This window comes from Pseudoalteromonas sp. SG44-17, assembly GCF_014164235.1.
Classification (GTDB): domain Bacteria; phylum Pseudomonadota; class Gammaproteobacteria; order Enterobacterales; family Alteromonadaceae; genus Pseudoalteromonas; species Pseudoalteromonas rhizosphaerae.
On sequence record NZ_JACJEV010000009.1, the window covers coordinates 1 to 57,671 of the forward strand.

At 39.0% G+C, this 57,671-nt stretch carries 54 protein-coding genes (1 of these 54 running past the window's edge); 36 read left to right on the forward strand and 18 right to left on the reverse strand.

The genetic code is table 11. The features are described 5' to 3' along the window. Positions 1-91: 91 nt before the first annotated feature. From flgJ to H5182_RS08520, 11 genes are all read left to right on the forward strand, one after another. Positions 92-1,060, forward strand: a complete 969-nt coding sequence (flgJ, locus tag H5182_RS08470; protein WP_182759885.1) for a flagellar assembly peptidoglycan hydrolase FlgJ — start codon at positions 92-94, stop codon at positions 1,058-1,060. 1 nt (position 1,061) lies between these two features. Then, positions 1,062-3,068 (forward strand): flagellar hook-associated protein FlgK, encoded by a 2,007-nt coding sequence (flgK, locus tag H5182_RS08475; protein ID WP_145239522.1) that lies wholly within the window; start codon positions 1,062-1,064, stop codon positions 3,066-3,068. A gap of 2 nt (positions 3,069-3,070) precedes the next feature. After that, positions 3,071-4,303, forward strand: a complete 1,233-nt coding sequence (gene flgL / locus H5182_RS08480; protein ID WP_145239518.1) for a flagellar hook-associated protein FlgL — start codon at positions 3,071-3,073, stop codon at positions 4,301-4,303. A 338-nt stretch (positions 4,304-4,641) separates the two neighbouring features. Then, positions 4,642-5,604 (forward strand): flagellin, encoded by a 963-nt coding sequence (locus tag H5182_RS08485; RefSeq protein WP_182730995.1) that lies wholly within the window; start codon positions 4,642-4,644, stop codon positions 5,602-5,604. 418 nt (positions 5,605-6,022) lie between these two features. Further along, a complete protein-coding gene (locus tag H5182_RS08490) occupies positions 6,023-6,991 on the forward strand; it encodes a flagellin (RefSeq protein ID WP_182759886.1) in 969 nt (322 codons plus the stop codon). A gap of 165 nt (positions 6,992-7,156) precedes the next feature. After that, a complete protein-coding gene (locus H5182_RS08495) occupies positions 7,157-8,119 on the forward strand; it encodes a flagellin (protein WP_149981562.1) in 963 nt (320 codons plus the stop codon). Positions 8,120-8,196: 77 nt separating this feature from the next. Next, positions 8,197-8,631, forward strand: a complete 435-nt coding sequence (locus tag H5182_RS08500) for a flagellar protein FlaG (RefSeq protein ID WP_149981560.1) — start codon at positions 8,197-8,199, stop codon at positions 8,629-8,631. Between the two features lie 31 nt (positions 8,632-8,662). Next, positions 8,663-10,081, forward strand: a complete 1,419-nt coding sequence (gene fliD, locus H5182_RS08505; protein ID WP_182734918.1) for a flagellar filament capping protein FliD — start codon at positions 8,663-8,665, stop codon at positions 10,079-10,081. A 28-nt stretch (positions 10,082-10,109) separates the two neighbouring features. Next, complete coding sequence (gene fliS / locus H5182_RS08510; RefSeq protein ID WP_149981556.1) at positions 10,110-10,538, forward strand: flagellar export chaperone FliS; 429 nt, start codon at positions 10,110-10,112, stop codon at positions 10,536-10,538. Further along, positions 10,528-10,827 carry a hypothetical protein gene (locus H5182_RS08515; RefSeq protein WP_149981555.1) on the forward strand — a complete coding sequence of 100 codons (300 nt, stop codon included), beginning with the start codon at positions 10,528-10,530 and terminating at the stop codon, positions 10,825-10,827. The genes fliS and H5182_RS08515 overlap by 11 nt, the downstream gene beginning before the upstream one ends. A 9-nt stretch (positions 10,828-10,836) precedes the next feature. Further along, on the forward strand, positions 10,837-12,954 hold the full coding sequence (locus H5182_RS08520; RefSeq protein ID WP_182730999.1) for a 6-hydroxymethylpterin diphosphokinase MptE-like protein: 2,118 nt from the start codon (positions 10,837-10,839) through the stop codon (positions 12,952-12,954). A gap of 4 nt (positions 12,955-12,958) precedes the next feature. On the opposite strand, the gene H5182_RS08525 is transcribed toward H5182_RS08520, so the two are convergent. From H5182_RS08525 to H5182_RS08590, 14 genes are all read right to left on the reverse strand, one after another. Then, positions 12,959-13,657 carry a nucleotidyltransferase family protein gene (locus tag H5182_RS08525; RefSeq protein ID WP_182731000.1) on the reverse strand — a complete coding sequence of 233 codons (699 nt, stop codon included), beginning with the start codon at positions 13,655-13,657 and terminating at the stop codon, positions 12,959-12,961. After that, entirely contained in the window at positions 13,654-15,102 is a 1,449-nt protein-coding gene (locus tag H5182_RS08530; protein ID WP_145239474.1) for a PfkB family carbohydrate kinase, read from the reverse strand. The genes H5182_RS08525 and H5182_RS08530 overlap by 4 nt, the downstream gene beginning before the upstream one ends. Further along, positions 15,099-16,154 carry an alcohol dehydrogenase catalytic domain-containing protein gene (locus tag H5182_RS08535; RefSeq protein ID WP_145239471.1) on the reverse strand — a complete coding sequence of 352 codons (1,056 nt, stop codon included), beginning with the start codon at positions 16,152-16,154 and terminating at the stop codon, positions 15,099-15,101. The genes H5182_RS08530 and H5182_RS08535 overlap by 4 nt, the downstream gene beginning before the upstream one ends. 3 nt (positions 16,155-16,157) lie before the next feature. Further along, a complete protein-coding gene (locus H5182_RS08540; RefSeq protein ID WP_145239468.1) occupies positions 16,158-17,006 on the reverse strand; it encodes an FkbM family methyltransferase in 849 nt (282 codons plus the stop codon). Further along, positions 17,006-18,784 carry a thiamine pyrophosphate-binding protein gene (locus H5182_RS08545; RefSeq protein WP_076923528.1) on the reverse strand — a complete coding sequence of 593 codons (1,779 nt, stop codon included), beginning with the start codon at positions 18,782-18,784 and terminating at the stop codon, positions 17,006-17,008. The genes H5182_RS08540 and H5182_RS08545 overlap by 1 nt, the downstream gene beginning before the upstream one ends. Next, a complete protein-coding gene (locus H5182_RS08550) occupies positions 18,785-19,555 on the reverse strand; it encodes an SDR family oxidoreductase (RefSeq protein ID WP_145239465.1) in 771 nt (256 codons plus the stop codon). Continuing rightward, positions 19,555-20,610 carry an alpha-ketoacid dehydrogenase subunit beta gene (locus tag H5182_RS08555; RefSeq protein ID WP_076923526.1) on the reverse strand — a complete coding sequence of 352 codons (1,056 nt, stop codon included), beginning with the start codon at positions 20,608-20,610 and terminating at the stop codon, positions 19,555-19,557. Before H5182_RS08555 ends, H5182_RS08550 begins: the two co-directional genes overlap by 1 nt. Next, positions 20,600-21,556 carry a thiamine pyrophosphate-dependent dehydrogenase E1 component subunit alpha gene (locus tag H5182_RS08560; protein WP_169019240.1) on the reverse strand — a complete coding sequence of 319 codons (957 nt, stop codon included), beginning with the start codon at positions 21,554-21,556 and terminating at the stop codon, positions 20,600-20,602. The genes H5182_RS08555 and H5182_RS08560 overlap by 11 nt, the downstream gene beginning before the upstream one ends. Further along, entirely contained in the window at positions 21,556-22,248 is a 693-nt protein-coding gene (locus tag H5182_RS08565; protein WP_253188782.1) for a class I SAM-dependent methyltransferase, read from the reverse strand. Before H5182_RS08565 ends, H5182_RS08560 begins: the two co-directional genes overlap by 1 nt. After that, entirely contained in the window at positions 22,226-23,221 is a 996-nt protein-coding gene (locus H5182_RS08570) for a GDP-mannose 4,6-dehydratase (RefSeq protein WP_076923524.1), read from the reverse strand. Before H5182_RS08570 ends, H5182_RS08565 begins: the two co-directional genes overlap by 23 nt. A 3-nt stretch (positions 23,222-23,224) precedes the next feature. Next, positions 23,225-24,499, reverse strand: coding sequence for a hypothetical protein (locus H5182_RS08575; protein ID WP_076923523.1), 1,275 nt, complete (start codon positions 24,497-24,499; stop codon positions 23,225-23,227). Next, complete coding sequence (locus H5182_RS08580) at positions 24,499-25,107, reverse strand: SIS domain-containing protein (protein ID WP_076923522.1); 609 nt, start codon at positions 25,105-25,107, stop codon at positions 24,499-24,501. Before H5182_RS08580 ends, H5182_RS08575 begins: the two co-directional genes overlap by 1 nt. Further along, the gene (locus H5182_RS08585) at positions 25,104-26,051 is read right to left on the reverse strand and encodes an NAD(P)-dependent oxidoreductase (RefSeq protein ID WP_145239453.1); all 948 of its coding nucleotides are present in this window, start codon (positions 26,049-26,051) and stop codon (positions 25,104-25,106) included. Before H5182_RS08585 ends, H5182_RS08580 begins: the two co-directional genes overlap by 4 nt. Positions 26,052-26,119: 68 nt before the next feature. Then, positions 26,120-26,845 carry a cytidylyltransferase domain-containing protein gene (locus H5182_RS08590; protein ID WP_076923520.1) on the reverse strand — a complete coding sequence of 242 codons (726 nt, stop codon included), beginning with the start codon at positions 26,843-26,845 and terminating at the stop codon, positions 26,120-26,122. A 186-nt stretch (positions 26,846-27,031) separates the two neighbouring features. On the opposite strand from H5182_RS08590, the gene pseI reads away from it, so the two are divergent. The 5 genes from pseI to H5182_RS08615 are packed head-to-tail and all read left to right on the forward strand — an operon-like array spanning position 27,032 to position 32,510. Then, positions 27,032-28,081, forward strand: a complete 1,050-nt coding sequence (pseI, locus tag H5182_RS08595; RefSeq protein WP_182718191.1) for a pseudaminic acid synthase — start codon at positions 27,032-27,034, stop codon at positions 28,079-28,081. Further along, positions 28,078-29,166, forward strand: coding sequence for an FkbM family methyltransferase (locus H5182_RS08600; protein ID WP_182718190.1), 1,089 nt, complete (start codon positions 28,078-28,080; stop codon positions 29,164-29,166). The genes pseI and H5182_RS08600 overlap by 4 nt, the downstream gene beginning before the upstream one ends. Next, the gene (locus H5182_RS08605) at positions 29,166-29,408 is read left to right on the forward strand and encodes an acyl carrier protein (RefSeq protein WP_076923517.1); all 243 of its coding nucleotides are present in this window, start codon (positions 29,166-29,168) and stop codon (positions 29,406-29,408) included. Before H5182_RS08600 ends, H5182_RS08605 begins: the two co-directional genes overlap by 1 nt. Positions 29,409-29,410: 2 nt before the next feature. Beyond that, positions 29,411-30,994 (forward strand): hypothetical protein, encoded by a 1,584-nt coding sequence (locus H5182_RS08610; RefSeq protein ID WP_182759887.1) that lies wholly within the window; start codon positions 29,411-29,413, stop codon positions 30,992-30,994. Further along, positions 30,984-32,510 (forward strand): class I adenylate-forming enzyme family protein, encoded by a 1,527-nt coding sequence (locus H5182_RS08615; protein ID WP_182718188.1) that lies wholly within the window; start codon positions 30,984-30,986, stop codon positions 32,508-32,510. The genes H5182_RS08610 and H5182_RS08615 overlap by 11 nt, the downstream gene beginning before the upstream one ends. Before the next feature lie 5 nt (positions 32,511-32,515). Here H5182_RS08615 and H5182_RS08620 read toward each other — a convergent pair whose 3' ends face one another. Genes H5182_RS08620 through pseB form a run of 3 tightly spaced genes read right to left on the reverse strand, consistent with a single transcriptional unit; the run spans position 32,516 to position 35,861 of the window. Continuing rightward, the gene (locus tag H5182_RS08620; RefSeq protein ID WP_310736544.1) at positions 32,516-33,670 is read right to left on the reverse strand and encodes a Gfo/Idh/MocA family oxidoreductase; all 1,155 of its coding nucleotides are present in this window, start codon (positions 33,668-33,670) and stop codon (positions 32,516-32,518) included. A gap of 38 nt (positions 33,671-33,708) precedes the next feature. Beyond that, positions 33,709-34,863 (reverse strand): UDP-4-amino-4,6-dideoxy-N-acetyl-beta-L-altrosamine transaminase, encoded by a 1,155-nt coding sequence (gene pseC, locus H5182_RS08625; protein ID WP_145239433.1) that lies wholly within the window; start codon positions 34,861-34,863, stop codon positions 33,709-33,711. Next, positions 34,860-35,861: a UDP-N-acetylglucosamine 4,6-dehydratase (inverting) gene (gene pseB / locus H5182_RS08630; protein WP_145239431.1), complete on the reverse strand. Its 1,002-nt coding sequence runs from the start codon at positions 35,859-35,861 to the stop codon at positions 34,860-34,862. The genes pseC and pseB overlap by 4 nt, the downstream gene beginning before the upstream one ends. A 210-nt stretch (positions 35,862-36,071) precedes the next feature. Between pseB and H5182_RS08635 the strand changes: the two genes are divergently transcribed. Both H5182_RS08635 and H5182_RS08640 read left to right on the forward strand, forming a co-directional pair. Further along, positions 36,072-36,857: a flagellin gene (locus tag H5182_RS08635; protein ID WP_182734913.1), complete on the forward strand. Its 786-nt coding sequence runs from the start codon at positions 36,072-36,074 to the stop codon at positions 36,855-36,857. 163 nt (positions 36,858-37,020) lie between these two features. Then, entirely contained in the window at positions 37,021-38,457 is a 1,437-nt protein-coding gene (locus tag H5182_RS08640; RefSeq protein ID WP_182759888.1) for a sigma-54 dependent transcriptional regulator, read from the forward strand. Between the two features lie 419 nt (positions 38,458-38,876). Here the strand turns inward: H5182_RS08640 and H5182_RS08645 are convergent, their stop codons facing one another. Next, positions 38,877-39,464: a DNA-3-methyladenine glycosylase I gene (locus H5182_RS08645; protein WP_182759889.1), complete on the reverse strand. Its 588-nt coding sequence runs from the start codon at positions 39,462-39,464 to the stop codon at positions 38,877-38,879. A gap of 140 nt (positions 39,465-39,604) precedes the next feature. Between H5182_RS08645 and H5182_RS08650 the strand changes: the two genes are divergently transcribed. The 18 genes from H5182_RS08650 to flhA all read left to right on the forward strand — a co-directional run. Then, positions 39,605-40,717, forward strand: coding sequence for a PAS domain-containing sensor histidine kinase (locus H5182_RS08650; RefSeq protein WP_145239418.1), 1,113 nt, complete (start codon positions 39,605-39,607; stop codon positions 40,715-40,717). Beyond that, complete coding sequence (locus H5182_RS08655; protein WP_182759890.1) at positions 40,714-42,192, forward strand: sigma-54 dependent transcriptional regulator; 1,479 nt, start codon at positions 40,714-40,716, stop codon at positions 42,190-42,192. Before H5182_RS08650 ends, H5182_RS08655 begins: the two co-directional genes overlap by 4 nt. A 178-nt stretch (positions 42,193-42,370) precedes the next feature. After that, positions 42,371-42,703 carry a flagellar hook-basal body complex protein FliE gene (fliE, locus tag H5182_RS08660; RefSeq protein WP_145239413.1) on the forward strand — a complete coding sequence of 111 codons (333 nt, stop codon included), beginning with the start codon at positions 42,371-42,373 and terminating at the stop codon, positions 42,701-42,703. A 20-nt stretch (positions 42,704-42,723) separates the two neighbouring features. Then, complete coding sequence (fliF, locus tag H5182_RS08665; RefSeq protein ID WP_145239410.1) at positions 42,724-44,439, forward strand: flagellar basal-body MS-ring/collar protein FliF; 1,716 nt, start codon at positions 42,724-42,726, stop codon at positions 44,437-44,439. Beyond that, on the forward strand, positions 44,432-45,472 hold the full coding sequence (gene fliG, locus H5182_RS08670; RefSeq protein WP_145239407.1) for a flagellar motor switch protein FliG: 1,041 nt from the start codon (positions 44,432-44,434) through the stop codon (positions 45,470-45,472). Before fliF ends, fliG begins: the two co-directional genes overlap by 8 nt. A 3-nt stretch (positions 45,473-45,475) precedes the next feature. Further along, on the forward strand, positions 45,476-46,294 hold the full coding sequence (fliH, locus tag H5182_RS08675) for a flagellar assembly protein FliH (RefSeq protein WP_182731010.1): 819 nt from the start codon (positions 45,476-45,478) through the stop codon (positions 46,292-46,294). 18 nt (positions 46,295-46,312) lie between these two features. Next, entirely contained in the window at positions 46,313-47,647 is a 1,335-nt protein-coding gene (fliI, locus tag H5182_RS08680; RefSeq protein ID WP_145239400.1) for a flagellar protein export ATPase FliI, read from the forward strand. After that, positions 47,647-48,093, forward strand: coding sequence for a flagellar export protein FliJ (gene fliJ / locus H5182_RS08685; RefSeq protein WP_145239397.1), 447 nt, complete (start codon positions 47,647-47,649; stop codon positions 48,091-48,093). Before fliI ends, fliJ begins: the two co-directional genes overlap by 1 nt. Before the next feature lie 128 nt (positions 48,094-48,221). After that, positions 48,222-50,615, forward strand: a complete 2,394-nt coding sequence (locus H5182_RS08690; protein ID WP_182759891.1) for a flagellar hook-length control protein FliK — start codon at positions 48,222-48,224, stop codon at positions 50,613-50,615. Positions 50,616-50,717: 102 nt separating this feature from the next. Further along, a complete protein-coding gene (gene fliL, locus H5182_RS08695) occupies positions 50,718-51,248 on the forward strand; it encodes a flagellar basal body-associated protein FliL (RefSeq protein WP_145239392.1) in 531 nt (176 codons plus the stop codon). Between the two features lie 9 nt (positions 51,249-51,257). Beyond that, positions 51,258-52,349, forward strand: a complete 1,092-nt coding sequence (fliM, locus tag H5182_RS08700; RefSeq protein WP_145239389.1) for a flagellar motor switch protein FliM — start codon at positions 51,258-51,260, stop codon at positions 52,347-52,349. A gap of 22 nt (positions 52,350-52,371) precedes the next feature. Then, positions 52,372-52,770 carry a flagellar motor switch protein FliN gene (gene fliN / locus H5182_RS08705; protein WP_145239385.1) on the forward strand — a complete coding sequence of 133 codons (399 nt, stop codon included), beginning with the start codon at positions 52,372-52,374 and terminating at the stop codon, positions 52,768-52,770. Further along, complete coding sequence (fliO, locus tag H5182_RS08710; protein WP_145239382.1) at positions 52,767-53,150, forward strand: flagellar biosynthetic protein FliO; 384 nt, start codon at positions 52,767-52,769, stop codon at positions 53,148-53,150. The genes fliN and fliO overlap by 4 nt, the downstream gene beginning before the upstream one ends. Before the next feature lie 4 nt (positions 53,151-53,154). Then, positions 53,155-53,895, forward strand: a complete 741-nt coding sequence (gene fliP / locus H5182_RS08715) for a flagellar type III secretion system pore protein FliP (protein WP_145239379.1) — start codon at positions 53,155-53,157, stop codon at positions 53,893-53,895. A gap of 43 nt (positions 53,896-53,938) precedes the next feature. Further along, positions 53,939-54,208 (forward strand): flagellar biosynthesis protein FliQ, encoded by a 270-nt coding sequence (gene fliQ, locus H5182_RS08720; RefSeq protein WP_145239376.1) that lies wholly within the window; start codon positions 53,939-53,941, stop codon positions 54,206-54,208. Between the two features lies 1 nt (position 54,209). Further along, positions 54,210-54,989 carry a flagellar biosynthetic protein FliR gene (gene fliR / locus H5182_RS08725; RefSeq protein ID WP_145239372.1) on the forward strand — a complete coding sequence of 260 codons (780 nt, stop codon included), beginning with the start codon at positions 54,210-54,212 and terminating at the stop codon, positions 54,987-54,989. Positions 54,990-54,998: 9 nt separating this feature from the next. Next, positions 54,999-56,129, forward strand: coding sequence for a flagellar biosynthesis protein FlhB (gene flhB, locus H5182_RS08730; protein ID WP_145239369.1), 1,131 nt, complete (start codon positions 54,999-55,001; stop codon positions 56,127-56,129). Between the two features lie 95 nt (positions 56,130-56,224). Next, a protein-coding gene (flhA, locus tag H5182_RS08735; protein ID WP_145239366.1) for a flagellar biosynthesis protein FlhA crosses the window boundary here: on the forward strand, positions 56,225-57,671 show its 5' portion. The gene runs 662 nt beyond the window's last position; the window shows 1,447 of its 2,109 coding nt (coding positions 1-1,447); it begins with the start codon at positions 56,225-56,227; the stop codon falls past the right edge of the window.

Consider the following 57,671-nt stretch of genomic DNA (forward strand, 5'->3'; position numbering starts at 1 on the left):
CGCAAACTCGCAAACTCGCAAACTCGCAAACTCGCATTGGCTCAATTATTGCATTGTTAATAATATCATTAATCACTGTGTCAAATTGCTGATGGATACTAATCATCTCGATAAACAAAACTTCTTTGATTTAGGCAATCTTAATACGTTACGTCAAGATGCCTTAAAAAGTGGTGCCTCGCCTGAAGCATCGAAAGAAGCGCTAAAAAAAGCAGCGGCACAATTTGAATCTATTTTTACGCAGATGCTTCTTAAAAGTATGCGTAAAGCAAATGAAGCGTTTGAAGACGAAGACAGTCCTTTTAATTCCAGTGGTGTAAAGTTTTTTGAAGAAATGCATGATCAACAGTTATCAGTTGATTTATCTTCAAAAGGGTCATTGGGTTTAGCCGATCTCATAGTGCAACAACTTTCTCCTGATGGAAAAAACTTTACCCCTAGTTCAGTGCTGCGTACTGTTGATGATTTTACCAGTGATCAACGTGCAACAGGTACGAATACTGAAAACACGGCTGACACCAAGGCTGTTAATAGCAGCCCATCAACAGCGCAAAAACCTCAGTTTGAAAATGCAGAAGATTTTATTAGTAGTGTTTGGGAGCATGCAAAAACAGCAGCTGAAAAAATTGGTTTGAACCCTGCTGTGATGGTTGCACAAGCAGCTCTTGAGACTGGTTGGGGTAAGCATATTATTAATAAAAGTGATGGCAACAGCAGCTTTAACTTATTCAATATCAAATCAGATAGAGGCTGGCAGGGTGAGAAAGCCAATAAAATGACACTCGAATTTGAGCAAGGTACACCAGTAAAAAGACAAGCTAGCTTTAGAGCATATGATTCGATTAAAGACAGCGTGAATGACTTTGTGCAGTTTTTAACGGAAAACCCACGCTACCAAGAAGCATTACAAAATACCGCAAAACCGGCCGCTTTTTTAGACTCTTTACAAAAAGCCGGTTATGCCACAGACCCCAATTATGCCGAAAAAATTAAGCAAGTACTTAATCGTACAGAACTTAAAACACTGGCGACAACATTGGTTCGCCAAGGAGTAAATTAAGATGTCGTTTAATTTATTAGACATTGCAAATTCAGGCGTTCGCGCTAATTCAGAATTGCTACAAACGACCAGTAAAAACATTGCCAATATAAATACAGTTGGTTATGTACGTGAGCGTACAGAGCATATGACCATGATCGACAATCAAGTTGGTCGTGGTGAAACATATCGATTATTGAATGAATTTGCTCAAAAGCAGCTCAATCGCGATACTTCAAATAAAACCTTTTTTGATCAATTTGTTACAGAAGCAGGCCGGGTTGATAGCTTGTTTTCTCAAGAATCCAATAGCTTATCGAGCAGTATGAATTCGTTATTCAACAATGTGCAGGAAAGCTTAAATCAGCCATCATCAACAGTTGCACGTTCGTTGGTTATGACAGATGCAGAAAATTTGATTGATCAAATGGATCGTTTGTCAGGCATTGTATTTGATCAAAAAAACATCGTGAATGAGCAGTTAGAAATTTTTTCTGATGAAGCGAATACATTGATTCAAAATATTAGCAGTTTGAATAAGCAAATAGCTACGGTAAATGGTACGCGCAATGAGGCAAACTCAAGCACCATGTATAACGAGCGAGACCTTGCTATTCGTAAGTTATCGGAATTAATAGATGTAGAGACTCTTGATGGCCCCAACGGTGAAAAGCTGGTATTTATGGGGACCGGTGAATCACTCGTAATGCAAGACGGCGCATTTAATTTGTTTTCGATGGCGGGTGATCCGGATCCTAATTTTAAAGAATTACGTTTAGATATAAATGGCGGCAAAGCTGTGCCGCTTGATGTTGATGTAAGTAAACTTAAAGGTAAGATTGGTGGGTTACTAGCATTTCGTGATGATATTTTAGTGCCAGCACAAAACCAGCTTGGCCAAATGGGGCTTGCAATTGCTGATGCTTTTAACCAACAAAACCGTTTAGGGATGGACGGCAACGGTGAACTTGGTGGGGACATTTTTACAATTCCAACGGTTGGCGGTTACGCCTATCAAGCTAATACAGGTAACTCAAGCATGACGGCTACCCTAGAGCCTGGTAAAGGCAGTGAAATTCCTGCTAGTGACTTTATTGTTACTTATACCAGTGGTACAACGGTAGAAATACAACCTGTCGATAATAAAGGTGAACCATTAGGCTCTCCCTCAACCGCCAATATAGTTGCTGGCGTTATTGATTCATCGACTATGACCGGTGGGGAATCTTTTGGTTTACAATTAAATGTTACAGGAACCGGTAATGTTGGCGATCAATTTGCTGTAAAACTTAATGCAGAGGCTGCATCGAGTTTAACACTTGCCACCGATAGGCCTGAATCGTTAGCGCTTGCTTCACCAATCCGTACGGCTGATAACATAAACAACACTGGCAATGCCAATATTTCAGTCGGTAGTGTAAGTAGTGTGACTTCAGGTGGTTTTACAACTACGACACCTCCGGATCTTGCTAATGGCGATATCACGATAGTGAAAACTGCTAACCCAGATGAATACACAATATCAGATGGGGTCAATACAAGTACTTTTACAGTCACTCCGCCTGCTGAAAATATGCTTTCACAAGCTGGGAATGGTTTCGAATTATATGGCTTTGACTTTAATATTGAAGGCATACCAGCAACAGGCGATAGTTTTACACTGGAGTTTAATGAAGGTGGTTTTGATGATAACCGCAATGGCTTAATGTTGGCTGGGTTACAAAGTGGTGAGTTAGTTCGACAAAATGTGACCACAACTTCAACTGCAGATAATCATAAAACATTTAATCAAGCCTATGCAGGGTTAGTTACTGATATTGGTGTTGTAACCAATCAAGCGAAGACTAATGGCGCTGCTTTTGAGGCATTAGCTCAACAGTCTGAAGCCTGGTATGAGTCACTCTCGGGAGTAAACCTTGATGAAGAAGCAGCCAATTTATTACGTTTTCAACAATCTTATGCGGCGTCTGCACAAGTGCTATCAACAGCCCGTACAATTTTTGATACTTTACTTAATGCTGCGAGGTAATTATGCGTTTATCTAATAATTTGATGTACCAAAACAGTGTTAATTCGATTTTGAATAATCAGCAAAATGTCAATAAAGCACAAGAGCAAGTTAATACCCAAAAGCGAGTGCTTACAGCTTCAGATGATCCATCGGCAACAGCACGGGCGTTACTGTATACCGATCGTATACAAGCGAATGAGCAATACAGTAAAAATATTACTATGCTGACGAGTCGTTTAAATACCCAAGAAAGTGTACTTGAGAATATTAAAGGCTCGCTTGAAAAAGCACATACATTAGCAATTCAAGCTGGTAATGGTGTTTATACAGATATAGATCGTGAAGGTATTGCTGAAGAGATTAAATCTATACAAAGTAGTGTGCTTGATTTAATGAATGCTAAAACTGAAGATGGGAAGTATATATTTTCAGGCTATCAAGATAATACCCAAACCTATTCGCTTGATTCTTCAACTGGCAAATATGTTTATGGTGGCGACCAAGGCCAGCATAAAATTAAAGTAGCAGAAGGAGTTGAAATTAAATCCAGTGATAATGGGGTTGATACGTTTGAAAAGGTCAATGCACGTTTAGACGTCGCCTCGAATGATGGTGTTGCATCAGGAGGGATCACTAGTGCAAAAGTGTATGTGCGTGAACAAGCTCAGTTTGACTCTTTTCATAAAGCAAATTATAACGCTGATCCTGCTGCCGCAGTCGGAGCAAATACGTTTAATATTATAACGACAGCAGGTACACCTAATACTTATCAGGTTGAACAAGGTGGAAGTGTGATCAGCTCTGGCAGCTTTGAGGGATCACAAATTAAATTTGCAGGGTTGGAAATCGACATTAGCCCCGTGGCAAATGGGCAGGTAGACTTTACTTTAGAAGCACCGCAAAAAGAAAATATTTTAAACACCTTAAATGATTTGATCGCAGGACTGACTGATCCAACAATTAGCCAAGAAGATTATGAGCAAGTATTGGCAGCGGCCATGATCCAGATCGACAATAGTAAAAATCAGGTCTCTTTAACGCAGGCTGGTTTAGGTGGGCGGTTAAATACAGCTGAAAAAATCACGCAATCTAATAGTGACCTTGATGTAAATAACAAATCTTCTCGTGCAGATTTAATTGAACTCGATATGGCTGAGGCCATTACTGAACTCACGAAGCAAGAAACTGCACTACAAGCCTCGCAGGCAACTTTTGGCCGCTTGGCTAAATTATCACTGTTCGATTACTTATAAGTAAGTAAAGGAGTAAGGCAATATATTGCCTTACTCTCGTATTTTTCCAGCCTTTTAAGATCATCTCCTTACTATTTAACAGCTTAATAATTTCCTGAAGAAAAAGACCTGTACAGTAATCCTTGTAGTTTTTTAATGAGCTTTATTAATTTAGTCACTATAAAATTCATTAAATTACATGAGCTTAAAAAATAATGGAAAAAAAATAAAAAAAAAGCTAAAGGATTTTTTTGCTAGACCGATAACTTAATTAACCAAGCAAAGCGTTGTAAATAACAACCACTGCTTAATCTAGTAAGTTTGAGAGTAAATGATAAGTTTACTTCTGGAGAGATATCATGGCTTTATATGTAAATACAAATGTTAGCGCGTTAAACGCACAAAGACAATTAAATAATTCTGGTAATGCACTGGATACATCATTCCAACGTTTATCATCAGGTTTTCGTATTAACAGTGCGAAAGATGATGCGGCTGGCCTACAAATTTCTGACCGTTTAACATCACAAATTAACGGTTTGAACCAAGGTAACCGTAACGCGAACGATGGTATTTCACTAGCACAAACAGCTGAGGGTGCATTAGACGAAGTAACATCAATGTTCCAACGTATCAGAACATTATCACAGCAAGCAGCTAACGGCTCAAATACTGATGAAGACCGTTTAGCGGTGCAAGAAGAGATTCGCTCTCTTTCATCAGAAGTGAATCGTGTTGCTGCAGATACAACGTTTGGTGGTCAAAACCTATTAGATGGTTCTTTCTCGGCTAACTTTCAAGTAGGTGCAGATGCCGTTCAGAATATCAGCTTTAGTATGGCATCGGTTGGTGGTACTGCTAACTCTATCGCAGCTAATGGTGGTTTCACCATGTCAGGTATTGCAGGTGTTGCCAGTGCGGTAACCGGCGCTAGTTTAAGTGCGACAGCTGGAACAATCAGCTCGCAAGTAGGTGCATCAGCAGACCAAACAGCATTTTCATCAGTATTTACTGCTGGTGGTATCAGTGTATCTTCACAGGCTAATGCGCAAGCGGTAATGGCTGGTATGGATTCGCTTATCGCGGTTGTTGATAAAAAACGAGCTGAGCTGGGTGCGGTACAAAATCGTTTTCAGTCAACGATTCGTAACCAATCAAATATCTCAGAGAATCTAAGTGCTGCAAAATCACGTATTAAAGATACTGACTTTGCTCAAGAAACTGCAAACTTAACAAAAATGCAGATTCTACAACAGGCTAGCCAAACAATTCTTAGCCAGGCTAATCAACGTCCACAGGCTGCATTAAGTCTTCTAGGATAAGTTGGTTGGAAATAGTCAATTAATTGACTAAGAATGTAGCGCCTTTGTTTAATGGGGTATTAACAAAGGCGCTGAAACGGATTGATAAAGCGGAGGCGCTTAAAAATCCTGTATTGTTCTAACATTTGTAAGAACATAAATTATTAAGCATAAAATATGCCAATAATTAAAACCTACTCTCAAACTTATCTTCAAAGGGCCTTATAGGCCCTTTTCTCTTTTTTTCTAATTCAATGCAACTCTATCTATAAAGTTGGCCTAAAGATTGCTCAATACTTATTAAGTTTTTAAATTAACCTGCAAAGTGGCAGTTTATTGCCCCGGGCCAATCTTACTTGGCTGCTGTAACTAGTCACTTTGTCAAAACTCCACTCATTTTAGAGTGGCTTTAATTTGACAGATAAGAAGAGAGTTTATTATGGCTTTATTTGTAAATACGAATGTTAGTGCGCTTAATGCGCAAAGACAGCTTGAAAGAACTGGAAACGACTTAGATACTTCCTTTAAACGTTTATCATCTGGTCTGCGTATTAACAGCGCGGCGGATGATGCTGCTGGTTTACAAATATCGGATCGTTTGCAATCGCAAATCTTGGGTTTAAACCAAGGCAACCGTAATGCGAATGACGGTATCTCGCTGGCACAAACGGCTGAAGGTGCGCTTGATGAAATTACTTCTACATTTCAACGTATCCGAACACTTGCTCAGCAATCAGCAAATGGCTCTAATACAGATGAAGATAGGCTCGCTATCCAAGAAGAGATTAGACAGTTATCTGATGAGGTTAACCGAATTGCCACGGACACTACATTTGGTGGTCAAAATTTACTAGATGGCTCCTATTCTGCAAGCTTTCAGGTAGGTGCGGATGCTGTACAGACTATTGGTTTTAGTATGCAGTCTGTTGGCGATACAGCAAATTCTCTTGCTGCTAATGGTGGTTTTACTATATCAGGTGTTGCTGGTGTTGCTTCAGCCGTGGGTGGTAAAGCACTTTCAACGCTCGCAGCTAATGTAAGCTCAGTTGATGGCGCAACGGCATCAACAACATTAGATTTTTCTGCTGTGTTTACAGCCGCTGGTATTAGTGTGTCATCACAAGTAAATGCACAGGCTGTGTTTGCGGGTATGGATTCGCTAATAGCGGTGGTTGATAAAAAACGCGCTGAATTAGGTGCGGTACAAAACCGTTTTCAGTCGACAATACGAAATCAAGCCAATATTTCTGAAAACTTAGCCTCTGCTAAATCCAGAATTAAAGACGCTGATTTTGCAATGGAGACTGCTAACTTAACTAAAAACCAAATTTTACAACAAGCTAGCCAAACAATATTAGGTCAAGCAAATCAAAGGCCTCAGGCTGCATTAAGCTTGTTACAGGGTTAAAATAGTATAACGTTGTTAAAAATTTATAAATAAAGCTAAAGTTTCCGTTTTATCTGACGATAACTGACTTAGAGAACTAAAAATCTAGGACTCTCAGTCTGGAGTAATAACAGGGTAGGGGTATCCCGTTGTTATTCTATTTAAAATGATAAAGCGGAGGCTATTATGGCTTTATATGTAAATACTAATGTGAGTTCATTGAACGCACAACGCCAGTTGATGAAATCTGGTAACCAGCTCGATACATCCTTTCAACGTCTATCATCAGGTTTTCGCATTAATAGTGCAAAAGATGATGCTGCAGGCATGCAAATATCTAACCGTTTAACTAGTCAAATAAATGGTTTGAATCAAGGTAACCGAAATGCTAATGATGGGATCTCACTTGCGCAGACTGCTGAAGGCGCACTTGATGAGACTACGTCAATGTTCCAGCGTATTCGTACTCTTGCTCAACAAGCTTCAAACGGTTCAAATACAGATGAAGATCGTTTAGCAGTACAAGAAGAAATTCGTTCATTATCAGAAGAAGTGAATCGTGTTGCTGCAGATACAACATTTGGTGGTCAAAATCTCCTAGATGGTTCATTCTCAGCTAACTTCCAAGTTGGTGCTGATGCTGTACAGAATATTAGCTTTAGTATGGCTTCTGTTGGTGGCACTGCAAACTCGGTTGCGGGTAATAATGGCTTTACTATGTCAGGTATTGCAGGTGTAGCAAGTGCTGTGACAGGTGCAAGCTTAAGTGCTACTGCGGGAACAATTAGTTCGCAGGTTGGTGCTTCAGCTGATAATACCGACTTTGCAACTGTATTTACAGCAAGTGGTATTAGTGTATCTTCTCAAGCTAACGCACAAGCGGTAATGGCTGGTATGGATGCAATGATTGCAGTAGTTGATAAAAAGCGTGCCGAACTCGGTGCTGTGCAAAATCGTTTTCAATCAACTATTCGTAACCAATCTAACATTTCAGAAAACTTGAGTGCTGCTAAGTCACGTATTAAAGATACTGATTTCGCTGCCGAAACAGCTAATTTGACTAAATCTCAAATATTACAACAAGCAAGCCAATCTATTTTGAGTCAAGCAAACCAGCGTCCACAAGTAGCATTATCGTTACTAGGCTAGACGGTTAATTAGGTCATTATTGAGATATTGTCTCGATAATGACTTATACTTTGTTTGTATTTTGAAGGAGAGCTACTATGGCTGACTTAGGTGGAATAATTAAATCGAGTGAAAACTTCACCGCTAATTCATCTTTTACAAATAAAAATGAGTTAAACGAAGCAAGTAAAAAAGCAACTGTTGAAAAAGCTGGTACAAAAATTGCTGGTAGAGAGCCCGCACTTGTTGATAATAGTCAGCAACTTGATTCTGAAAGTGAAAGAAAAGCACTGATCGACGAAGTGAAAGAAAACTTAGAGAAATTAAATAAATATATTCCTGTGACGGCAACAAATTTAAAATTTGAATTTGATGAGCAGGGTGATCCACCAATAATTAAAGTGTTTGATAAAACAAGCGAAGAAGTTATTCGTGAAATTCCAACTGAAGAGTTTAGAGAAGTTGCTAAAGCTTTAGATGAATTTGCCGATAAACTAACTAACAAAGGTTTGTTACTAAATCAAACTGTATAATATTTTTTGGAACAGATAGTAGGAGAGAAGTATGCCACTTATAACATCCGCAGGTATTGGATCTGGGCTGGATCTCGAAAGTATCATTACAGCATCTGTTGATGCCGAAAATGTTCCAAAAATGAATGCCTTTGCAAAAAAGGACAAGTCGTTAGAAGTTGAATTATCTTCAATCGGAGAGATCAAGTCTGCGTTATCCAAGCTACAAGACACAATAAAAAAGCTAGCAGATCCTGATAATTTCAATAAACGTATTGCTAATATCACTCAACCAACAAGTGATGACGGTGATCTCGTCTCAGTTACCCCAACAAAAGATATTACGCCTGGTAATTTTAAAATTGAAGTTGTTGCACTTGCTCAAGGCAGTCGTGCAACGTCAAACGATGCCGTACCTCCTTTGTTTACATCTACTGACGATGTGGTCACTGCTTCTGGAGGCACCTTGTCATTTGCTGCTGGAGACAAAAGCTTTGACCTAACTCTTGATGCGGGTGCGACATTAGCTGATTTGCGTGACGCAATTAATGACTCGGATGATAATTTTGGTGTAACAGCAAATATAATAAATACTGGTACTGAGTCAAAGTTGGTTCTTACTTCGAGTGTGAGTGGCGCTGGTAATGACTTGGTAATTACCAATGATAATGCTGAGCTAGACAATGTATCTACAGATGCTAATGGTGGAGCTTCTGGTAGCGGTGGTATTGGTATAACAGCTGGAAATGAAGCAAAAAGTGCAGTTATAAAAGTAGATGGCATAACAATAACAAATGACACCAATACCTTTAAAGATGCTGTACAAGATATGACGATCACCGCTAAACGACAAAGCGTTGATGGAGAGACTGCAAAGTTAGCTGTTAGCTATGACCGTGAGAGCGTTACAACATTAATTGATGAATTTATTGCTAATTATAACAATGCTATAGGGCAGTTAGGTCTGCAATCGAGAGTCGGTAAACCTTTAAATAGCGATGCAACCATTCGTACTTTGAGCTCGCAAATGGTCAATATGCTTTCTACAAATTTAACGGATGCAGGGCCTTTCACAAGTATTTTCGATATTGGCTTGGGTGTTGATAAGAAAGGTTATCTAGAAAAATCAACTTTAGTCCGCAGTTTAAATACAGCAATGGATGAAAATTTTGATGATATCGGAAAGGCTTTTGCTGGTGAAAATGGTGTTGCTAAACAGTTCGAATCTTTTTTAGATAATTACGTAAGTTCAAAAGGCATTTTAAAGCAAAGAGAAGATAATTTAAATACACAGGTCACTGATTTAGAAGATGATGTACTAAAGCATGAATTTAGAATGACCGAATTAGAAAGTAGGCTTAGAAAGCAATATGCGGGTTTAGATGTGTTACTGGCGCAAATGCAATCAACACAACAGTACTTAGGAGCGCAGCTTGCGAGCTTACCTGGATTTACAAGAAACAAATCATAAATTAATTTTGATTTAAAAGGGTTTTAATATGTATAACGCCAAAGTAAAAAATTATCAGAAAGAAGCACTCAAGACCCGTGTTGCGGGTGCTGATCGCTATGAAATAATTCAAATGTTAATGGCGGGTGCGATTGAAAAAATGGTGATGTCTAAAGTTGCTATTGAAAGAAAACATATGGAAGCGAAGGCCGAACATTTATCTAAAGCGACTGCTATTATTGAAGCCTTAAGGGGCTGTTTAGATTTTAAAGTTGGTGGTGAAGTGACTGATAATTTATATGCACTTTATTCTTATATGATAGATCGCTTAGTTGATGCAACAATAAAAAATGATCCTGCAATTGTTGAAGAAGTATCTAATTTATTAAAAGAAATAAAGTCTGCTTGGGATGCTATTCCTCACGACGTTCGAGAAAAAACACTTAGTGAAAATGGTATAGATGCTAATGTCGGCTAGTTTATTGTCTCAGTTAGCCCCAGATTTGTCTGTAATTAATCAATATTTAGCTGAAGGTGATATAGAGTCAGCTCAAAGCAAGTTACTATTAATTGATAGAACATTGAAAGCACTCTTTGCCTCACCTGAGAACCTCAGCGAAAACGATGTGTTATTTTTATCGGATTTTTCAATCAAATTGAATACTACGGTATTAGAAATAAGCCTCAAAAAACAGCAGGCTGCAAAAGAACTTGGTGTTCATATTAATACGCAAAAAAAAATAAATGTGTATAAAAATATCAAGTAGGTAACCGACATGATAAAGAATATAGATATTAATAACGAGCTTGAGCACATCTCAGAAAAACTTGAAAAAACTATTAAACATCAAGAAAGAGAGGCTATTTTTGCTACAGAAGCAAATGAGCGATTTGAAAAGAATTGGCAATGTTTCACTCATTATTACCCTGAGATTGTAGCAGCTTTATCTAAGCTGCAACTCCGCGATGATTTTTGTATTCATGTCACGCAAAGTGGTCATGGAAATATTATACCTAAAAATGCATTAGCTCCCCTTTATTCTCAAAACCCTCTCGAGCAGAGCCAGGAGCAGGTTAGGCGTCAGATTGAACATCCTGTTTTTAGCTTAACAGATTATACAGGCTACCCAGATAGCAGTTCTGATAAACGTCTTCATACAGAGTATATGGTTAAGCTTGGTCAGTTTATGCGTAAATTGCGCAAGTATGACGAGAAAAAAATAGCCCAATTACCTTGTCACTTCCCATCGGGAATTATTTTTGGAGTGGGATTAGGATATCACATACCTGAATTATTAAATCATACTGAGTTTGATTATTTATTTATTATTGAGCCAGATATCGAACAGTTTTATGCAAGCTTATTTTGTATTGATTGGTTTGATGTTATTAAAAAAATTGATGACCAAGGAAACTGCCTTTTCTTTAATCTGGGAGCAGATAAAAACACGTTTATTCAAGATTTAGAAAATGTAGTTGAAGATATAGGAGCATTTTCCGCTGTAAGAAGCTTTTGTTATCAGCATACACCTGGACGTGAAATTAATGAGTTAATAGCCAACTGGGCTGCGGATTATTTTCGTTTTCAAATGGGGCACGGCTTTTTCAATGATGCAATAACTGGGTTTGCACACTCGATAGCTCATATTGAAAGTAATCAGTCTTTTCTTACAAATAAAGCGAGTTTACCTGCTTCGTTATTAGATATACCTGTATTTATAATTGGCAATGGCCCATCTTTAGATGAAGCTGTTGAATATTTGAAAAATAATCAGAATAAAGGGATTGTTGTAGCTGCAGGATCTGCCATTGTTTCTTTAGAGCGATTGGGGATCCAGGCGGACTTTCATGTACTAGTAGAGAGACCTTATGCAAACTACAAAATAGTCGCTGATTCCTTACCGATCGAAGCGTATAAACGAGTTAATTTACTAGCCGTTAATATGGTCCATCCTAAGACAACCGAGCTATATAAGTGGTCAGGGTTAGCATTAAAAGGGAATGAAGGTGGTACTGATTTCATTAATTTTTTATCATTAAAAAATCGCTCTAAAACACTGCCATTAATTCCATATAGTAATCCACTTGTATCTAATACTGCACTCTCGTTATTTTTAAATTTTGGTTTTAAAAATGTGTATTTATTTGGTGTTGATAATGGAAGCTTACCCACAGGTAAACATCATAGTGATCACAGTTTTTATAAAAAAGATAAAGATGATGAAAAAGGAATCAGTTGTGCACCTGTCACGGAAAAAACTTTACCTGGTAATTTAAGTGATAGCTTTGTTTACACTAATGATTTATACAAAGTATCGCATAGCCAAATAGAAAAGCTGTTGGAAATATTTCCTGCAGTTGATGTATTCAATATTGGTAACGGGGCTAAAATTAAAGGCGCTATTTCATTAGCTGCTGATATATTAATTGATCCAGAAAACAGCTTAGATAAGCCTCCTTTGCTGGAGTTAATCAAGACGCGATATTTTGAAAACCTGAATTTGGATAAATTAAACGATGAAGATTACGAAATACAGCGCTTTATTGATATGTGTGACCATCTGTTAGTTATTAGTAACGAGCCTTATACAACAATCAAAGAAGCTGCAGATTTGCTTAAAAGACAGCAACGGTATGTGTATTCATTTAAAAATTCACCATTAGGTCATATTTATCATATGATGAAAGGGTCATTATTATATTATCACTGCCCACTAATTACATTGCTTTATAGTTATGAAAATGAAACGTTTACATTAGAACAATTTGATGAGCTTTTTTTACTTTGGCAAAATTATATTGTTGATATGAGAGACTACTTTGAAGATAACTACAAAAAGCCCTGTGATTTTCTTAATGATGAACAGCTTAAAATTATGAACCAAGGCTCGTAATCTTTTATACCAGTTTTTGGGCACGCTGATAACTCTCGGGCGTGCCTATATCCATATATTCATTATCTACGATCCACCCTTGCATTTTTCCAATCATGTTAGGCACTATGTCTTTGCTTAAATCATAAAATTTATCTTCTTTTAATTCTTTAAAATACCGCTCATAAACAGAATTAGAAAAAACAAAGAGTGCTCCGCTTGCGATATTTCCGGGAGGGTTAGCTACTTTCTCATGAAATTCATGGATGACATTATTGGTGTCCATAACTACAATACCGCATTGACTCGGTTGACATGAAGTAAACAGTAGTAGTGACACATCTACATTGCCCGGTTTAGTGTTATGAACGTGAATTAAGCCTTTTAAATCACTGAGGCAGAAATTATCAGCATGGATCACAATCACTTGTTCATCTTTCCAAAAGTGAGCATTTTTAATTAATGTGCCGCCAGTACCAAGTAATGTACTTTCTTTAACAATGGTTATTTTATTTCTATAGGGCGATTGGCTGATGTAGCTTTCGACCTGCTCAGCTAGATAATGGACGTTAATTAGTATTTCAGATACACCTAAATTATCTAGCTTCTCTAACCAGTAAGATAGAAGAGGGCGTCCGGAGATTGGCACTAAACATTTTGGAATTGTATTAGTCAAAGGTTTTAACCGAGTGCCTAATCCTGCTGCTAGCAATATCGCTTTCATATATTTTTGAATGACTCCAGTACTCGTTGCTGGAGCGTGTTAAAAGACAGTGGCTGATTTCCTAGTGTATCTACTTGGCAAGCGGCTGCAATACTTGCAATATAAAATGCCTGCCACGATGTCGCACCTGAGCACAAAGCAAGGCTACTGGCAGCTAAGAAGCAATCACCAGCTCCCGCAGGATCAACCGCATTACGGTTAATCGCAGGAAGCATATCATTTTCCCATTGGCCATTTTGATCTGGTAGATGGATAAAAATACCTTCTCCCGCAAGGGTAATAACCAACGACATCGGATTAGCTTTTTCACACAGTTTTTGCGCTAAAATAGGTAGACCATCATCAATGTTATTCAGAGCAACACGGACTTCTTTTTCTGTTGGTGTTATTAGCATCATATCTTTATAACGGGCAATGTCACCAACTTGAGAAGAGGTTTGGCTGTCTGCGACAACACGTACATTGTTTTCTTTGCATAAAGCAATGACTTTATCGACCAGAGTTTGAGGTAATAATCCATAATTAAAATCAGAAAATACCAGTAAATCGAAGTTGTTAATACTACTTTCAAGTTGCATGTATAAATCGGTTTGAATTTCTTTAGAAATTTTATGCTGTCGAACTTGATTGACCCTTAGAAGTGTTTTATTCCCAGCTCTATATCGTGATTTTAATGGTGTAGGGCGACTGCCATCATCGAAAAGTATAGTATCAATATTGTATGCGTTAATATGATTTTTTACGTAATCAGCTTTATCATCTTTGCCAAGTACCGAGAAAAGCGTAACTTGATTAGCTCCTAGCCCTTTTATATGACCTGCTGTAATTGCTGCTCCGCCTAAAAATGTATCCGTTCTATCTGGTGTCATCACTATGGTAGGATCCTCCTGAGATAAGCCTACCGCAGTACCTTGGATATATTCATCGACGATTATTTCGCCAATTACAGCAACACGGTTTTCACTAAATTGAGAAAATACCGTGTTGATTGATTGATAATCAAACTGATGCCTTGTTGCATAACTTTGGCATTTTTTGTAATCAAAGTTATGACCATGGCTTATTGTTCTTGTAATATATTGTTCGGAATTAGATTCGAACTCACCAGAGCCAAAAATAAGCTTTCCTCCGTACATTTCAACAAGAGCATGCTCAGGATTGTGCCTACTTTCAAACTCTTTACCTTTCACGACAATATGAGGCTTGAGGCTCTTTACGGTTTCTGCTGGAGTTAAATCTGATAAAAATGCTTCATTCACACATTCGAGGGATTGAACCATCTCTAGGCGATGTTGTTCGTTTACCCGACTCTTTAACCCCATAGATTTGTCGCTGTTAACAGCAACAATTAGTTTATCACCACACTCTTTTGCAAAACGAAGTAAGCGAATGTGGCCAGGGTGTAAAATGTCAAAGTTTCCTTGAACAAGGACTTGCTTATTCATACTTCAATATTCTCAAAAGTAATGATGGCTCTGGTAATTTCTCTTCGTTCGAGCGCCGATATTGCTTCATTGATTTGATTCAAAGAATAGCGATGGCTTATCAAAGAATTAATAGATATTTCAAGTTTTTGAATAATATCTGCAATCGATTTTAAATCTTTGTCTGGATTACAATTACCTCCCCAAGTTCCAAAAATTTGCTTTCCACAAATTAGTTGATGAGGATCTAACTTTATAAAATCGCCAGTTTTTGGATGTGAGGCAAAATAGCATTTACCGCTGTTATGTATATTATTAAAAGCGAATTCTATGGTTTCACATAGTCCAGCACTCTCAATAGCATAATCAAAGCCGTTAGGGTGTTGCTCTTTGAGTAAAGCTAGGCTTGCTTCTTCATATAAATAAGCTTCATCGGCGCCTAGTTGTAGTGCTAAGTCACATTTAGATTGTTCAATATCTACAACTATGATTTTTTTTGGTCTGAAATGTTTAAGCATTAATAGTGCACTTATGCCTATACCACCTAGTCCGATTAATATCACATTACTATTAGAGTGTGGTTGTATCTGGTTAAGAACCATACCGGCTCCTGTGGGGAGGGCGCAACCGAGTAAAACAGCTAACTCATTTGAAATACCTTCAGGGCAAATGGTTACTCTATTCTCAGATATAACAGAGTACTCTGAAAAAGTCGTAACTGGACCTGCATTGATAATTTGACCCTCTTTGCTAATTAGATGTGTCCCACCGGAATCGATTCCACTGCCTTTTAGCCAACCAAGAACGACACGATTTCCTTGTTTAACCTTGGTAACACTATTGCCAACTGCTATTACTTCACCTACACCTTCATGACCCATTAAGTGGGGCAAATACTTGTCTTCTCCTCTAAGGCCTTTACTCTCCATCAGCTGGCTTCTACACAAGCCAGCCATATGCATTTTCACCAGAACTTGATTATCTTTCAAATACGGTATTTTTAAATCGAGTAGTTGAAGGGGCTGCTCTATATCTATTAATACACCTGCTTTAAAATAAGTTGGAATATTCATATTTTACCAAGGCATCTTATTTTTACTAGAAAGGAAAACACTACCTTCTCTATGACTTAGGGGTAATTCGGCAAGAGAGTTCACTTTTTTCCAATCATTTTTTTGAAGAAAAATATTTAAGCCGACTTGTAAACTGTAGTCGAAAATAGTTTTTGCATTTTTTTCGCCATTAATTTCCATCATAAAATCAATTTTTAAAGCGTCCTCCGAAGAAATTGAAGTTAATACATCTGCTTCTTGACCTTCAATATCAATTTTAATTAAGTCAAATTCTTTAGCTATATTACCTATGTTATTAACTTTAACTTCAAATTTATCTAGCTCTCCATAGGGATTACTTTTTGCGCCGCTCAAATGACTTCCAGTTAAGTTTCCACATACTCGTGTAAATTCAGCTTTGCCATCAAAACTTGCCGCGGCTTCATTTATTGGCTTAATCTTTTTACAATTATTTAATTCTAGGTTTTGTTTTAAAACGCGGAATGTTTCAGGGTCCGCTTCAAAACATGTAACTTGATAATCTAATAAGCTCAGCACTATTGAATGCAGACCGATATTAGCGCCAAGATCTAACACATTCTTATAGTTATTTTTATTTTTCAAGTAAAAGCTTAAAATGATTAGCTCATCAATACCAAACAAATGAGTCGTATTAATATTGCCCATATCGTAATACGGAAGAGAAAATGTAATATTATCCGTTAATAAAAATGTTGGTGTTGATGTCGTGTTATAAGCGCTGGCAATTACTTTTGATAGTTTTTTGTTAAGAAGCTGGTAATCACTGCTTGATTGTACGTGTGATTGTGTATTCCTAGCTAGCATAACCAGCTCTTGGTGTAAGTTTATCATTATAGATTTTCCTTCAAACTGGGTATAAGCATAGCTTTTTTTTGTTTTATGTAAGCAAGTTCAGGGCTCATATTCTCTAATGGATTGCCATACTTGATAATCGGTTCATATCTAAAGTTTGGGTTAATTACTAATTCGATAAGCTTTGGCCCTTCTTGATCCATGCGAAGGTGTAAACGTTCTACTAATAATTTTAATTGCTCATTATTTTCAACTTTTTCAGAGTCGATCCCATAAGCTTTAGCAACTTCAGAAAAATTTATGTGAGGCAAGCCATTATTACAATCAGCAGAAAAATAATTTGAGTCTAGCCAATCATCTTGGGTTTGTTTTATCATACAATGACCACTATTGTTAAATACAATAATAATGACTGGAAGTTTCAAGTGATTTAACGTTGAAAGTTCTTGGATATTCATTTGCAAACCACCATCGCCAACTATACAAAATACTTCTTTTTCTTTTGCTAGGGCAACACCAATCGATGCAGGTAAAGCATAGCCCATGGGGGTATTATTATATGAAGAAATATACTGCTGGCCTTTTTTCTCTTTACCGTAGACAAGAGTTAAAGGTAAGCAAGTACCTGTATCCACACATATATTTTGGTCATCACAGAAAGCACCACTAAACAACTCAACAGCTAAATATGGATTTACACCACCGTAATTATATTCAGGTATGTAGTTAAACTCTTGTGTGACATCCGTAATATAATTTAGCCACACATCGTTATTTTTAAATATTTCAATTAAATCTTCACAATGCAGTGAAAAAGCATCTAAAAAAACTTGTACAGATACAGGAAATTGATAGTTGATTACTTTGCCTAATTGGGCAAATTTCTCTATTTCATTATGGTCAATATCCACCATTGCGATTTTAGCTTCACGTGCAAAAGTATCTAATTTTGCTGTGGCTTTTGAATCTAGTCTGCACCCAATAGAAATGATAAAATCACAATTTTGTAAAACGATATTATTCCCACGTAAAGAATGAGTTCCAAAATTCCCTAGATTTAGCTCGTCATCATGATTTGCAATCCCTTTGAGCGGCCAAGTCGATAGAAAGGGGATTTTTAGTTTTGTTGCAAGTGAAATTAACCGTTCTGCTGAGTTATGGCACCCAGCACCAAGAATAAATAAAGGTTTTTTCGCTTGTTTTAATGACACTATGAAGTTATTAAATATGTTTTCTTGAATTACTTTATGGTTTACAGTTGATTGATTAAAAGCTTCAAATGGTATTTTTTTTATATCTAATATCTCTCGCTGAAAGTCATCAGGAATATCTATTAACACAGGCCCTGGCCGGCCACTTAATGCTGCTTTTATAGCTTCAGGTAATACAGTGATAATGTCATTAGGTCTTTTTAATTGTATTGCGTACTTTGTTATTGGCTTTGCCATAGAAACAATATCGGTTTCTTGGAAACCATATTGGCGAACCCCTAATTTATGCGATTGCCTAAATGAAGCTACATTTCCAGTTATATGTAAAGTAGCTACAGAGTCAAAGTAGGAGCTTGCGATACCTGTTAATAAATTTGTAGCGCCTGGGCCTGATGTGGCTATAGTCACGCCTAGTACATGGTGTGTTTTTGCATAACTATCAGCAGCCATCGCACATGATTGCTCATGTTGCATTGCAATAGCTGAAAGCGAAGGGTGTTTTTCAATTGAGTCAATTAAATGTAAAGCAGCACCGCCTTGCAGAACAAATACATGCTTGATATCTAATTGAGCAAGGTAAGATGCAATATAATCCGTTAGTTTCATTTATGTATGCTCTTTATTGAGTCTACGCAATTTGTAGATATTTGGGTTTTCAAGAGACTCCAAAAAATCCTCATGAAAAATTTCTTTGGATGCAATGCTATAGTTTCGTCCACTAAACTTACTATTTGCATTATCAAGAAGAAAAATTAAGGAGTCGATGACCAGTTGCATAGACACAAAGTCATTTTCCTCATATCTTCTGGCTGTTTCCTTATATGCTTCCGGCACTATTTCTTTTGCGTGGAGTGTTTGTTGGTGAATAGGTGTATCTACCCAGCCAGGACCAACATTTAGAAAGATTAAATCGGGATATTCAGCAGCTAAAACTTCAGTCATTTTTATTAATGCTACTTTCGCATTTATATAAGAGTTGAACTTCGTCGGGGCGCTATTGACGCCTCCGCCAGCAAAGGTCAGGATTTTGCAGTTTGATTTCATTTTTAGAACTGCTGAACTTAACACTTGCACTATAGATAAGTAATTAATTCTATATGCATTTTCCCAATCGTCATAAGAGCAATCTGATAGAGAACCGATTGGCTCGAGTGTGCCATGAACAAAAATTATACTATCATATATTGAAAAGTTCGTTTTATGGCACCAATCGTCAACGTTTTTTTGTGAGCTAAAATCAACTTTTGTTAGTTCAGCAAAATCTAAGTTTGATTTTCGCCCTCGATAAGTACCGTGAATAATCGTATTTTGGCTTAAGCGCTCAGCAAGTGCTTGCCCAATACCACTATTTATTCCTGTAATTAATACTCGATTCATTAAAACGGGCCTTTAAACCAGTTACCAGGAACATCGTGAGGAAATTCTACATCTTCGGTCATAAATATTTCCCTATCAAGGAGTTCAGATACAGCTTTAGTAATCTCAGTTCTGGTTTTGTAGTATTTTTTTGTTAATCCAAAGCTCGTAGGTTCAGGGTAAGAGGGGAGTGCTATTCGTTTTATTGGTTTTTTTAAGGAAGTAAAGCATGCTTCATATATTTTTGCCGAAATTTCACTAGAGACAGAAAATGAGTTATGTCCTATATCAGTGCATATGCAGGTTTGAGTCTTATTGACCGAGTTATAAATAGTTTGCCAATCAATATTTGTCGGTTCAGATACCTCAATTACCTCGCAGTTAACACCTTGTTTTTTTAGGAAGTTGTGGCAGTGTATGGCTTCTAGGAGCATATAGCTATTAGCGATGATAGTGACATCTTCACCTTCTTTGATGACTCTCGTTGTTTGCATGTTTGAGTTGTAATCGACGCACGTTTCTTTGTCGATGTTTTGGTTATGCAGCCATCGATGTTCAAGGAAAATAGTTGGATTATTATCCATTATACTTTGATAAAGTAGCTGTCCTACATTATCAGTTAAGCTTGGAGTAACAACTTTAAGTCCAGGGATATGTGCAAACCATGATTGCAAGCTTTGTTGATGAGTGGGTCCTTGACCCCAACCCCTACCTATGATTAAACGTATTGTTAAAGGTACAGTCATTTGCCCATTAAACATGTAGTGCCACTTAGCGGCATTATTTACAAGTTGGTCCATGGCAAGCAAGAAAAAATCGACTCGTTGATGGGTCATTAATACACGTGTGCCAGTAATAGCTGCGCCAATCCCCACACCCGTCATTGCATTTTCAGATGTTGGCATATCAAAGACACGGTCTGAGCCAAACTTTGATTGTAAGCCTGTAGTTGTACCAAAAATAGCTTTTGGATCATTAATACCTAATCCCATACAAATCATGCTATCGTCTTCAGCCATGGCACAGTGCTGTGCTTGGTTTATTTCTTCAGCGAATGTTGTTGTTTTATTTTGCATAAAGAAACTCTTCGTTTAACTGTGGATTTGGAAAAGGGCTATTTTCAGCAAAAAGAAAAGCATCTTCTATTTCATTTTTTATTTTGATAATCATTTCGTTATGAGTTTTCTCGAAATGTTGATCTGCTGATAGTTCCGCGAATAATAATTTTAACGGATCTTTTTCAAGCCATGTTTTGACTTCACCTGCGGCTCTGTAGTTTAAGTCATCATCAAAATTAGGACCGCAATGCTCTCTGTGACGATATGTATCAAGCTCTAAGAGTGCTGGGGCATTATTCTTTCTAATATATTCAATAGCACTCTCAACGGCATGGGTTAGTGGTATTAGAAGATTTCCATCAGCGTGAAAGCTTTCAACTCCAATTGATTGCGATAAATCCGTAATGCTTCTATTAACCGGCTGGCGAACTTCTAATGGGCTATACACTGAATAGCGGTTATTCTCACATATGAATAATATAGGAAGAGATTTAACTGCTGCAAAATTTAACGACTCGTAAAAAGCGCCTTCTTCCGTTGCACCGTCACCAAAATAACTTACGGTCAAAAAATTGCTATTTTGTAGTTTTTGACTTAGCGCACTGCCAACCGCCAGTGGTATACTATTACCCACAATTGCAGTGCTAGCTATAAAACCGCAATCCAAGTCTGTTAAGTGCATAGAGCCACCTCTGCCACCTGTGCAGCCTGTCGCCTTGCCATATAATTCAGCTATCATTTTCTTTAATGATCCGCCTTTGGCTAGATAGTGGGCATGTGCTCTATGTGAACTGAAAGCCTTATCATCTTTAGATAAAAAATTAGAAACAACAACAGGTACTAGCTCTTGACCTATTGACAGATGTGTTGGGCATCTCATTTCTTGCTCAGGGTAGCGTAAGGCTATCATTTCTTCTATTTTTCGAATTCTTAATGATTCGAAATATGCATCAAGTTTTTTCATTAGGGTATAAACCAATAAAAATCGCCAGTGTAGCCTGTATCTTTGAAAAACTCTTTCCACTGATCAACATGCATCATTGTTTTGGCTGTTAGATTCCAGGCTTCCATGCGTTCTTTTTCTTGTTCATTTCTATATGCATCAACAGTAATAAATGCTTTAGCTTTAGAAACTCGCTCTATTTCTTGCAGTGCTTTTGCACAATTATTAAGATCTAAATTATGAATAGTGTTAATTGATATTACAGTATCAAAACTATTGTCTTCGAAAGGTAATTTAGTAGCGCAACCTTGTTGTAATAAGTGCTTTACTTCCTGTTTGGCATTGTCTAATGCGTAATGGGATATATCTATTCCACTTAATGTCATTGTTGGTAGCTGTTGTAAAATATCATAAAGCATAAATCCTTTTGCACAGCCTACGTCTAATAAACTGCTATTTTCTTGCAGGCCAAAGTGCGTAATAAAGTCAGGCACGACTGGCTGCCAAAATCTTGAATGATAGTTAAAACCACCATAGCCGTGCTCTCTATCACCATCAAAGAATTCCTCGTCAAATTGGCGCGCTATAGCTCTAACTGCTTCACTTTTGGCTTCTAATCTACCAGAAAGATCACGCTTAGACTTAGGGTAATTTTTTAGTAAATCTATTTCTTGTCCTATCATGATTACCTCAAGGTTTGTGAATATAGTCATGTTCTTGCTTGGCGAGTACATCTAAATTTTGCTTCATCCAATAAATTGTTCGTTCTAAGCCGTTTTCTAATGAAATAGAATCTTGCCAATTTAGCTCGGAGCGAATTTTTTTTGTGTCTAATAAATATGCTGCATCTTTTCCTAATCGATCTTCAGTCGATTGGCACACTTGTTCAAATGGGAGCTTAAGCATATTGCAGATTGTTTCAACGAGTACTCGAATAGAGATCATTTGCTCTGTTGAAATATGGTAAATATCACCATTTTTACCCTTTTCGCCAATAAGTTGTGTCGCTGAAGATACATCGTCAATATGTATAAATGATCGTGTTGAATGCCCTCCGCCATGCAGCTGTAATTTTTTGCCTAGTAGGGCATATAAAATAGTACGAGGGATTATGCGATAAAGCTGTTGGCCTTCACCATAAACATTGGCAGCTCGTGTAAATACCACTGGAAAGTCATAAACATCTGCAAATGTATGTAGACTCATATCTGCAGCAGCACGGGAGACTGCATATGGTGTACTGGGTTGATAATTAGTATGCTCTGGTACTAATCCGTTACAACTACCATAAACTTCGGGAGTTGATATATGGATGTATTTTTCAAGGAAATCTAATTGTCGGAGAGAATTGTGTAACTTGATCGTTGAAACAGTGTTAGTCATAAACCAATGTTCAGGATGTTGCCAGCTTTGACCAACCATGCTTTGTGCAGCAAAGTTATAAATTTTTTTAATTTTTTTCTGTTTAACAATATCAATAATTTTTTGCAGATGATGATTTATATCCAGTTGGCTAAATTGCAATTTATCTGCATTTTTTTGCCAACTATATGGTAGTAATGCTGAATTAGGTTCTGATGAGCGACTAACAGCAACAATTTGCTGATCATTTTTTAGCATATGCGCACAAAATGATGCCCCTGAAAATGAATTGCTTCCTAAAACTAAAATTGATGAGTCATTCATAGTTTAGATTGCCGCCTTATTTATTTTATTCTCAAGAAGAGAAAATTGAGTTTGAATATTTTCAAATGAATCATCCATCCATGCATTTATTTGAAATTCATTATCATTAAAGTAATGATTTTTTCCAACTTCAAAGCCGTGCATGCTATTTGTTCTGTCTGATAGATTTGGAATATCATTCGAACACCATCTAAAAATGATTGAGCGAGCCCCTTCAAGATAGCTAATCGGATAAAGAGGACCACTGTCAACACCCATATTTATATACGCTTCATGGTATAAGGCGAGCCTGATACTTAAATCTACAGCTGCAAGGGGATACGTTGTAAGCGATTGATATTTTTCTTCAAGGGGCTCACTTACTTTATAAGTATCTCTAATAATTAGCGGAAAGTATTCATTGAGGTCTAGTGATAATGCAAAATCAAGCCATGCCGTTGTATTGCTATTTCTGTGCTCGGAATTTGCCCAATATTCTCTCAATGTAATTGTTATTAGCTTTTTTTTGCCCACGTTATGTCTTATGAAGTCATTAACAATAGTATAAGCTTGTTGTGGAGGTGCTAAGTTACTTAATTTAATATTTTGCTCGGCATAAGATTTTAATAATTTAAAATCTCCAGCTGCTTGTCTAGGGTTTTGAAAGTAGTTATTTGGATATATGCTAGGGTTCAAGCTTTTATAGTATACAAGGCTACTTTGCGAAATCGGCTGATCAATACCTATGCATGAGGCAAGACAATTAAACATGGGTTTAATAACCTTTTCGATACGCCATTTAGCATCAACGTTATCGTGATATACATTTAATCCTGGTGTATCGTCACTATGGCTAGGGATAATTACAAATTGAATATTTTTTTTATTTTGTTTTTTTCGTTCTATTTCAGCTAAAACGATAAAAGTAGTTACATCAAAGCAGGGCAAATTATAAGAGAGATCATAAAAAGCATATAACGTTGATTTAGTATCAATATCAAATTGCATTTGTATACAAGGAATGAGCTTACCGCTCATGTGGTTAAAAAAAGAACATTGATTAGTGGTAATACCAATTTTATTTAAAGATTGTAAGATATCAAAGACAAATTCAGAACAAATTACTACTTGGAGCGTTTGTTTTTTTTCTAGTTTTGATAATTCTTCTAATGATTTTGCAGGCGTGCCTTTGTATGATTCGCCACCATTTGTACAAGCAAAAATATTATTGTCAGTATTATATTCTGATCGGATAAACATTTCTGTTGAGGCTGTAATTCCGTAGACAATGGTGGTCATTAATTAGCCTCACGTAATGCATTGTATAGAGCTTTCATTAAGATATGCCCGACAATAACTTGAGTATCTTCTGATATCTGCATATCTTGGACTTCGAAATGGAAAACTTGGTCAAGCATCGGCTTAACTTTACCGCCAGAAAATCCTAAAATGCCCACTGTTTTCATGCCAATGTCGAGTGCTTGTTGAGTCGCTCTAATTATATTTTCAGAGTTACCGCTACCAGATAAAACAAGTAAAATATCATTGCTGTTTGCTTTAACTTTTAGCTGATGTGCAAAAATATTTTCATAACCAATGTCATTGCCTAGGCAAGTTAAAACAGAGCTGTTTGCTGGTAATGCTTCAACTTTTAATGCATTACCTTCTGGGCTAATACCAAATGTAAAGTCATTTGCAAGGTGGATTGCATTTGCTGCTGAGCCGCCATTGCCACATAAATATAAAGTGCCGTTATTTGCCTTCATAGTAAGTAAGGTATCAACAAGACTCTTAACTTGTTCACTATCTAACTGTTTTAATACATCCGTTAGGGTGTTCACATAGTTTGTTGTCAGGTTTTTCACTGAATCCTTGGCTATAGTGGTTGCAGATTGGTTGTTAGTCATAAAACTTCTCTTTGCATCCATTTAAGGTTGTAAAAATGGTCTTCATCTTTAAGTAAGTCTTGTTTGTAAGCTGTAATAATTTCGGTAATGGCTGTGTCGACATTTTTATTGGGTGTAAAACCGGTAGATAGTAACTTATCTGAATTAATACGGTAACAACGAGGGTCATTTGAAGGAGTAACCTCAATCTCACATGCTATTTTAGCCTGTACCATTTTTGCTATATCCATAATTGAGATATTTTCAAACCCTGCATTAAAGACACCAGAGACTTTCTCTGGATTATCCAGCATATAAATATAGAGATCAGTAATATCGTCAATATGAATATTTGGTCTGACTTGATCGCCGCCAAACACTGTGATTTTTCCATTTTTTAGAGCTTGCATTGTCAGCATATTGACAGAAACATCTAAGCGCATTCGTTTAGATAAACCGCATACAGTTGCTGGGCGTACAATTTGTACCGCCATGTCGTCGGCATAACTAAGAAGTACACGCTCTGCAACCATTTTCGTTTTGTTGTATTCAGAAATAGGCTCAAGCGTTAAGTCCTCAGTTACTTGCTCTTCATCTTTAACGCCGTATACGCTACCCGATGACGCATAAATAAACTGTTTTATTCCACAGCGCTTTGCTTTATCGGCTAAGCGCATAGTTGCTAACGCACTCACTTCCCATGTTAATTTAGGGTTTAAATCACCACAGGGATCGTTTGCGATAGAAGCAAGATGAATAATAGAATCCACACCGTCTAAGTTAATCGTATCAGTGTCGCGTACGTCACCTTTAATGACTGAGAGGTTGTCATGAGAGGGCAAAAAATTACCAAACCATTGGATGTCAAACGCGATTACGCGATGGCCTAAAGCCAGTAGTTTTGGAACCAGTACAGTTCCTTTATAGCCAGTTGCACCGGTAACTAATATTGTTTTTGGATTCATTTAATATTCTCTAATTCTTTGGTAGTCATAAATATAATGTTCAATGACATACAATTATTATGCCTAACTTAAGTAGATTTTTGCTCTACATGTTTATTTATATCGGTGATGTGAGGGTTTTCCTTTAATGTTTTTATTAAATCATTATAGGAAAAATCTACTTTATTCAAAAAATGCTCATAAACAGCGGTAATTGCTTTGTAATCGTCTGGTTCATCAAGTGTTAGGCGAAAGTGGCTATAATCTTCATACGCACTGAATGTGTGAGTCGTTATAGTATTAAATTTTGCCATGCCTAACGTAACATGCTCACGATCGTCCGGTGATGTTGCTTTTAGATGGGTATTCTCTAGTAAATCAAATGAAAATGCGCAGCAGTCAAGTCCTCTAGGGTAACCACTATGAGGACCTAAATTAACCATGTCATAGGTTTGAGTCACTCTTTCATTAATCACTTTGTTACATAGCTCTTCATCAATCAGTGGACAATCACTCGTTAGCCTAACTATGGTTGTAGATGATTGAGCATTATAATGTTTAGCAGCCAGATAATAGCGGCTTAGTACGTCTTGTGTATCCCCTTGGTAGGTTTTAATATTCAGCTGTGTGCATAAATCCAAGATAGGCTGCTCAGTGCCATCATTAGTTGTTGCGACAATGATTTGATCGTGCCAGTTTGGTAAGCGTTCAAGCATAATTTGTAACACTGGTTTGCCACACAGCGGCAACATCACTTTGGCAGGCAATCTGGTTGATGTCATACGTGCTTGAATTATTATTAATACATCAGACATGGTCACTGGTAATCGTAATTATTATTGAGATAAATATAGCAAATCATTACACTCTTGCACATAACTTAAAAGTTAAAATCCTTTTGGATCAATATAGTTTATCAAATTGTAAGCTATTGTAGATAATTAGGTATGAAATTTGCTTTGATTTAATGATTTTTTGACAGTGCAATTTAAGGGGCGCAAATGGCGTTTAATTCTGAAATTACCATCGATGGTAGAAAAATTGGGCCAGGTCATCCTGTGTATATTATTGCCGAAATGTCAGCAAACCATGGTCAAAATTTAGAGCAGGCGAAAGCGTTAGTTAGAGCCGCAAAAGAGGCCGGAGCTGATGCGATAAAGTTACAAACTTACCGCGCAGATACTTTAACAATGGATTGTAAATTACCGCATTTTGAAGCAACAGGTCCATGGCAAGGACAATATTTATATGATTTATACGAAGGGGCATATATGCCATGGGATTTTCACGCCCCTTTAATTCAGCTGGCGAATGAAATCGGTATCACTATTTTTTCTTCACCATTTGATGATTCTGCAGTCGATTTATTGGAATCTTTTGATTCACCTGCATATAAAATAGCTTCGCCAGAGTTGATCGATCATGACCTCATTCGAAAAGTTGCTGCGACTGGAAAGCCGGTGATTATGTCAACAGGTGGAGCAACGCTTGCTGAGATTGACGAAGCTGTGAAAGTTGCTCACCAAGCAGGAGTAACAGATTTAGCTATATTGAAATGTACAAGTAGCTACCCAGCTCCCCCGCAAAGCATTAATTTAAAAACAATCCCTCATTTAGCAGATGTTTTTAAAGTACCAATAGGCTTATCGGATCACACATTAGGTAACCATATACCTGTCGCCTCTGTAGCTATGGGGGCGACAATTATAGAAAAGCATTTTGTGATGAGTAAAGAAGATGAAACGGCTGATAGCTTTTTTTCCATGACACCAGATGAACTTGAAGATTTAGTTCAAGGAGTTAGGCAAGTTGAGTTGGCTATTGGCAGTGTACATTTCCCTAGTGAGCCCAGTAAAGCAAGGCGTTGCCTATTTGCAGTGAGGGATATTGCTGCTGGTGAAGTTTTGAACAAAGAGAATGTGGTCAATCTAAGGCCTGGTGTAGGTGAGCTGATGCCAAAGGATTTAGGATTTATAACGGGCAGACTCGCAACGAAAGCGATTAAAAAAGGTATGCCTTTGACTTGGCATCACGTTGGAGCGATTAAATGAACTATCTAATTTACGGAGCGGGTCATTTTGGAGAATGTTTTTATAGAATTTTAGTAAAGCAAAAGCTACAAGTTAATGGGTGGATCGATCAACGTTTAGTTAGCCAGATGAAGTATAATTTACCTATTTTTGATGAGCATACAGCTGATCGTAATATGACAGTCATTGTTGCAGTAACGCCGTTAGTTAACTCTAATAGAGGGCAAATCAAAGAGCGCCTACAAGAGCTCGGTTATAATAATGTTCTTGGCTTTTTTGAGGCTGCACGAGAGTTCCCAGAAGTGTTTAAGGAATATGCACAGCTAGAGCATTTATGGATGCGCACAAGTCATCATGATATGTTGAATTTACCAAGTATTAAGTGGTTACGAGCGCGTTTGGGGGATGATAAAAGTAAAAATATATTAGATAAATTGTGTGCTTTTAGGGCATCCCTTTCTATTGATGACTACCCTGAACCGGATAGAAAAATTGAGTACTTCCCAGATGATATACCTTTCAATTTTCAATCACCAATTCGTTTTATCGATTGTGGTGCTTATACTGGGGATACAGTAGAGGCGTTTGTAGAACTTCATAAAAAAAATATTATAACACTTGAGCATATTTCCTCATTTGAACCCGATACAAATAATTATCAAACACTTACAAATACACAAAACAGGCTAAAGAAAAATAATCCTGAAATTTCTTTTCAAGCATTCCCTTCGGGGGTTTGGAAATGTGTTGATTTACTTAATTTTAATCAAGGGCAAACAAGCTCCAGCAATATTATACAAAGTGAAGTTATAAATGATTCTTCAGTATCTGTTGTTGATTTAGACTCAACTTGTCAAGCTATGGATATAAACTATATAAAAATGGACATAGAGGGGGCCGAATTAGCTGCTCTTGAAGGTGCCAAAAGTTTAATTCAAACCCAACAGCCTGTGCTAGCTATTTGTGTTTACCATAAACCGAAAGATTTATGGGAACTCCCTCAATTTATCGATCAATTGCAGCCTAATTACGATATGTATTTACGAGTACATGAACATTTAGGGTTAAGCACCGTTTTGTATTGTATTCCAAAAGGTTCTCATTAATGAAAAATCAACTTATTAACTTTTTATATCAGTTTTTTACAGACAGAGGTTGCGCTGTTGATATTGATAATATTTTAGAGCTTTCATTCAAGGATGATATAGCTTTGGATTCATTTGAGATTCTGACATTAGTAATGCAGATTGAATTGACTTTCGGTATAAAAATTGAACCTCAGGAATTGCTTGATCCAAAGACGAATTATGTGAGTGGATTTGTTGATATGGTTATGGCAAAGCAATAATTATGTTTGCAATTCGTATCACTAATAAGCAAGACAATGGCATTGGTCATTTAATGCGAATGAAACATTTGGCTTCTGCATTAAAACAGCACCAATTAGGTGTCCACATAATTCTTGATGATTTATGTCAGTTTAGCCAAACGCTGTATGCAGATTTTAAAGTGGCTGATGTTCATTGGCAAAATTATGAAGAGGACGCACTTTTAACAATTAATTATATGCATCAGAATAGTTTATCGCATTTAATAGTTGATAGTTATACTTTACCGCATGAATACGAGCAGTTGATAAAGAAATCCGGTTTTACCTTAACCGTTATTGATGATAACGAGCGACAACATACTTGCGATTTTTTGATTGATTATAAATGGGTAGGACCGAATACAAAGAGCCGTTATGAATCGCTAGTACCGACTGATTGCGTTCGTCTTTTAGGCCCGAATTATTGTATTTTAGATCCCACATATCGTACCGTTGAAAAGTACTCTTCGGAGTCAGATCTTCCCGTTCGAGTTTTATTTTCATTAGGTGGCGGTGGTGATCTTTTTATTCTAAAAAGAATCTTTGATGGATTACCAAGAGCCATTCAAGCAAATGTTCTTTTTGATATAGTGATAGGTCCCTATGCAACGAATAAAGAGACTATGTATGCTATTGGGCAAGAGTTTCCAAATATTAATATTTTAGAGAATGTAACTTGCCTGAAAGAGTATTATGAAAGAGCCTCACTTTTTGTGGGTGCATTAGGCACCTCTTTTTATGAATGTGCTGCGACTAAAACACCAGCGATTACTTTTTCTCTTGAGGATAACCAGACTAATGATATTGATATCTTGGAGTGGTTAGGTCACTACCTCCATATTAATGATGTTTCTATTGATGATTTTTTGCGATTAGGAGAGTTAATTGATATCGCTCTTAGTCAATTACCAAGATTACAATTGCTGGTAGCCAAAAGAAAAGTATCGGTTGATGGCGAGGGGGCACGGCGAATAGCTAAAGCTCTTGTCGGTGAGAAGATATCAACAAATTGTTTTGCTATTGCTGAGCAGCACTGCGAAGTAAAGACTGAATTAACAGATAATTTGGTTGTTTGCCAAGTTGATGATACCCATATAAATAGTTATTTATCGGCTAGAAACTTACCTAGCAATAGCGTGAGAATGACTGTGCAGAATGCTATTAAGCCATTGGAACATTATTTATGGTGGTTTAATCAATCACGTTTTAACTTTGTGATTACAGAGCGAGAAGGCAGTAGGCAATCTCAAAGTTTGTATATCTGGCATAATTTATATAAAGATAAGTATTTATATGGCGGCTGGTTTTCTTGTAATCAAGATCTTTCCTTGCCCATAGCTATGATCGCCTTACAATGGCAACTTGAGTTTTGTAAAGCGAGTCATCCCAATGCTATTTGGCTTGCGGTGATCCACAAAGACAACAAATTTGTAAATTTGCTAAATAGCTATATGGGATTTGTGGCAATACCAATACATTCAAAAGAATATAAAGTAACGCAACAGTTATTTCCTTTGGCCGATGAGCAGTTTAATTTTGTAATGTGGGACCCAAATGCACAATAAAAATATATACCAGCTTGTTCAATCACATACGGTTACTCAACCTGAGAAAATTGCGTGTATATATCAACAGACCCAAATTAACTACCAACAACTAATAAATAAGGTTGATTCTTTAGCTGCTGGCCTGACTCAGTTAGGAATTAAGCAAGGACATAAAGTTGCGTTATTTTGTCCAAATAACCTCGAGTTTACATATTGTTTATTAGCTGCGGCTAAACTGGGTATTGCGCTTGCGCCATTACCACTAACTCTTAAAGGACAGGCTTTATCAAAAGCGTTACAAGTAGCTGATTGCGAGTATGCTATAGCATGGATAAGTGTGGCTGAACAACTTGTTAATAATGATGTTTTAGCTACCGACAATATAATTACGATAGGTGGCAATAGTGATAACTTGATTGATTTGGTCAATGTAATGTCTGCATCCACGGCGCAATATGATGAGTTTCCAGTAGAAAATATCAATTTACCTTATATTCTTACCATGACTTCAGGTTCTACTGGTCAACCTAAGCCAATAGTATTTACTCAAGCGACTAAAATTGTTCGCGCATTTGATGCGACGGCTCAGTATTACCAATTAGATAAAAGCGATGTTGTGTTGGTTTCAACACCTTTATATCATTCACTTGCACAGCGCTCTTTACTGATGCCACTAATGTTGGGCGCAAGTGTAGTTATTTTACCCAAGTTCTCAGTTAATGCTTGGCTTGATGCAATCAATACTCATAAAATTAGTTTTTTATTTGCTGTTTCAAGTCAACTAAAGGCCTTGATCCCAGAGTTAGCAAAAGCACAGTTAACAAGCTTGAAGTGTGTTGTATCATCTTCTGCAACGCTTGAAAGCGACGACAAAAAGTCACTGTTATTAGCCTTGAATTGCCGTTTTCATGAATGTTATGGGGCATCAGAAATGGGGGTGATCAGTGATTTTGATATAACCGAGCCGAATGTACCGATCAATAGTGTAGGTAAGCCTTTACCAAATCTGAAAATAAAAATATGTGATGCTGAACGTAATACTTTGTCTAATGGTAATATCGGTGAAATAGCTTGTCGCTCACCAACTGCGTTTGCACAATATTATAACTTACCAGAGCAAACTGCGCAGAGTTACGACAGTGATGGTTATTTTTTTACTGGTGACCTTGGTTATTTGGATGATGATAATTATCTTTATTATGTTGGTCGAACAAAAGAAGTTATTAAATCGGGCGGGATCAATGTTTACCCGAGCGATATTGAGTTGGTAACTAATTACTTACCTTGGATTGCTGAGTGTGCGGCTTTTGGAGTAAGTGATGATAAATTTGGAGAAGTCATTTTATTATCTTTTGTTTGTAATGATACTGCGCCAGTGAATGCAAAAATGCAGTTGCAAATGCATTTATTCAAAGAACTTACTGACTATCAGCAACCGCGAATTTTGTTTGAGATGAAAAGACTGCCAAAAACCGAAATGGGTAAAATCCATAAACCGAGTATCAAGCAGGCATATCTAGAGAGTTGTAATTAAGCGTATTACACGCTTTCCCAGCCAAGTGTTTGTGTCGAACGTTTAGCAGCAGCAAATAACTTTAAGCCATCTGCGGCGTGTTCTAAACCAAATACGTATGGTTGGTTATTTTCTTGCCCTAGTTGAAAACATTGTAAATCTTCAGCGATGTCGCTGTATAAGTTTGCAAATGCTTCTACAAAACCAGTGGGGTGGCCTGGTTTCATGCGGTTATATCTAAATTGGTGGGCGTAGTCGCACTGACCCGCTCGGTCTAATATCTCTCGCCTACCATCATTAAAATTTAGTTCTAACTCATCGGGGTTGAGCTGTAACCATTTAGCACTTCCGGTATCTCCATACACTCTGATCTGTAAACCGTTACGATGACCAATAGCCGTTTTTGACATCCACATGCTGCCTTTGACGCCACTGGCATACTTTACTAGCATTTGTACGTCATCGACTAAATTAGCATATTGAGAGTGGTTACTAAATTCAGCTAATGTGTGAGTTGGTTCCTCACCCAATAAAAAGCTACTTAGGTGATGAAGGTGAACACCTAAATCTAAGCAAATGGTTGGTACTTCAGCATCTCGCAGACGCCACGCCTGCGGTTGTGATGTTTTTCCCGCGATATCGGGGGGGCGGCGAAAGCCTTCTTGCGGCATTTCTAAATGAATTTTTTGAATTGTTCCCAGCTTTCCTGAATTTATTAAATGCTTTAACTCACGTACCATTGCATAGCCACTGTAGTTAAAAGTAACAGCTAAAAATTGTTTCTTTGGATCATAATAAGGGCGAAGAGTTGCAATTTCTCGTGGTCCACAAACCATCGCTTTTTCACAGATTACGGGTAATTTTTTTTCGAATAAATACTGTAAAACTTCTAAATGATGTGGTGTTGGAGTGAGCACTACAAAAGCATCAATGTGACCCTTTTCAGCTTCGACCATTTCTTTCCAATCTGCGTAAACACGTTCTGCTGGGATCCCCCAATGAATACCTGTAGCTTGATTATTTTCTTGATTACGACAAAAGGCACCGGCAACAACTTGAAATTTATGATCCATGTGAGCTGCGCAAAAGTGCACATAACCAACAGCTGACGTGTTACCCCCGCCAATAAAAGCAAGTTTGAAAGTCGGGTGAGTTTGTAACATAGTTGCCTCAAGGTTCATTAAATAATATGTTTATATCGTCAAAAAGGTTGAAAACTTTAATTTAAGATTTGCTGTAGAGTGTTCAGTACAAAATGCACTTCTTGCTCTTTCAACGATGGATGAAGAGGAAGGGTGATAGCACCTTGATAATATTTTTCAGCATTAGGGAAGTCACCAACCTTAAAGCCTAGAGTTTGATAGTATGGCTGTAAATGTATTGGAATATAATGAACGTGGCCAATGATCCCAGCTGCTCGAAGCTGAGTTACAGCGTTTTTATGACGAGTTGTATTGCTATTATTTAGTTGAATTATGTACAAGTGATAAGCGGAATAACAGGTATCAATTTGCTGTAATGGACGAACCAAATTTAAATCAAGATGTGTATCATATATTTTAGCAAGGTGATGTCGCTGCTTAACAAATTCGTCAACTTTACTTAGTTGGCTAAGCCCTAACGCTGCGTGTAAATCAGTCATACGATAATTAAAGCCAAGCTCGATTTGCTGATAGTACCAAGGTCCATGACTTGCATCGGTCATTTCACTTTCATCTGATGTGATCCCATGGCTTCTTAATCGTTTTAAACGCTTTGCTAAATTATCATCATTTGTAACCGCCATACCGCCTTCAGCTGACGTGATGATTTTCACAGGATGAAAGCTGAATACGCAAATATCTGAAAACTCACAATTACCAACAGGTTTATCTAAATATTTAGCACCAATGGCGTGAGAGGCATCTTCGATAATTTTAAAATCATATTTAGTAGCGAGCTGATGAATGGCTTGCATATCGCATGATTGACCCGCCAAGTGTACCGGTATGACAACTTTAGGTAAGCAGTTATTTTTTTCTGCTAGGATCAGCTTCTGCTCAAGTTCCTTAATCGACATGTTGCCGGTATCTAAGTCAATATCAACAAAGTCAATCTTAGCACCACAATAAAGTGCGCAATTACTTGATGCTACAAAAGAAATAGGAGATGTCCAGACTATATCGTTTTCTCCAACGCCTAATGCTAGGCATGCGATATGTAACGCCGATGTTGCACTATTTACTGCAATGCCATGCTTTACTTTACAGTAACTAGCAATGCCAGCTTCAAATGCAGGTACTTTAGGACCTTGCGTGAGCCAGTCAGATTGTAAAACATTGAGTACCGCATCAATATCTGCTTGGTCAATAGATTGCTTTCCATATGGGATCATAAAAGTGCCTGAATATTAAAAGCTGCTATTTCTTCTATTGTCAAAAAGTGGGGGTTACTTAAAGAACTATACTCAAACCCGACTTCAACTTTTTTACCGCGCTCATTTAATGCGTTTGTATCAAAACTATTGCTGCGACTACTAAATTTAATACCAGGTGCAATCACAAAATGATCATCAAATTCGTAGGTATCAAAACACAAATCAGAAGGGCACATCACCTCATGTAATTTTTCACCCGGGCGAATACCAATATTTTTTTGTGGCAGGTTTGGTGCCATAGCTGTTGCTAAATCTGTAATACGAATTGATGGGATCTTGGGAACAAAAATTTCTCCCCCTAACATCCTCTCAAAGTTAGTTAAAACAAAATCAACACCTTGTTGTAGGCTTATCCAAAAGCGGGTCATTTCTTCATGGGTGATAGGGATATGGTCGCGGCCTTGGTCAATAAACTTTTGGAAAATAGGCACTACTGAACCGCGCGAGCAGACTACATTACCGTAGCGAACAACTGAAAATGTGGTGCGATTACCACCGGCAATATTATTAGCGGCAACAAACAATTTATCGGATGCTAATTTTGTCGCACCATATAAATTAATTGGGTTGGCTGCTTTATCAGTAGAAAGCGCAATGACTTTTTCAACATTATTATCTAAGGCAGCATCAATGACATTTTCCGCACCATTGATGTTAGTTTTGATGCATTCCATCGGGTTATATTCTGCGGCAGGGACCTGTTTAAGAGCTGCAGCATGAATAACGTAATTTACTCCACGCATTGCACGGCGTAAGCGGTCTTTGTCGCGTACATCACCGATGAAGTAACGCATACATGGTTGATCAAAGTCTTGCTGCATTTCAAATTGTTTTAACTCATCACGAGAGAAAATAATTATTTTTTTTGGCTTGTATCGCTCAAGTAACGTTTTTACGTATTTTTTACCGAATGATCCGGTACCACCGGTAATTAAAATTGTTTTGTTATCGAACATAGTTTTACCCAAGTTATTTATCATTGGCGTAGTTATAGTAAAAAATTAAATACGCAAAAAGTGAAATTTAATACACTGCTCAGTACTTTACCTATTAACAGAGTAGGTTAGCAAGCACGATGCCAAGTTAATTTAATTAAACAATGGTACAAAGTGCAAAATTTGGCAAATTAAGCTATAATTTAACCAATCAGCGTGTCGGAGCCTGTTATGAAAATTCAATCACCAGCAACTAGTTTTTTAAACCAAACACAGCAAACCAGTAACAAGCTTGCAGAGCAACTTGCTACGGGTAAAAAAGTCAACTCTGCGGCAGATGATGCCGCTGCATTACAAATAATTAATAGATTAACCTCCCAGCAAGACGGTTACAGCCAAGCGGTGAATAATGCCTATGATGGTATTTCTTATTCGCAAGCGACCGAGTCAAACTTGTCGGGTGTCAATGATGCAGTCTCGCGTATTCGTGAATTATCTATCCAAGCAGGTAATGGGGCATTAAATGATAATGACCGTGCTGCTTTGCAAGAAGAAGTAGTGCAGTTACAAAGTCAAATTACAGAGACGTTTGAAAATGCTAATTTTGCAGGAAAACCTATGTTTGATGGTCAGTCGGTGTCGTTTCAAGTTGGTCCAGATGCGAATGCAAATCAAACGGTTACTCCTTCGGACGGTAGTTTTGCATCAGTAATATCAACAATTGATATTTCTACTCAAGCAGGTGCTCAAGCTGCAATTGATATTAGTGACCAAGCGGCGGACGAAATTAACGCCCAGCGAGCTGAACTTGGTGCTTTTCAAAATACTTTGGCAAGTACCATTAAAGGCTTAGGAACTCAGCAAGAAAATATTGCCGCGAGCCAAAGTCGAATTCAAGATACCGATTATGCTCAGGCGGTTTCACAGCAAGTATCAAATGATATTTTAGCACAAGCGTCAGTTGCACTGCGTGGACAAGCCAACCAATCGGCTGAATCTATTTTAGGCTTGCTTTAATATTAAAGATACTGCGGTAATTCTTAAGTATTACTTGCAATTAGCTAAGCGTCTATTTTTTGGCATGGTTGTCAAAAAACTGCCGCTTAGTGCTTGCATCCCTCCCAAACTCGCTTACAATTTAAATTATTAATAGCTTGTAGTAACTGTGGTTCGCTAAATAATGATCTTGATCTTAGATAATAATAATAATCGTGCGATTGGTTTACATGCTGCGCTTACCTTTATTGGTGAGGCAGTGCAACTGCTTGATGATGCAAGCCTTGAACAAGAATGTGAAAAATACCAAAAGCAGTCATGTATGGTGATCCTCGGCGCATTACAAAGTTTAGATCATGAGAGCGTGATCAAGCGCCATCCAACAATACCATTTCTATTAATTGGTGAAACCCTTAAACCACTGTTGAGCATTGCCAATGTAGTTGGCCTTATCTGTGAACCTTTTAACCATGATGTAACGACTCAATTACTGCATGATTGCCAACAGTATCAACGGATGTTACCAAATGAGCATAAACACGCAAAACCGCACAAAACCTTTGATGGCTTAGTTGGTGAAACTGAAGCGGTTAAAGATGTACGCTTTTTAATTGAACAAGTTGCTAAAACGGACGCTAATGTATTAATTTTAGGCGAATCAGGTACTGGTAAAGAAGTGGTTGCTCGTAATGTTCATTTACTATCAAAACGTAATACAGGGCCATTTGTACCCGTTAACTGTGGGGCGATACCTGCGGAGCTGTTAGAAAGTGAGTTATTTGGTCATGAAAAAGGCGCGTTCACTGGTGCTATTTCAGCGCGTAAAGGCCGTTTTGAACTTGCCCAAGGTGGGACGCTTTTTTTAGATGAAATTGGCGATATGCCGCTGCAAATGCAAGTAAAGTTATTACGAGTGTTACAAGAGCGCAGCTATGAGCGGGTTGGTGGTACAAAACCAATTCAAGCGGATGTGCGGGTGATTGCTGCAACACACCGTGATCTTGAAAAAATGATAGAGCAAGGAAGTTTCCGCGAAGATTTATATTATCGACTCAATGTTTTTCCTATCGAAAACCCATCTCTTGCAGAACGCGCTGATGATATTCCATTATTATTAAAAGAGTTAATGCGCCGTATTAATGAGCAAAGTGGTACTACCGCTAAGTTCACCGAACGCGCAATTGATAGTTTAAAAGAGCATACATGGCCGGGTAATATTCGCGAGTTAGCGAACTTAGTTGAGCGTATGGTGATAATGCTGCCAGATAAAGTGGTTGATATTCCCGATCTACCAGCAAAATATCGTTATATTGAAGTTGATGCTTATGAACCACAATATCCTGAAGAGCTTATGGAGCGTGATGCTTTTAATGATATTTTCAGTACTGGTTTTAGTGATTATGACGATGAGCCAGAAGTTGAAGCAATTCAGCCATCGGCAGGCCTTTTACCCGACGATGGGATTGAGCTAAAAGATTATTTAGCTGAGCTGGAAATTAGCCTGATCACTCAGGCCTTAGAGCGTTATGATTATGTCGTAGCGCGTGCTGCGGAGATCTTGGGTGTACGCCGCACAACCTTAGTTGAAAAAATGAAAAAATATAACCTATCACGAGATTAACACGTGCTAAGTTGCTAATATTTTACTTCGCAATATCAGTAATCACAGAGTGTGGTCGTCGTTTACGGTGATAAGTTCATTGACGCGCTAAAGCACTACCTACCATTTCGGTGCTTGCAAATAGTTACTTAATTTTTACCACCGAGGCGCTGCGCGCTACACGGAGCTGAAGGGCTAGGACCCTAATCCCTTCCTCTTTGAACTCGGAGTTCTCTGTGGTGGATCAATCATTTAAAGATCTTTTGCACAAAGAGAAGTGAATGAGAGCAAATGAGCAGATAAAAATATATATAAATCTTTCGCGGCTGAAGCCTGCTTATATGTGGGTTAAGCATTTGTAGGAAATGGCTTCAGCCATTAATTCCCAGAAGCTAGATTTTAGGATCCTAGCGCCTAGTCACTTTTCTAGCTCTTAACACCTAGTATTTTTCAATAATCTCTGCTTTTCTAAAACAATCATTACTATGATCATTCACCATACCACAGGCCTGCATATGGGCGTACACTGTGGTTGGGCCTAAAAACTTAAACCCCCGTTTTTTTAAATCTTTTGCAAATGCAGTTGAGGCCTCAGTAATTGCAGGGTAGTCACTAAGTTTATCTAACTCATTCACTAACGGCTTACCACCTACAAACTGCCATTGATAGTTACTGAAGCTGCCAAACTCTTGCTGAATTTCAATAAAACGTTTGGCGTTATTTATAGTTGCTACAATTTTTAAACGATTACGGATAATTGTTTCATCAAGCACTAATCGTTCGATATCGTGCTCGTTCATTTGTGCGACTTTTTCCACGTCAAAATCCAAAAATGCACGACGATAGCCATCACGTTTCTTTAAAATCGTATACCAACTTAATCCTGCTTGTGCTGATTCCAGAGTAATAAACTCAAACAAGATTTGATCATCATAAACAGGCACACCCCATTCGTTGTCGTGATAGTCAACATAGTCATCTTTACTGGCATCGAGCCAAGGGCAGCGACATAAATTTGTTGAATTCATAGTGTCTCCTTGCTTTGCTTATTTTAGTTTGTCATTTTTTTGTCGCGTTATTTATACGCTAAGCAAATGAAATTAAACAATATAATTGTTGGTACAATTTGTGCATTTAGCTAGTTAGATCCTGTAAACGAGAATGCATTATGGCCTTAGCTAATGTCTTAAAACCACAATTTATCACAGCGACCCAGTATAACCCATGCTTACTGCAAGAAGAGTACATTGGTGAGTTAAGTGAATTACGCCAGCAAGCCAGTTGGTTAAGTCATTTAGTAGATACAATGCCTGCGGGTGTTGTGGTGCTTGATGGTCGCGGTTTGATCGCTAAAGCTAATCAAATTGCAACAGACATGCTGGGGGAGCCACTCGAAGGTGAAAAGTGGTTCAGTGTGATCCAGCGCTCGTTTCGGCCCCAACAAGATGATGGTCATGAAGTATCGCTCAAAGATGGTCGCTTAATTAAGTTAGAAATAACGGCATTAGCGCCAGAGCCAGGGCAATTAATCTTAATGACTGACTTAACAGAAACGCGTCGTTTACAAACACGCGTTGCACATATGCAGCGTTTAAGTGCACTGGGTAAAATGGTGGCATCTTTGGCACATCAAGTGCGAACACCACTGTCTGCTGCGATTTTGTATGCCGCTAATTTAGGTTCAAAGCGGTTACCCGAAAGCTCGCGAGGCAATTTTCATACTAAGTTAATGTCGCGTTTAAAAGATCTCGAGACCCAAGTAAACGATATGTTGTTGTTCGCTAAAAGTGGCGATCAGCAAGTTGTTGAACATGTTTCCATGCAGCAATTATTAACTGAAGTGAAAACTGGCGCTGATGCTATGGTCGCACTTAATAATAGTGAACTTCAGGTCAGTTTACCTGAGCCTGATATCGAGATAATGGGCAATAAAACTGCGCTTGCCAGTGCCATTCAAAACCTTATTCACAATAGTATTCAAGTCATTGGCAGTAATGCACTCGTTCAATTAAGTGCGCAGCGGGATGCGAGTGACCCCGAGCTAGTGTGTATTACTGTAAGTGATAATGGCCCTGGGGTCGATTTAAGCTTACTTGATAAATTATTTGAACCATTTTTTACTACGCGAAGCCAAGGCACAGGTTTAGGCTTAGCTGTGGTTAGTTCAGTCGCGAATGCACACCAAGGACGAGTTGAAGTAACGAACAATGCTCAAGGCGGAGCCTGCTTTAGTTTACTGTTACCTATTTGTACAAAGTCAACATCGGCGGAGGCAATATGAACAACACGATTTTAGTGGTTGAAGATGATGCGGGGCTTCGTGAAGCCTTGATTGATACGCTTGAAATGTCTGGAATAGATTGCGTTGCGGCTGACAGTGCCGAGCAAGCTATGGTGCTACTTAAAAAAGACAGCTTTTCGCTGGTCGTGAGCGATGTGCAAATGGGCGCGATGAGTGGTCTTGATTTACTGCGCAGCATAAATCTTAATTACCCTGATCTACCGGTTTTAATGATGACAGCGTATGCGACTATTGATGATGCTGTTGAGGCTATGCGGTTAGGGGCAATTGACTATATGGCCAAACCGTTTGCGCCCGAAGTGCTACTTAATATGGTAAGCCGCTATCTACCTGAGCCAGAAAAAGAAACTGATGGCCCGATTGTCGCTGATCCTAGTAGTATTCAGCTATTAGAACTTGCTAGTCGGGTTGCTAAATCGGATGCCAGTGTGATGGTGCTTGGTCCTAGTGGCTCAGGTAAAGAAGTACTCGCACGCTTTATCCATGATAAATCAGATCGCGCAGAGCAGCCATTCGTCGCAATAAACTGTGCTGCGATCCCTGAAAATATGCTCGAAGCTACATTATTTGGCTACGAGAAAGGCGCGTTTACTGGTGCGATTCAAGCTTGTCCGGGTAAATTTGAGCAAGCACAAGGTGGCACAATTTTACTTGATGAAATCACTGAGATGGATTTAGGCCTACAAGCTAAGTTATTACGTGTATTACAAGAACGCGAAGTTGAACGTTTAGGTGGTCGCAAAACTATTAAGCTGGATGTGCGTATTTTGGCTACCAGTAACCGTGATTTAAAAGAGGCTGTGGCTAAGCACCAGTTTAGAGAAGATTTATATTATCGATTAAATGTATTTCCGTTGATGTGGCGTCCACTTTGCCAACGTCCAGGCGATATTGTCGTGTTGGCAAAGCATTTAATTGAACGTCATCTCAATAAAAGCAAAGAGCCTATCGCTGTACTTAGCGAACCGGCAGAGAAAAAATTATTAGCTCATACTTGGCCAGGTAATGTGCGTGAACTGGATAATGTGATCCAGCGTGCGCTGATATTACGCCACGGTGATATGATTGACGAAAGTGCTATTTTTATTGAAAATTTAACCCAGACTCCTCTAACTGCGGCTTTATCAGCAAGTTTAGTACCGGTCAATTCAGCGCCAGAAAGGGCGACTTCGGCGGTTACAAGTTCACCAACTAATGATGCTTATTATGATCTGCAAGCGCCAGCAATAAAAGCGACAGCAGAACGAAATCAGCTGCGTGAAGAATTACCAAGCTTGGATTCGGGAAGTTACAAAGATGAACTTAAAGATAAAGAGCATAGAATTATTTTAGAAACCCTAAATCGTTGCCAAGGCAAGCGTAAAGATGTAGCTGAAACATTAGGGATCAGCCCACGAACATTACGTTATAAATTGGCTCAAATGCGTGATTTGGGGATCACCTTACCTGCTTAAGCCTCTATAATTTTTGTTTTCCTTCACTATTTAATTTACGCTCAGCCTTGCTGGGCGTAAACTTGTCAAAACTCTGACAACTAAAATAAATCTTAAGTTTCTGATATTTATTGTTTTATTAGTTGGCATGCTTTGTGCTTTATTAAGTTATTAGTAAACTGCATCGTCAGAGACAATTATGAAAATTCAAAACAGCGCATTATTTCAAGAAATGCAATCTATGGCTCTCGAAGCTGGTCGTAGTAATCAAGTAAACAAATTACCGACGCAGGCGCAGCCTACTTCGAGCGCCCAATTTGGCGATTTGTTAAGTGATGCACTCAATACAGTGAATGGCCTTCAAGCTGATGCGAAACAAAAAGTCGTAGCGGTTGAAATGGGCGATCGAAATGTGTCATTAGCGGATGCAATGATCGCATCACAAAAATCGTCAGTTGCCTTTGAAGCTACGGTGCAAGTTCGTAACAAACTTGTAGAAGCCTATAAAGAAATCATGAACATGCCTGTTTAACTAGGTAGTGGAGAATTATTGTGGCGCAATCTAATCAATCAACAGATCTTGCTTTGGCCGGCGGCGGTATCGACCAAACTGATAATGACGATCAACAAGAACAAAAGTCAGGCTATTTAAGTGCATTAAACGGCGTTGATGTATTGCGTCAGGTTACTCTAATTATTGCATTAGCGATTTGTTTAGCGATTGCTATTTTTGTGATTATTTGGGCACGTCAACCAGATATGCGTCCACTTGGAAAAATGCCAACGGAAGAGCTAATTCAAACGCTCGACTTTTTAGATGCACAAAAAATTGACTATCAACTTGATGGCAATGTGGTTTCTGTTCCTGAAAATGAATATCAAAATATTAAATTGTTAATGACCCGCGAAGGTATTGAGCAAGCGCCGAACTCGGGTACTGATATTATCATGCAAGATATGGGTTTTGGTGTTAGTCAGCGTTTAGAGCGTGAACGTTTAAAGCATGGTCGTGAACAACAACTAGCGCGTACGATTGAGGAACTACAAAATGTCACGCGTGCTAAAGTATTATTGGCAATACCGAAAGAAAATGTTTTTGCTCGTCGTGAGAAAAAACCATCCGCAACAGTGGTATTAACTTTAAAACGTGGTCGTATGCTCGGTAGTGAAGAAGTGGACGCCATTGTTGATATTATTGGTTCAGCAGTGCAAGGTTTAGAGCCGTCACGAGTAACTGTAACAGACCAAAATGGCCGATTACTTAATTCAGGATCGCAAAGTGCGTTAGCTGCTCGCTCACGCAAAGAATACGATATTGAACGTAAACGTGAACAAGAATATCTAGATAAAATAGATGGTATCTTAATGCCAGTTATTGGTATGGGTAACTACACTGCACAAGTCGATTTAAGTATGGACTTTAGTGCGATTGAAGAAACTCAAAAACGCTACAACCCTGATTTACCGGCGGTACGCAGTGAAACCACCTTTGAAGAAAACAACATCGGCGGGTTAGCTATCGGTATTCCTGGCGCGCTGACAAATCAGCCTCCAACAGATTCAAATATTCCTGAAATTGCCGGTCAAGGTGGTGCAGGCTCTGGTTCATCACCCAGTCGCACTCACAAAGAAGCGACACGTAACTATGAACTTGATACTACTATCTCCCACACACGTCAGCAAAGTGGTGTTATTCGTCGAATTAGTGTGTCTGTGGCAGTCGATTATGTGGCAAAAGTGGGTGAAAATGGTGAAACGACTATGGAGCCTCGCTCAGTTGAAGCACTGTCAAATATTCGTCGTTTACTGCAAGGTGGTGTGGGTTTTGACTTACAGCGTGGTGATGCATTAGAAGTAGTGACAGTACCGTTTGTACGTGAACCGATGGACTTAGCTATTGAAGTGCCACTGTGGGAACAAAACTGGTTTATGAAAGTTGTGCGTTTAGTGCTTGGCGCATTGGTTATTATAGTGCTAATCATGGCGGTGGTTAAACCTATGCTGAAACGCTTGATTTACCCAGATGATACCCTTGAAGAGTATGATGATGATGCGCTTAGTTCTGGTGTAGATATTGGTGATAACACCCTAGATATGCTAAATAAAGATTTTGATTCTGCTTCGGTTGGCTTCTCAAGTGATGGTACACTACAGTTACCAGACCTACATGGCGATGAAGACTTATTAAAAGCTGTTCGTGCCTTAGTAGCAAATGAGCCAGAACTCTCCTCACAAGTTGTGAAAGCGTGGTTAACTGAAGATGACTGATCAAGAACAAAAACAACTGCCAGCAGCGTTTGATGTTGATAAATTAGACGGTGTAGATAAAGCCGCAATTTTATTGCTAAGCTTATCCGAAGAAGATGCAGCGCAAATATTAAAGCACCTTGAACCTAAACAGGTGCAAAAAGTGGGTATGGCAATGGCGGCGATAGATGATCTATCGCAAGCCAAAATCAGTGCCGTGCACAATTTATTTATAGAACAAATACAAAGCTTTAGTACGATTGGCTTCCAATCAGAAGATTTTATCAAAAAAGCGCTTACTGCGGCACTTGGTGAAGATAAAGCGGCAAGCCTGATAGATCAAATTGTTATGGGATCTGGTGCCAAGGGTCTTGATTCATTGAAATGGATGGACTCAAAGCAGGTTGCCAATATTATTCGCAATGAGCATCCGCAAATACAAACTATCGTTTTATCGTATTTGGAGCCTGAGCAATCGGCCGAAATTTTAGCGCAGTTTCCTGAAAAAGTGCGCTTAGATTTAACCATGCGAATCGCCAACCTTGAAGAAGTTCAACCTGCGGCTTTACAAGAGTTGAACGAGATAATGGAAAAACAATTTGCCGGACAAGCTGGTGCGCAAGCTGCAAAAATGGGCGGCTTGAAAGCGGCGGCAGATATCATGAACTACCTCGATACTAATATTGAAGGTCAGTTGATGGATTCTATCCGTGAGCATGACGAAGAGATGTCGCAACAAATCCAAGATTTAATGTTCGTATTTGAAAACTTAATGGATGTTGATGATCGTGGTATTCAAGCTATCTTGCGAGAAGTCCAACAAGATGTACTGATGAAAGCCATCAAAGGTACTGATGATGCATTGAAAGAGAAAATCCTCGGCAATATGTCAAAACGGGCTGCAGAGATGCTTGCTGATGATTTAGAAGCAATGGCACCTGTGCGGATCAGCGAAGTTGAAGCCGCGCAAAAAGAGATCTTATCTACGGCACGTCGTCTCGCTGATTCAGGTGAAATTATGCTTGGTGGTGGTGGTGGTGAGGAGTTCTTGTAAACCATGAGCAAACCTACTCAATATCAAGGTCGTCCTTTACGAGCCAGTGAAGCAGTTGATGAGTTATTAGAAAACTGGCCAATTCCAGATGTTACGCAAGACACTCGAAAATTCGATGGTCGTTCAACGGCGTTTGGTACACCGCTGGCCGATTTATATCGTAAAGAGCTTGAAGAAAGTGAACAAGCACTAGAGCCCGAAGAGCCTGAGCTGCCCTCGTTAACAATGGCTGAGCTGGAACGAATTCGTCAAGATGCCTACGAAGAAGGCTTAAAACAAGGCCACGAGCAGGGTTATATTGATGGTTTTGAAAAAGGCGTAGGTGAGGGAAAAGAAGCCGGTTATAAAGAAGGCATTGAGCTTGGTAAAACACAAGGTCAAGAAGAAGTAAAACCACTGATTGAAGAACAGCTAACGGGTCTAAAAGCATTGTTGGATAGTTTGTCAGCACCATTAGCTAAAGTCGATGATGACGCCGAAAAGCAACTTGTACAGTTAACCGTAATGCTAACCGAAGCGCTAGTTTATCAAGAAATTAAAACCTCCCCTGAAATCATTTTGCAAAGTTTAAAGCAGTGTATCGATGCGTTAGCCAATGAGCAGCAAACTGTGCGTATTCATTTACATCCTGAAGACATTGAACTGGTTAAAAATAGTTATGGTGAAGCTGCACTAGCTGAAAACCATTGGCAGTTAGTTGCAGAGCCGACTTTAGATCGCGGCGGTTGCCAAGTAAAAACACCTCAGTCATCTATTGATATGACTATAAAAACCCGCGTCAAAGAAACGTTGGATAGTTTTTTGCATAGTAGTGGTATCTAACGCTATTTTTGGTTTGCAATGAGTTCTCAACCACGCCCATTAAGTGAACGTTTACAACAGTATCAAAAACATATTCATAGCCCAACGCCTGCTGTTGCGGGAATTTTAACCCGTGTTGTAGGGTTAACATTAGAGGCGAAAGGATTACGCGCGCCAGTTGGCAGCCAATGTAAAATTGAAACCATGCATGGTTTTGTTGATGCTGAAATTGTTGGTTTTAATGATCAGACGCTTTACTTGATGCCAAATGACCATATTTCTGGTGTACTACCTGGAGCGCGAGTGATCCCACAAGTAAATGATACCGGACTGCCTGTTGGTATGTGTTTACTTGGTCGTGTTGTTGATGGCTTAGGGCGTCCGTTGGATGGGCTTGGAGCTATTAAAGCAGAGCATTACTTAAAATTTGCACAAAATTCAATTAACCCATTATCTCGACGACCAATTACGCAGCCGATGGATGTTGGCGTACGCGCTATTAATTCAGTGATAACTGTTGGCCAAGGCCAGCGCATGGGGCTATTTGCAGGCTCAGGCGTGGGTAAGTCGGTATTACTGGGTATGATGACCCGAGGCTCAGAAGCTGATGTAATAGTTGTTGGTTTAGTGGGGGAGCGTGGCCGCGAAGTAAAAGAATTTATCGAAGAAATACTCGGTGTGGAAGGGCGTAAGCGTTCTGTCGTAGTTGCTGCTCCCGCCGATGCATCGCCATTAATGCGATTAAAAGGTTGTGAAAGTGCGGTAACTATCGCGGAGTACTTTCGCGATCAAGGCTTAAATGTTTTATTGCTACTGGATTCTGTAACGCGTTATGCCATGGCTCAGCGCGAAATAGCGCTTGCGGTTGGTGAACCACCGGCGACTAAAGGTTATCCGCCTTCAGTATTTGCAAAGCTACCCGCGCTGGTGGAACGTGCTGGTAATGGCGGCGAAGGGCAAGGCTCTATCACAGCGTTTTTTACTGTACTGAGTGAAGGGGATGATATGCAAGATCCGATTGCTGATGCGGCGCGAGCCATTTTAGACGGTCATATCGTGTTATCCAGAGAGCTCGCTGACAGTGGTCATTATCCTGCTATTGATATAGAAAAATCGATTTCACGGGTGATGCCACAAGTTGTCTCAGAAGCACACATGCAACAAGCGCGAGTGTTAAAACAAGTGTATTCAATGTTCCAGCAAAATAAAGATATGATTACTTTAGGTGCTTATCAAAAAGGCACCGACCAAATGCTTGATCAGGCCATTAATATGATGCCAAGAGTGAATGCATTTCTACAACAAGGCATGAAAGATGTGATTAGCTATGATGATGGCCTACAAGGGCTTGCGCAATTATTAGGACAAGCATAATGGCAACAAATAAGCTCAATCTATTGCTGAAAATAGAAAATGATAAAGAAGAAACTTTACGGATAAATTATTTACAAGCGCAGCAAAACTTGCAAGGCAATCAACAAAAATTGCAAGGCTTGAATAACTTTCGTTTGGAGTATACTCAGCAATTACATTTAAAAGGAAAGTCTGGTTTAAGTAGTGCAGGGTTTAGTCAATACCATGCTTTTATAGCCAAAATAGAAGAAGCTATTCGTCAACAAGCCAATACCGTCAGTACTGCTAAACAAGTTGTTTCACAACGACAAAGTTTATGGCTGAAACAGCAGATTAAAGCTAAAGCCGTTGCTAAATTAATAGAAAAACAGCAGCTTAAAGCGAATGTAATCGCACAAAAAAATGAACAAAAAATGCTTGATGAATTTTCTGCAAATCAATTTTATCAAAGACGTCGCGCTCTATAGTCATCGCCCAAAATAGCATTATTTATTTATTAAAATTAGCTTAGGCATATTATTTGCTTGTTTAACGTATGAAGTATTTATTCTGGCAAACTGCGGCGGCAAATTGCCACTTTTAATCTAGGTGAATTATGGCTATTAGTGATCTTTCAGTGTTTATCTCAACTGAGCAGGATGTTCAGTTAAATAAAAAAGACAGTGCCAAAGGCAGTGCGGCAACAGGTAAAGAAAGCACCGATAGTGATTTCTTTAGTGAGTTACAAAACGCTAATAATGCTGCAGAAACACCCATGAAAGTTAACTCATCTGGCGCTGTGTCAGCTGCAAGTGAAGCCGAAGTTGCTGCTGAAAAAGCGCAAAAAACGCCCACTGACAGCAGTGATGAGAAAACGATGTCAGGTGATGATATGTCTGGTGATGCAATGCTTGCTCAGATCACGGCAGCCAACAATATGGACACTCGGGTAAATAATACGCCAACTGTTGCAAATGCCTCATTACTTTCAACGTTGGGTAAATACAGTGAAGAAAAAATAGATCCGAAGCTTATTAAAGTCACTGGACCTCGTCCAATTGATGATGTTACGCCTATTATTGATACAGACACTCCTGCCACTGATGATCCTATTGCACAACTAGTCGATAAACAACTAAAACCAACGCTACTTACTGAAAAAACGGTGCTGGCAGAGGCGATTGATAAACAGCTTCAACTGAAGGGAAACACCCCTCCTGATGATGCTGTGACTCCTATTATTGATGATATTCAAGTGGCAAAAGAGATATCGCAAAATAAAGCGATGACAATGCAGCCAACAAACCAACAAGCTGCAGCTACCTTAAAGAGTGGGGAAGTTGGCAATGAAACAGCTCAAATAAATATTGCTGAAAATACAAGCAAAGGTAAGCCACAAAACAGTGAAGTATTAGCTAAAGGTTTGGACGTAACGCTTGCTCAACAAGTTAAACCACAAGAAAGTGAAGTATTAGTTAAAGATTCGGACACAAGGATTGCTCAGCAAGAAAAACCTCAACAGAGTGCAGCGTTAACTGCAGATGCGCAAGCAACTGTAGCTAACGTTACTGCTAACGCCAAACAAGCAACCACAAGTGCTACTGCAGTAGCAATGGACGTTGCTTCAAAGGCAGAACCAGTAGTTAAAGGTGTGGAATCAACCACTACGATTGGCTCTCAAACTGATGTAGCTGAAAAAGCAGCTACACAGGCAAAGCATAGTAACAGTGCTGTATTAGAGCAAATCAGTAAGGTATTGCTTAACTCACCAACTACAGTACAAAAAAATGAACACCCATTGTTGGCGAGCTTAACACCAGAGCAGCAAAAACAGCTACAAAATCAAGTTGATGTCATTCGTCAGCAAGATCCATCACCGGCTAACGTAACTGACTTAAAAAAAATGCTGGCTGAATTTGTAGAGCTTAATAGTAAAGAAGTTGCAAAACCTACCACGGCAGTTGCGACAATGAACACGGCAGAGCTAACCCAACTAAGTAAAGATATTTCGCTGTTGAGTCCTGTACAAAAGCAGGCATTGAGCCAGCAATTACAAAATTTTGTGAGCACTGAGCAGCCTAAGGGGGCTTTATTAAATCAGATCAATACGGCTATTGCAGAATTAGCTCAGCCAGAGAGTATTGAAAAAAAGACTGAGTCAAAAGCTCAATTGACGGTTCAGTCAATGACAGATAATTTAGTAAGCACTACAACAACCAATAGCAACACCGCTAAATCAGATACAAATAAAGTATCTGCGCCACAAGATGCACTTATAAAGGCCGCGAGCAAAGAGCAAGAAGTGAAACTGGCAGTGCAAGATAATGTTCTAAAAAGTGAGCAACTTGCTGAAAATATTAAAGCAGAGCAAAGCCCTGTGCGCGACAACACATTGACACGTGTAAATCAATTGTTTGGCCAGCTCACCGGATTAACCACTGCGGTTACGACAGCCTCGGCTGTAGAAGGGAGTGAGCAAAGCTATCAACAAGCTTTGGCAGATATGCAAGTAATGCATGCCCAGCAAGCGAGCCCTACATCACAGACAAGACAAATAAATCTTGATCCAACTGTGTTACAAGCATTGAATATCATGAAAAGTGATGCAGCCAAATTACTACAAGAACGAGTGAGTGCATTACTAAGTATCAATAATAAAGAAGCTGAAATACGTCTTGATCCGCCAGAAATGGGTAGTATGCAAATTCGTATTCGTAGCGATGCAGAACAAGCTCAAATTAACTTTGTGGTACAAAATCAGCAAGCCAAAGAAGCTCTTGAGCAATCAATGCCGAGATTACGAGAAATGTTAGCACAGCAGGGAATTGAACTGGGTGAAAGCAGTATCCAGCAGGGAAATAGTCAAAGTGATACTGGTGGTGACGGACAACAAAATGGTCGTGGTCAACAGGCAAATCAGCAACAAAATGAAGAGGAAAGTGCATTAACTCAGCAACCAATTCGAGGCTCTGGGCAACAATCTTCATCATCAATAGATTACTATGCCTAACACCTGCTATTATATGAGGTATAAGACTATAAAAATAAATAACTTGATGGTGCGCGGTGACACTCGTAATATCGCTATTATTAAGGCATAAAGGAAAGCAGCATGGCTGAAGAAGCAAACTTAGAAATTGAAGACGGTAGTAAAAGTAAAAAAAAGCTGATTATAATTATTATTGCTGTGGTATTGGTAATTGGTGGTGCAGCTGGCTTTTTCTTGATGTCTGGCTCCGACGCTGCTCCTGAAACACTTGCGGATGAATCTGTTGCATCAGCAACTGAAACTGCAGATGTAAGTGGTAGTGGTGCAAAGGTTGGCAGTGCCTTATATGTTGCGATGCCTCGACCTTTTATTTTTAACGTACCTGGTGCCAGTCGTGATCGCATTGTGCAAATAAAAGTGCAATTACTAGTGCGCGGTGATGTGAATGAAGAAACGGCTAAAAAGCATATTCCACTTATTGAAGGCACATTGCTTGGTGTGTTTTCAACCACCACCGCAGATGAGCTTGGTACTAGCGAAGGCAAAGAAACCCTACGAGTAGCAGCGCTTGATAAAGTACAAGCCGCGTTAACTGATGTAGAGGGTAGTAAAGTAATTGAGCGGGTGTTGTTTACCGGCTTTGTAATGCAATAAGGGGTCAGCGTGAGTGATTTATTATCCCAAGATGAAATCGATGCCCTGTTGCATGGTGTCGATGAAGTCGAAGAGGAGGATCTACAGGACGGTGATGATGGTAGCGGTAATACGTTGCAATACGATTTTTCTTCACAAGATCGTATTGTTCGTGGTCGCATGCCGACTCTGGAGATTGTGAACGAACGATTTGCTCGACACATGCGCATTAGCTTATTTAATATGATGCGCCGTACTGCTGAAGTTTCTATCAATGGCGTACAAATGATAAAGTTTGGTGAGTATATCCACACTTTATTTGTTCCTACCAGTCTTAATATGGTGCGCTTTCGTCCTCTTAAAGGTACTGGGTTAATCACTATGGAAGCACGGTTAGTGTTCATCCTGGTTGATAACTTCTTTGGCGGCGATGGTCGCTATCATGCGAAAATAGAAGGTCGTGAATTTACACCTACTGAGCGCCGTATTGTACAAATGCTATTAAAAATAATCTTTGAAGATTACAAAGAAGCATGGGCGCCGGTAATGGATGTGTCTTTTGAATATCTTGATTCAGAAGTTAATCCGGCAATGGCTAATATCGTCAGTCCCACCGAGGTGGTGGTGATCAGTTCATTCCATATTGAGCTGGATGGCGGTGGCGGGGATTTCCATATCGCATTGCCGTATTCAATGCTTGAACCTATTCGTGAATTACTCGATGCTGGTGTGCAATCAGATACTGAAGATACCGATTTACGTTGGAGCAAAGCCTTACGTGATGAGATTATGGATGTTGAAGTTGGAATATCAACACAACTGCTTGAAGTTGATTTAACCTTAGCGCAAATTATGGAGCTTAAGGCTGGGGATATTATTCCTGTTGAGATGCCAGAGCACATAACGGTGTTTGTCGAAGAGCTGCCAACCTTTAGGGCTAAAATGGGTCGCTCTCGTGATAACGTCGCGCTGCAAATTAGTGAAAAAATTAAACGTCCTGAATCAGTCAAATCAGAGTTGCATGTCTTTACAAAAGGTGGCAAAAAGCTTGATTCAGATGCGGAATTAGCAGAACTAGAAGATGATCTACACCTTTCCGAAGGCGTAGATTTAGACTGGTAAGAGAATAAAAAGGTTTAATAGTATGAGTGATGACCAAGATACAATGGACGAATGGGCGGCTGCTTTAGCCGAAGCCGAAGGGACCGATAGTTCTGATGGTGCCAAAGTAACTGAACTTGACGAGTTAAGTGATGCTAGACATGAAATGAGTGGCGAAGAAAAACGCAAACTCGATACAATTTTAGATATCCCCGTGACTATTTCGATGGAAGTCGGGCGTTCAAAAATTAATATTCGTAACTTACTTCAGCTTAACCAAGGTTCAGTTGTTGAGCTTGATCGTGTTGCCGGTGAGCCATTGGATGTATTAGTTAATGGTACATTGATAGCGCATGGTGAAGTGGTCGTAGTTAATGATAAATTTGGTATCCGCCTGACTGACGTGATCAGCCAAGTTGAACGGATCAAGAAGCTGCGATGAGCAGTTGGCTTTTTTTATCGACTGCAGCAAGCTCAGCGCTGCCTGCAGCGACACCAATGGGCGACTTACTCTCAATGGTAATGTCTTTAATCATGGTGCTAGTACTGATTGTGGTACTGGCATTTTTGGTTAAAAAACTAAACCCCAATTTAGCAAATACCGACGAATTTAAAGTGGTGCGTAGTTTACCGTTAAGTGCGCGAGAGCGATTAATGGTCGTCGAAATTGATAATTGTCAGCACTTACTAGGCGTAACCCCGCACAGTATTAACTACCTGCATAAATTAGAGACTCCATTGACAGAAAAAGAGTTGCCAGCCCTTGCACAACGTTTTGGTAAACTCTTAAACCCACAAACTAACCACATTAAAAAGAATTAATAATATGACTAAGTGGCTGCTTATACTTTTTGCATTAGTTTTTATCCCCACAGTTAACGCCGAAGGCATTGAAGCGTTAAGTATTACGACTAATCCAGACGGTTCACAAGATTACTCTGTAACCTTGCAAGTACTGGCTATTATGACCGCGCTAAGCTTTATACCTGCAGCGGTGATCATGATGACCTCATTTACTCGCATAATCGTAGTACTGGCTATTTTACGCCAAGCAATTGGTTTGCAACAAACACCATCAAATCAAATATTGTTAGGTATGTCGCTATTTCTAAGTATTTTTATAATGACGCCGGTTTATCAAAAAGTGAATCAGCAAGCTATTGAGCCATATTTAAATGAGCAGGTGACCTCGATTCAAGCGCTTGAACTTGCCAAAGAGCCGATGAAGGAATTCATGCTCTCACAGGTGCGCATAAAAGATTTAGAAACCTTCGCTAAAATTGCTGGGTATGATAAGTTAGATTCTCCTGAAGCAACGCCATTAATTGTATTAATCCCCGCATTTATAACCAGCGAATTACAAACTGCATTTATTATTGGTTTTATGTTCTTTATTCCATTTTTGATAGTCGATTTAGTTGTGGCTTCAGTCTTGATGGCCATGGGTATGATGATGCTCTCGCCGATGATTGTGTCTATGCCGTTTAAAATTATGTTGTTTGTACTTGTTGATGGCTGGAGTTTAGTGATGGGGACTTTAGCTAAAAGTTTTGGCTTAGGCACTTGATATGGCAATACAATACTTTGCCTACAAAGGCTAGGGGGGCACCATGGAACCAGAAATCTTCGTCGATATTCTCAGTAATGCATTATTTTTAGTTATTAAATTAGTATCGGCAATTGTGGTACCAGGTTTATTAGTGGGTTTAGTTGTAGCTGTATTTCAGGCCGCAACGTCAATCAATGAACAAACATTAAGCTTTTTGCCGCGGCTATTAATTACTATCAGCGCCTTGATTGTTGGAGGGCATTGGTTAACGCAAGAGTTAATGGATTTTTTTAGTCGAATAGTGTTAATTATTCCTGAAATTGCAGGCTAGTATGGAATTCCCATTTTCGGTTATTATTCAGTGGCTGAGTGATTTTTTGTTACCACTAGTACGGATCAGCTCGATGATTATGATCATGGCGGGGCTGGGTGCTAAAAATGTGCCTACGCGGATCAAGATGGGTCTAGCGGTAATGATTACTTTTTTAGTTGTACCAGTACTTCCGCCTGCGACATTTAATAACTTATTCTCTTTTGAGATGATATTGGTAGTTATTCAACAAATGTTAATCGGTGTTGCGATAGGTTTTGCTTCTGTACTGATGTTGAATACTTTTGTGTTAGCAGGGCAAATATTAGCAATGCAAACTGGCCTTGGTTTCGCCTCTGTTGTTGATCCTTCTAATGGTATGAGTGTGCCTGCTGTTGGGCAGTTTTATTTGATTCTAGCCACGCTATTATTCTTTGTATTTAATGGCCATTTAATGATGATCCAAATGGTAGTGCATAGCTTTGAGGTGCTACCAATCGACGGTAATTGGTGGGCGGTTGATCATTATTGGGACATAGTGACGTGGGGCGGCTGGATGTTTACTACCGCCTTGGTGTTATCTTTGGCGCCTTTAACAGCTATGCTGGTGATTAATATGTCGTTTGGTGTGATGACCCGTGCAGCACCGCAGTTAAACATTTTTTCAATCGGTTTTCCGTTTACCTTGGTTGCAGGTTTAGTCATTATTTGGGCAACCTTAGGTAACTTTGTTACTCAATTTGAATTTCAATGGCTAAAAATGATTGAGTTAATGTGTACTTTAGTTGGTTGTTCCCCATAGGAGAGAGTGATGGCTGAAGATTCAGGTCAAGAAAAAACCGAAGAACCCACGGGGAAAAAAGTAGACGACGCGAAAAAGAAAGGCCAGGTTGCGCGCTCAAAAGAGCTTGGCACCATGTTTGTACTTATTTTTTCAGCGATTTCATTACTTATGTACGGACCTGAGATTGGCAAGGGACTGTATAATATAATGGGTCGCATGCTCAGTTTGAACCGCAATGAAACCTACGATACTACTAAAATGTTTTCTGTGTGGGGAGCGGTGGCTGATGCGCTAGTATTTCCGATGGCGATGTTCGTGTTTATTATTGTGCTGGCGGGTATCATAGGTAATACCTTGTTAGGTGGTTTTAACTTTAGTTGGGAGGCGGCAGCACCCAAAGCCAGTAAAATGTCACCAGCAAAAGGTATAAAGCGGATGTTAGGTCCACAAGCGGGCGTCGAGTTGGTGAAATCGATTTTAAAGTTTGTGGTCGTGGCGGGCTTTGCCATTTTTTTGATCAACACCTTCTTTGATGAAATTCTTCATCTGAGTATTGAAAGTGCGCCGGGCAATATCATTCATGCCTTAGAGATACTCGCATGGATGTTTTTAGGGCTGACCTGCACCTTAACCATTATTGCTGCGATTGATGCGCCATATCAAAGCCATAAACATCACAAAGAATTAAAAATGACTCTACAAGAAGTCAAAGATGAATATAAAAATTCTGAAGGTGATCCGCAAATCAAAGCGCGTATAAGACAAACGCAAAGACAAATGTCGCAGCGACGCATGATGCAGGATGTGCCAGATGCCGATGTAGTTGTTACCAACCCTACTCATTACTCTGTGGCATTAAAGTACGACACAGAGCGCGCTGGCGCGCCTATATTAGTTGCCAAAGGCGTTGATGAGATGGCGATGCAAATTAGAAAAATAGCCATAGGTAACGAGGTACCCATTGTAGAGTCCCCCATGCTTACTCGAGCACTGTATCATACTGCCGAAGTAGGAGAACAAATCCCTGACCAACTATTTACTGCAGTCGCACAAGTTTTAGCTTATGTATTTCAGCTTAAACGCTTTCAAAAAGGCCGTGGTAAACGCCCTACAAAATTGAATAAAACACTCCCAATTCCAGATGCCTATAAGTATTGATTTGAATAATCAGTATTCTTTTAAGCTCGTAATTAATAACTTGGAATAGTTATTGCAAATTCCGTTTAGTGTCAATTTTTTGAAATTGTAGAATTATGGAATTTAAAGCTGTATTACAACAACTTAATAAAGATAAAAAAGAGTATTTAAAAGGTGTTGGTACACCTTTGCTGGTGCTCGCTGCGCTGGGCATGGTGATTTTACCGTTACCGCCATTTTTACTCGACATTCTTTTCTCGTTTAATATAGCTTTAGCATTAGTGGTGTTGTTAGTGACAGTTTACACCATGAAGCCTGTTGAATTTGGGATGTTTCCCGCAGTACTATTGATTGCAACTATTATGCGTTTGGCACTAAATGTTGCCAGTACCCGGGTGGTGCTGCTTGAAGGCCATAACGGTGGCGATTCCGCAGGTAAAGTAATCGAAGCTTTTGGTTCAGTGGTAATTGGTGGCAACTACGCAGTTGGTTTAGTGGTGTTTTTGATTTTGATCATCATCAACTTTGTGGTAATCACCAAAGGCGCAGGCAGGATCTCTGAGGTATCGGCACGCTTTACCTTAGATGCGATGCCAGGCAAACAAATGGCCATTGATGCCGACTTGAATGCGGGTTTTATTAGTGCAGAGCAAGCACGAGACCGCCGTGAAGAAGTCACCCGTGAAGCGGACTTTTATGGCTCTATGGATGGTGCGAGTAAGTTTGTAAAAGGTGATGCGATTGCTGGTATAGTGATACTGATCATCAATATTGTTGGCGGCTTGTTTGTTGGTATGATCCAGCATGATTTAAGCTTTGGTAACGCAATGGAAGTGTATACCTTACTGACCATTGGTGATGGTCTAGTTGCACAATTACCATCATTACTGTTATCTATTGGCACTGCAATTGTTGTTACTCGTCAAAATGAATCGCTCAATATGGGCGATCAATTTAAGAAACAACTCGGTAACGAAAAATCATTATTTATTGCTTCGGGTATTTTAATCGTGATGGGTTTGGTCCCGGGTATGCCACATTTTGCCTTTTTAAGCCTTGGTGCTTTACTTGGTTATTTAGCGTATTACACCCAGCAAAGTAAGCTCAAAGAAGCGGCTGCTAAGGAAGCAGAAGCTGCCAATGGCGGTGCAACAGGCACTGGTGTTGCTAACAAGCAAGAGCAAAAAGAGCTAGGTTGGGATGATGTACAACAAGTTGATGTAATTGGCCTCGAAGTTGGCTATCGCTTAATTCCATTAGTTGATCAATCACAAGGTGGCGAATTATTAAACCGAATTAAAGGGGTACGTAAAAAGTTATCTCAAGAACTTGGTTTTTTAATTCCACCGGTGCATATTCGCGATAACTTAGAGTTAGACCCAAATGCATACAGAATTACCATGATGGGTGTTTCAAGTGGTGAGGGCGAGCTTAAGCACGGTGATGAGTTGGCTATTAATCCTGGCCAAGTATTTGGTCCAATAAAAGGGATTGCTACTAAAGATCCTGCCTTTGGTCTAGACGCTATTTGGATCAAACCAGATCAAAAAGATGAAGCACAAT

Excerpts from the sequence above, each read along its gene's own strand:
- flgJ (WP_182759885.1), top strand. The coding sequence starts at position 92 with ATGGATACTAATCATCTCGATAAACAAAACTTCTTTGATTTAGGCAAT.
- flgK (WP_145239522.1), top strand. The coding sequence starts at position 1,062 with ATGTCGTTTAATTTATTAGACATTGCAAATTCAGGCGTTCGCGCTAAT.
- flgL (WP_145239518.1), top strand. The coding sequence starts at position 3,071 with ATGCGTTTATCTAATAATTTGATGTACCAAAACAGTGTTAATTCGATT.
- H5182_RS08485 (WP_182730995.1), top strand. The coding sequence starts at position 4,642 with ATGGCTTTATATGTAAATACAAATGTTAGCGCGTTAAACGCACAAAGA.
- H5182_RS08490 (WP_182759886.1), top strand. The coding sequence starts at position 6,023 with ATGGCTTTATTTGTAAATACGAATGTTAGTGCGCTTAATGCGCAAAGA.
- H5182_RS08495 (WP_149981562.1), top strand. The coding sequence starts at position 7,157 with ATGGCTTTATATGTAAATACTAATGTGAGTTCATTGAACGCACAACGC.
- H5182_RS08500 (WP_149981560.1), top strand. The coding sequence starts at position 8,197 with ATGGCTGACTTAGGTGGAATAATTAAATCGAGTGAAAACTTCACCGCT.
- fliD (WP_182734918.1), top strand. The coding sequence starts at position 8,663 with ATGCCACTTATAACATCCGCAGGTATTGGATCTGGGCTGGATCTCGAA.
- fliS (WP_149981556.1), top strand. The coding sequence starts at position 10,110 with ATGTATAACGCCAAAGTAAAAAATTATCAGAAAGAAGCACTCAAGACC.
- H5182_RS08515 (WP_149981555.1), top strand. The coding sequence starts at position 10,528 with ATGTCGGCTAGTTTATTGTCTCAGTTAGCCCCAGATTTGTCTGTAATT.
- H5182_RS08520 (WP_182730999.1), top strand. The coding sequence starts at position 10,837 with ATGATAAAGAATATAGATATTAATAACGAGCTTGAGCACATCTCAGAA.
- H5182_RS08525 (WP_182731000.1), bottom strand. The coding sequence starts at position 13,657 with ATGAAAGCGATATTGCTAGCAGCAGGATTAGGCACTCGGTTAAAACCT.
- H5182_RS08530 (WP_145239474.1), bottom strand. The coding sequence starts at position 15,102 with ATGAATAAGCAAGTCCTTGTTCAAGGAAACTTTGACATTTTACACCCT.
- H5182_RS08535 (WP_145239471.1), bottom strand. The coding sequence starts at position 16,154 with ATGAATATTCCAACTTATTTTAAAGCAGGTGTATTAATAGATATAGAG.
- H5182_RS08540 (WP_145239468.1), bottom strand. The coding sequence starts at position 17,006 with ATGATAAACTTACACCAAGAGCTGGTTATGCTAGCTAGGAATACACAA.
- H5182_RS08545 (WP_076923528.1), bottom strand. The coding sequence starts at position 18,784 with ATGAAACTAACGGATTATATTGCATCTTACCTTGCTCAATTAGATATC.
- H5182_RS08550 (WP_145239465.1), bottom strand. The coding sequence starts at position 19,555 with ATGAATCGAGTATTAATTACAGGAATAAATAGTGGTATTGGGCAAGCA.
- H5182_RS08555 (WP_076923526.1), bottom strand. The coding sequence starts at position 20,610 with ATGCAAAATAAAACAACAACATTCGCTGAAGAAATAAACCAAGCACAG.
- H5182_RS08560 (WP_169019240.1), bottom strand. The coding sequence starts at position 21,556 with ATGAAAAAACTTGATGCATATTTCGAATCATTAAGAATTCGAAAAATA.
- H5182_RS08565 (WP_253188782.1), bottom strand. The coding sequence starts at position 22,248 with ATGACTATATTCACAAACCTTGAGGTAATCATGATAGGACAAGAAATA.
- H5182_RS08570 (WP_076923524.1), bottom strand. The coding sequence starts at position 23,221 with ATGAATGACTCATCAATTTTAGTTTTAGGAAGCAATTCATTTTCAGGG.
- H5182_RS08575 (WP_076923523.1), bottom strand. The coding sequence starts at position 24,499 with ATGACCACCATTGTCTACGGAATTACAGCCTCAACAGAAATGTTTATC.
- H5182_RS08580 (WP_076923522.1), bottom strand. The coding sequence starts at position 25,107 with ATGACTAACAACCAATCTGCAACCACTATAGCCAAGGATTCAGTGAAA.
- H5182_RS08585 (WP_145239453.1), bottom strand. The coding sequence starts at position 26,051 with ATGAATCCAAAAACAATATTAGTTACCGGTGCAACTGGCTATAAAGGA.
- H5182_RS08590 (WP_076923520.1), bottom strand. The coding sequence starts at position 26,845 with ATGTCTGATGTATTAATAATAATTCAAGCACGTATGACATCAACCAGA.
- pseI (WP_182718191.1), top strand. The coding sequence starts at position 27,032 with ATGGCGTTTAATTCTGAAATTACCATCGATGGTAGAAAAATTGGGCCA.
- H5182_RS08600 (WP_182718190.1), top strand. The coding sequence starts at position 28,078 with ATGAACTATCTAATTTACGGAGCGGGTCATTTTGGAGAATGTTTTTAT.
- H5182_RS08605 (WP_076923517.1), top strand. The coding sequence starts at position 29,166 with ATGAAAAATCAACTTATTAACTTTTTATATCAGTTTTTTACAGACAGA.
- H5182_RS08610 (WP_182759887.1), top strand. The coding sequence starts at position 29,411 with ATGTTTGCAATTCGTATCACTAATAAGCAAGACAATGGCATTGGTCAT.
- H5182_RS08615 (WP_182718188.1), top strand. The coding sequence starts at position 30,984 with ATGCACAATAAAAATATATACCAGCTTGTTCAATCACATACGGTTACT.
- H5182_RS08620 (WP_310736544.1), bottom strand. The coding sequence starts at position 33,670 with ATGAACCTTGAGGCAACTATGTTACAAACTCACCCGACTTTCAAACTT.
- pseC (WP_145239433.1), bottom strand. The coding sequence starts at position 34,863 with ATGATCCCATATGGAAAGCAATCTATTGACCAAGCAGATATTGATGCG.
- pseB (WP_145239431.1), bottom strand. The coding sequence starts at position 35,861 with ATGTTCGATAACAAAACAATTTTAATTACCGGTGGTACCGGATCATTC.
- H5182_RS08635 (WP_182734913.1), top strand. The coding sequence starts at position 36,072 with ATGAAAATTCAATCACCAGCAACTAGTTTTTTAAACCAAACACAGCAA.
- H5182_RS08640 (WP_182759888.1), top strand. The coding sequence starts at position 37,021 with ATGATCTTGATCTTAGATAATAATAATAATCGTGCGATTGGTTTACAT.
- H5182_RS08645 (WP_182759889.1), bottom strand. The coding sequence starts at position 39,464 with ATGAATTCAACAAATTTATGTCGCTGCCCTTGGCTCGATGCCAGTAAA.
- H5182_RS08650 (WP_145239418.1), top strand. The coding sequence starts at position 39,605 with ATGGCCTTAGCTAATGTCTTAAAACCACAATTTATCACAGCGACCCAG.
- H5182_RS08655 (WP_182759890.1), top strand. The coding sequence starts at position 40,714 with ATGAACAACACGATTTTAGTGGTTGAAGATGATGCGGGGCTTCGTGAA.
- fliE (WP_145239413.1), top strand. The coding sequence starts at position 42,371 with ATGAAAATTCAAAACAGCGCATTATTTCAAGAAATGCAATCTATGGCT.
- fliG (WP_145239407.1), top strand. The coding sequence starts at position 44,432 with ATGACTGATCAAGAACAAAAACAACTGCCAGCAGCGTTTGATGTTGAT.
- fliH (WP_182731010.1), top strand. The coding sequence starts at position 45,476 with ATGAGCAAACCTACTCAATATCAAGGTCGTCCTTTACGAGCCAGTGAA.
- fliI (WP_145239400.1), top strand. The coding sequence starts at position 46,313 with ATGAGTTCTCAACCACGCCCATTAAGTGAACGTTTACAACAGTATCAA.
- fliJ (WP_145239397.1), top strand. The coding sequence starts at position 47,647 with ATGGCAACAAATAAGCTCAATCTATTGCTGAAAATAGAAAATGATAAA.
- H5182_RS08690 (WP_182759891.1), top strand. The coding sequence starts at position 48,222 with ATGGCTATTAGTGATCTTTCAGTGTTTATCTCAACTGAGCAGGATGTT.
- fliL (WP_145239392.1), top strand. The coding sequence starts at position 50,718 with ATGGCTGAAGAAGCAAACTTAGAAATTGAAGACGGTAGTAAAAGTAAA.
- fliN (WP_145239385.1), top strand. The coding sequence starts at position 52,372 with ATGAGTGATGACCAAGATACAATGGACGAATGGGCGGCTGCTTTAGCC.
- fliO (WP_145239382.1), top strand. The coding sequence starts at position 52,767 with ATGAGCAGTTGGCTTTTTTTATCGACTGCAGCAAGCTCAGCGCTGCCT.
- fliP (WP_145239379.1), top strand. The coding sequence starts at position 53,155 with ATGACTAAGTGGCTGCTTATACTTTTTGCATTAGTTTTTATCCCCACA.
- fliQ (WP_145239376.1), top strand. The coding sequence starts at position 53,939 with ATGGAACCAGAAATCTTCGTCGATATTCTCAGTAATGCATTATTTTTA.
- fliR (WP_145239372.1), top strand. The coding sequence starts at position 54,210 with ATGGAATTCCCATTTTCGGTTATTATTCAGTGGCTGAGTGATTTTTTG.
- flhB (WP_145239369.1), top strand. The coding sequence starts at position 54,999 with ATGGCTGAAGATTCAGGTCAAGAAAAAACCGAAGAACCCACGGGGAAA.